Source organism: Micromonospora sp. CNZ322, from assembly GCF_007827755.1.
Map to the genome: position 1 here is coordinate 281,828 of NZ_VITD01000004.1, position 56,415 is coordinate 338,242.

General features: G+C 71.9%; 55 protein-coding genes (2 of these 55 only partly in view). 30 read left to right on the forward strand and 25 right to left on the reverse strand.

The window, feature by feature from the left end; all coding sequences use genetic code 11:
• The 4 genes from FB453_RS12695 to FB453_RS12710 all read right to left on the reverse strand — a co-directional run.
• Positions 1–674: the 5' portion of a carbohydrate ABC transporter permease gene (locus FB453_RS12695; RefSeq protein ID WP_112699824.1), read on the reverse strand. Its footprint begins 160 nt before the window's first position; only the first 674 of its 834 coding nucleotides appear in the window; its start codon is at positions 672–674; its stop codon lies beyond the left edge, outside the window.
• Positions 671–1,663, reverse strand: coding sequence for a carbohydrate ABC transporter permease (locus FB453_RS12700; RefSeq protein ID WP_145790087.1), 993 nt, complete (start codon positions 1,661–1,663; stop codon positions 671–673). The genes FB453_RS12695 and FB453_RS12700 overlap by 4 nt, the downstream gene beginning before the upstream one ends.
• Before the next feature lie 71 nt (positions 1,664–1,734).
• Positions 1,735–3,039, reverse strand: coding sequence for an extracellular solute-binding protein (locus FB453_RS12705; protein WP_145790089.1), 1,305 nt, complete (start codon positions 3,037–3,039; stop codon positions 1,735–1,737).
• Positions 3,040–3,258: 219 nt separating this feature from the next.
• A complete protein-coding gene (locus FB453_RS12710; protein WP_145790092.1) occupies positions 3,259–4,017 on the reverse strand; it encodes a maleylpyruvate isomerase family mycothiol-dependent enzyme in 759 nt (252 codons plus the stop codon).
• Positions 4,018–4,086: 69 nt separating this feature from the next.
• Here FB453_RS12710 and FB453_RS12715 point away from each other — a divergent pair, with 69 nt between their 5' ends.
• On the forward strand, positions 4,087–5,169 hold the full coding sequence (locus FB453_RS12715) for a UDP-N-acetylmuramate dehydrogenase (protein ID WP_186718243.1): 1,083 nt from the start codon (positions 4,087–4,089) through the stop codon (positions 5,167–5,169).
• 10 nt (positions 5,170–5,179) lie between these two features.
• Here the strand turns inward: FB453_RS12715 and FB453_RS12720 are convergent, their stop codons facing one another.
• A complete protein-coding gene (locus tag FB453_RS12720; protein ID WP_145790097.1) occupies positions 5,180–5,968 on the reverse strand; it encodes a class I SAM-dependent methyltransferase in 789 nt (262 codons plus the stop codon).
• Positions 5,969–6,030: 62 nt separating this feature from the next.
• Positions 6,031–6,792, reverse strand: a complete 762-nt coding sequence (locus FB453_RS12725; RefSeq protein ID WP_145790099.1) for an SDR family oxidoreductase — start codon at positions 6,790–6,792, stop codon at positions 6,031–6,033.
• Positions 6,793–6,997: 205 nt separating this feature from the next.
• On the opposite strand from FB453_RS12725, the gene mshA reads away from it, so the two are divergent.
• The 3 genes from mshA (at position 6,998) to FB453_RS12740 (ending at position 10,267) form a co-directional block, all read left to right on the forward strand.
• Complete coding sequence (mshA, locus tag FB453_RS12730; RefSeq protein WP_145790102.1) at positions 6,998–8,362, forward strand: D-inositol-3-phosphate glycosyltransferase; 1,365 nt, start codon at positions 6,998–7,000, stop codon at positions 8,360–8,362.
• Between the two features lie 55 nt (positions 8,363–8,417).
• The gene (locus FB453_RS12735) at positions 8,418–8,933 is read left to right on the forward strand and encodes a type III secretion system chaperone family protein (RefSeq protein WP_112605262.1); all 516 of its coding nucleotides are present in this window, start codon (positions 8,418–8,420) and stop codon (positions 8,931–8,933) included.
• Positions 8,934–9,199: 266 nt separating this feature from the next.
• A complete protein-coding gene (locus FB453_RS12740; protein WP_145790387.1) occupies positions 9,200–10,267 on the forward strand; it encodes a hypothetical protein in 1,068 nt (355 codons plus the stop codon).
• Between the two features lie 367 nt (positions 10,268–10,634).
• Here the strand turns inward: FB453_RS12740 and FB453_RS12745 are convergent, their stop codons facing one another.
• Positions 10,635–11,927, reverse strand: coding sequence for an MFS transporter (locus FB453_RS12745; RefSeq protein ID WP_145790105.1), 1,293 nt, complete (start codon positions 11,925–11,927; stop codon positions 10,635–10,637).
• A gap of 74 nt (positions 11,928–12,001) precedes the next feature.
• Positions 12,002–13,282: an MDR family MFS transporter gene (locus FB453_RS12750; RefSeq protein WP_145790107.1), complete on the reverse strand. Its 1,281-nt coding sequence runs from the start codon at positions 13,280–13,282 to the stop codon at positions 12,002–12,004.
• A 152-nt stretch (positions 13,283–13,434) separates the two neighbouring features.
• Between FB453_RS12750 and FB453_RS12755 the strand changes: the two genes are divergently transcribed.
• Positions 13,435–14,202 (forward strand): phosphoglyceromutase, encoded by a 768-nt coding sequence (locus FB453_RS12755; RefSeq protein ID WP_091403562.1) that lies wholly within the window; start codon positions 13,435–13,437, stop codon positions 14,200–14,202.
• A 62-nt stretch (positions 14,203–14,264) separates the two neighbouring features.
• On the opposite strand, the gene phoU is transcribed toward FB453_RS12755, so the two are convergent.
• The gene (gene phoU, locus FB453_RS12760) at positions 14,265–14,918 is read right to left on the reverse strand and encodes a phosphate signaling complex protein PhoU (RefSeq protein ID WP_091403559.1); all 654 of its coding nucleotides are present in this window, start codon (positions 14,916–14,918) and stop codon (positions 14,265–14,267) included.
• A gap of 204 nt (positions 14,919–15,122) precedes the next feature.
• Here phoU and FB453_RS12765 point away from each other — a divergent pair, with 204 nt between their 5' ends.
• Positions 15,123–16,406 (forward strand): sensor histidine kinase, encoded by a 1,284-nt coding sequence (locus FB453_RS12765; RefSeq protein WP_112584227.1) that lies wholly within the window; start codon positions 15,123–15,125, stop codon positions 16,404–16,406.
• 24 nt (positions 16,407–16,430) lie between these two features.
• A complete protein-coding gene (locus tag FB453_RS12770; protein ID WP_030329696.1) occupies positions 16,431–17,114 on the forward strand; it encodes a response regulator transcription factor in 684 nt (227 codons plus the stop codon).
• Between the two features lie 89 nt (positions 17,115–17,203).
• On the opposite strand, the gene FB453_RS12775 is transcribed toward FB453_RS12770, so the two are convergent.
• The 3 genes from FB453_RS12775 to FB453_RS12785 are packed head-to-tail and all read right to left on the reverse strand — an operon-like array spanning position 17,204 to position 18,620.
• Positions 17,204–17,587 carry a type II toxin-antitoxin system death-on-curing family toxin gene (locus FB453_RS12775; RefSeq protein ID WP_145790109.1) on the reverse strand — a complete coding sequence of 128 codons (384 nt, stop codon included), beginning with the start codon at positions 17,585–17,587 and terminating at the stop codon, positions 17,204–17,206.
• Positions 17,587–17,787, reverse strand: a complete 201-nt coding sequence (locus FB453_RS12780; RefSeq protein ID WP_145790112.1) for a ribbon-helix-helix domain-containing protein — start codon at positions 17,785–17,787, stop codon at positions 17,587–17,589. Before FB453_RS12780 ends, FB453_RS12775 begins: the two co-directional genes overlap by 1 nt.
• 35 nt (positions 17,788–17,822) lie before the next feature.
• On the reverse strand, positions 17,823–18,620 hold the full coding sequence (locus FB453_RS12785; protein WP_145790390.1) for a DUF3109 family protein: 798 nt from the start codon (positions 18,618–18,620) through the stop codon (positions 17,823–17,825).
• A gap of 80 nt (positions 18,621–18,700) precedes the next feature.
• On the opposite strand from FB453_RS12785, the gene FB453_RS12790 reads away from it, so the two are divergent.
• Positions 18,701–19,645, forward strand: coding sequence for a Ppx/GppA phosphatase family protein (locus FB453_RS12790; protein ID WP_145790114.1), 945 nt, complete (start codon positions 18,701–18,703; stop codon positions 19,643–19,645).
• Positions 19,646–19,720: 75 nt separating this feature from the next.
• A complete protein-coding gene (locus tag FB453_RS12795; RefSeq protein WP_112584230.1) occupies positions 19,721–20,527 on the forward strand; it encodes a sugar phosphate isomerase/epimerase family protein in 807 nt (268 codons plus the stop codon).
• 31 nt (positions 20,528–20,558) lie between these two features.
• Here the strand turns inward: FB453_RS12795 and FB453_RS12800 are convergent, their stop codons facing one another.
• Genes FB453_RS12800 through FB453_RS12810 form a run of 3 tightly spaced genes read right to left on the reverse strand, consistent with a single transcriptional unit; the run spans position 20,559 to position 22,606 of the window.
• The gene (locus FB453_RS12800; protein WP_091402753.1) at positions 20,559–21,146 is read right to left on the reverse strand and encodes a CGNR zinc finger domain-containing protein; all 588 of its coding nucleotides are present in this window, start codon (positions 21,144–21,146) and stop codon (positions 20,559–20,561) included.
• A 19-nt stretch (positions 21,147–21,165) separates the two neighbouring features.
• Positions 21,166–22,332 carry a glutathionylspermidine synthase family protein gene (locus FB453_RS12805; RefSeq protein WP_145790116.1) on the reverse strand — a complete coding sequence of 389 codons (1,167 nt, stop codon included), beginning with the start codon at positions 22,330–22,332 and terminating at the stop codon, positions 21,166–21,168.
• Position 22,333: 1 nt separating this feature from the next.
• Positions 22,334–22,606 (reverse strand): hypothetical protein, encoded by a 273-nt coding sequence (locus FB453_RS12810; RefSeq protein ID WP_225855034.1) that lies wholly within the window; start codon positions 22,604–22,606, stop codon positions 22,334–22,336.
• 106 nt (positions 22,607–22,712) lie between these two features.
• Here FB453_RS12810 and FB453_RS12815 point away from each other — a divergent pair, with 106 nt between their 5' ends.
• The 11 genes from FB453_RS12815 (at position 22,713) to FB453_RS12865 (ending at position 33,148) form a co-directional block, all read left to right on the forward strand.
• On the forward strand, positions 22,713–23,633 hold the full coding sequence (locus tag FB453_RS12815; protein ID WP_145790118.1) for a proline dehydrogenase family protein: 921 nt from the start codon (positions 22,713–22,715) through the stop codon (positions 23,631–23,633).
• 107 nt (positions 23,634–23,740) lie between these two features.
• Positions 23,741–24,541, forward strand: coding sequence for an alpha/beta fold hydrolase (locus FB453_RS12820; RefSeq protein ID WP_145790120.1), 801 nt, complete (start codon positions 23,741–23,743; stop codon positions 24,539–24,541).
• On the forward strand, positions 24,534–25,109 hold the full coding sequence (locus FB453_RS12825; protein WP_145790123.1) for a TetR/AcrR family transcriptional regulator: 576 nt from the start codon (positions 24,534–24,536) through the stop codon (positions 25,107–25,109). Before FB453_RS12820 ends, FB453_RS12825 begins: the two co-directional genes overlap by 8 nt.
• A 69-nt stretch (positions 25,110–25,178) precedes the next feature.
• Positions 25,179–26,468 carry a hypothetical protein gene (locus FB453_RS12830; protein ID WP_112733583.1) on the forward strand — a complete coding sequence of 430 codons (1,290 nt, stop codon included), beginning with the start codon at positions 25,179–25,181 and terminating at the stop codon, positions 26,466–26,468.
• Positions 26,469–26,547: 79 nt separating this feature from the next.
• Positions 26,548–27,894: an efflux RND transporter periplasmic adaptor subunit gene (locus tag FB453_RS12835; protein WP_486480262.1), complete on the forward strand. Its 1,347-nt coding sequence runs from the start codon at positions 26,548–26,550 to the stop codon at positions 27,892–27,894.
• Positions 27,891–28,805 carry an ABC transporter ATP-binding protein gene (locus FB453_RS12840; protein ID WP_145790128.1) on the forward strand — a complete coding sequence of 305 codons (915 nt, stop codon included), beginning with the start codon at positions 27,891–27,893 and terminating at the stop codon, positions 28,803–28,805. Before FB453_RS12835 ends, FB453_RS12840 begins: the two co-directional genes overlap by 4 nt.
• Positions 28,802–29,986 carry an ABC transporter permease gene (locus tag FB453_RS12845; RefSeq protein WP_091402733.1) on the forward strand — a complete coding sequence of 395 codons (1,185 nt, stop codon included), beginning with the start codon at positions 28,802–28,804 and terminating at the stop codon, positions 29,984–29,986. The genes FB453_RS12840 and FB453_RS12845 overlap by 4 nt, the downstream gene beginning before the upstream one ends.
• 210 nt (positions 29,987–30,196) lie before the next feature.
• Positions 30,197–30,406 carry a helix-turn-helix domain-containing protein gene (locus tag FB453_RS12850; RefSeq protein ID WP_007465625.1) on the forward strand — a complete coding sequence of 70 codons (210 nt, stop codon included), beginning with the start codon at positions 30,197–30,199 and terminating at the stop codon, positions 30,404–30,406.
• A gap of 270 nt (positions 30,407–30,676) precedes the next feature.
• Entirely contained in the window at positions 30,677–30,778 is a 102-nt protein-coding gene (locus FB453_RS12855) for a 30S ribosomal protein bS22 (RefSeq protein WP_007465623.1), read from the forward strand.
• A 122-nt stretch (positions 30,779–30,900) separates the two neighbouring features.
• Positions 30,901–31,977 carry an NAD-dependent epimerase/dehydratase family protein gene (locus FB453_RS12860; protein ID WP_145790131.1) on the forward strand — a complete coding sequence of 359 codons (1,077 nt, stop codon included), beginning with the start codon at positions 30,901–30,903 and terminating at the stop codon, positions 31,975–31,977.
• Positions 31,978–32,266: 289 nt separating this feature from the next.
• Positions 32,267–33,148 (forward strand): lysophospholipid acyltransferase family protein, encoded by an 882-nt coding sequence (locus FB453_RS12865; RefSeq protein WP_112670362.1) that lies wholly within the window; start codon positions 32,267–32,269, stop codon positions 33,146–33,148.
• Positions 33,149–33,154: 6 nt separating this feature from the next.
• On the opposite strand, the gene FB453_RS12870 is transcribed toward FB453_RS12865, so the two are convergent.
• From FB453_RS12870 to FB453_RS12880, 3 genes are all read right to left on the reverse strand, one after another.
• Positions 33,155–34,024: an HAD-IB family hydrolase gene (locus FB453_RS12870; RefSeq protein ID WP_145790133.1), complete on the reverse strand. Its 870-nt coding sequence runs from the start codon at positions 34,022–34,024 to the stop codon at positions 33,155–33,157.
• A gap of 126 nt (positions 34,025–34,150) precedes the next feature.
• Positions 34,151–35,020: a DUF5667 domain-containing protein gene (locus FB453_RS12875; protein ID WP_112584242.1), complete on the reverse strand. Its 870-nt coding sequence runs from the start codon at positions 35,018–35,020 to the stop codon at positions 34,151–34,153.
• A gap of 289 nt (positions 35,021–35,309) precedes the next feature.
• Positions 35,310–36,266: an ECF subfamily RNA polymerase sigma factor, BldN family gene (locus FB453_RS12880; protein ID WP_091403551.1), complete on the reverse strand. Its 957-nt coding sequence runs from the start codon at positions 36,264–36,266 to the stop codon at positions 35,310–35,312.
• 585 nt (positions 36,267–36,851) lie between these two features.
• Between FB453_RS12880 and FB453_RS12885 the strand changes: the two genes are divergently transcribed.
• From FB453_RS12885 to FB453_RS12895, 3 genes are read left to right on the forward strand one after another with little or no spacing between them, the layout of a single operon-like run.
• Positions 36,852–38,459 carry an AMP-binding protein gene (locus tag FB453_RS12885; RefSeq protein ID WP_486480252.1) on the forward strand — a complete coding sequence of 536 codons (1,608 nt, stop codon included), beginning with the start codon at positions 36,852–36,854 and terminating at the stop codon, positions 38,457–38,459.
• Positions 38,449–38,703: a glutaredoxin family protein gene (locus FB453_RS12890; protein WP_145790139.1), complete on the forward strand. Its 255-nt coding sequence runs from the start codon at positions 38,449–38,451 to the stop codon at positions 38,701–38,703. The genes FB453_RS12885 and FB453_RS12890 overlap by 11 nt, the downstream gene beginning before the upstream one ends.
• A gap of 20 nt (positions 38,704–38,723) precedes the next feature.
• Complete coding sequence (locus FB453_RS12895; protein WP_145790141.1) at positions 38,724–39,386, forward strand: HAD hydrolase-like protein; 663 nt, start codon at positions 38,724–38,726, stop codon at positions 39,384–39,386.
• Here the strand turns inward: FB453_RS12895 and FB453_RS12900 are convergent.
• Together FB453_RS12900 and FB453_RS12905 are read right to left on the reverse strand one after the other, a co-directional pair.
• A complete protein-coding gene (locus FB453_RS12900) occupies positions 39,367–40,020 on the reverse strand; it encodes a response regulator transcription factor (protein ID WP_030329744.1) in 654 nt (217 codons plus the stop codon). The two genes, FB453_RS12895 and FB453_RS12900, sit on opposite strands and share 20 nt — an antisense overlap.
• A gap of 58 nt (positions 40,021–40,078) precedes the next feature.
• Positions 40,079–41,383, reverse strand: coding sequence for a sensor histidine kinase (locus FB453_RS12905; protein ID WP_145790143.1), 1,305 nt, complete (start codon positions 41,381–41,383; stop codon positions 40,079–40,081).
• Between the two features lie 372 nt (positions 41,384–41,755).
• Here FB453_RS12905 and FB453_RS12910 point away from each other — a divergent pair, with 372 nt between their 5' ends.
• The 5 genes from FB453_RS12910 to hemB are packed head-to-tail and all read left to right on the forward strand — an operon-like array spanning position 41,756 to position 47,466.
• Entirely contained in the window at positions 41,756–42,526 is a 771-nt protein-coding gene (locus tag FB453_RS12910; RefSeq protein WP_091402715.1) for a redox-sensing transcriptional repressor Rex, read from the forward strand.
• Positions 42,523–43,920 carry a glutamyl-tRNA reductase gene (locus FB453_RS12915; RefSeq protein WP_112605228.1) on the forward strand — a complete coding sequence of 466 codons (1,398 nt, stop codon included), beginning with the start codon at positions 42,523–42,525 and terminating at the stop codon, positions 43,918–43,920. The genes FB453_RS12910 and FB453_RS12915 overlap by 4 nt, the downstream gene beginning before the upstream one ends.
• Entirely contained in the window at positions 43,917–44,885 is a 969-nt protein-coding gene (gene hemC / locus FB453_RS12920; protein WP_112605225.1) for a hydroxymethylbilane synthase, read from the forward strand. Before FB453_RS12915 ends, hemC begins: the two co-directional genes overlap by 4 nt.
• Positions 44,882–46,462 carry a bifunctional uroporphyrinogen-III C-methyltransferase/uroporphyrinogen-III synthase gene (locus FB453_RS12925; RefSeq protein ID WP_112584249.1) on the forward strand — a complete coding sequence of 527 codons (1,581 nt, stop codon included), beginning with the start codon at positions 44,882–44,884 and terminating at the stop codon, positions 46,460–46,462. The genes hemC and FB453_RS12925 overlap by 4 nt, the downstream gene beginning before the upstream one ends.
• Before the next feature lie 20 nt (positions 46,463–46,482).
• Entirely contained in the window at positions 46,483–47,466 is a 984-nt protein-coding gene (gene hemB, locus FB453_RS12930; RefSeq protein WP_112584250.1) for a porphobilinogen synthase, read from the forward strand.
• Between the two features lie 123 nt (positions 47,467–47,589).
• On the opposite strand, the gene FB453_RS12935 is transcribed toward hemB, so the two are convergent.
• The 5 genes from FB453_RS12935 to FB453_RS12955 all read right to left on the reverse strand — a co-directional run bounded on the left by FB453_RS12935 (position 47,590) and on the right by FB453_RS12955 (position 55,343).
• Positions 47,590–48,519 carry a CU044_5270 family protein gene (locus FB453_RS12935; RefSeq protein ID WP_145790145.1) on the reverse strand — a complete coding sequence of 310 codons (930 nt, stop codon included), beginning with the start codon at positions 48,517–48,519 and terminating at the stop codon, positions 47,590–47,592.
• Between the two features lie 17 nt (positions 48,520–48,536).
• The gene (locus FB453_RS12940) at positions 48,537–49,106 is read right to left on the reverse strand and encodes a sigma-70 family RNA polymerase sigma factor (RefSeq protein ID WP_222431342.1); all 570 of its coding nucleotides are present in this window, start codon (positions 49,104–49,106) and stop codon (positions 48,537–48,539) included.
• A gap of 169 nt (positions 49,107–49,275) precedes the next feature.
• Positions 49,276–52,554, reverse strand: a complete 3,279-nt coding sequence (locus tag FB453_RS12945; RefSeq protein ID WP_145790147.1) for a lamin tail domain-containing protein — start codon at positions 52,552–52,554, stop codon at positions 49,276–49,278.
• A 92-nt stretch (positions 52,555–52,646) separates the two neighbouring features.
• Positions 52,647–53,663 (reverse strand): GNAT family N-acetyltransferase, encoded by a 1,017-nt coding sequence (locus tag FB453_RS12950; protein ID WP_145790394.1) that lies wholly within the window; start codon positions 53,661–53,663, stop codon positions 52,647–52,649.
• 72 nt (positions 53,664–53,735) lie between these two features.
• On the reverse strand, positions 53,736–55,343 hold the full coding sequence (locus tag FB453_RS12955; RefSeq protein ID WP_145790150.1) for a lytic transglycosylase domain-containing protein: 1,608 nt from the start codon (positions 55,341–55,343) through the stop codon (positions 53,736–53,738).
• A 37-nt stretch (positions 55,344–55,380) separates the two neighbouring features.
• Between FB453_RS12955 and FB453_RS12960 the strand changes: the two genes are divergently transcribed.
• Both FB453_RS12960 and FB453_RS12965 read left to right on the forward strand, forming a co-directional pair.
• Positions 55,381–55,599 (forward strand): FmdB family zinc ribbon protein, encoded by a 219-nt coding sequence (locus FB453_RS12960; protein ID WP_145790152.1) that lies wholly within the window; start codon positions 55,381–55,383, stop codon positions 55,597–55,599.
• Positions 55,600–55,751: 152 nt separating this feature from the next.
• Positions 55,752–56,415, forward strand: partial view of a winged helix-turn-helix domain-containing protein gene (locus tag FB453_RS12965; protein ID WP_145790155.1) — the start only. Its footprint extends 2,177 nt past the window's final position; only the first 664 of its 2,841 coding nucleotides appear in the window; its start codon is at positions 55,752–55,754; its stop codon lies off the right edge, out of view.

Below are 56,415 nucleotides of genomic sequence, written 5' to 3' on the forward strand. Positions count from 1 at the left end.
GTCGGATTCGCCGGATCGTTCAATACAGCGTACGGCCAGAGGAAGTCGTTCCAGGTGGTCATGAAGGTGAGCAGACCGAGGACTGCGGCGGCGGGACGCAGGGCGGGCACCACGACGTGCCACCAGATCCGGGCGGTGCCACAGCCGTCCATCCGGGCGGCCTCGATCAGTTCGTCGCTGATGGCCTGGCCGGCGTACTGCCGCATCATGAACACCCCGAACCCGGTGACCAGCACGGGGACGATGACCGCGGGCAGCCGGTCGTTCCAGTGCAGCTTGGTCATGAGCAGGTAGAGCGGGATCACGCCGAGCTGCGTCGGCACCATCATGGTCGCGATGATCACCAGCAGCATGGCGTTGCGGCCACGGAACCTGAGCTTGGCGAAGGCGAACCCGGCCAGGCTGGAGAAGAACACCACGGAGACGGTTACCGTGGTGGCCACGATCGCCGAGTTGATCAGGCCGGTCAGGAAGTACGCGTCGGTGTTGTCGAACAGGCGGGCGATGTTCGCGCCCAGGTTGCCGCCGGGAGTGACCGGGGGTGGCAGTTGGCCCATCGCGTCGTTGCTGCGGCTGGCGACGACGAACATCCACCAGATCGGGAAGACCGACAGGCCGGCGGCGACGACCAGGGCGAGGTAGGTGAGCGGGCTGGCCCGCCAGAGCCGGCTCATCGCGCCGCTCCCTTCTGCGGTCGGTTCCCGCCGCCGAGTCGGCGCAGGATCAGAACGTTGACCGCCGCGACGATCGCGATGAGCGCGAAGAGCAGCCAGGCCACGGCCGAGCCGTACCCGAAGTTGTAGTGCGGGGCGAAGGCGTTCTCGAACATGTACATGGTCAGGGTCTGCGACTCGCGCAGCGGTCCGCCCCGGATCGGGTTGGTGCCGGAGTGGAACATCCGGGGCTCGGTGAAGAGTTGCAGGCCGCCGATGGTGGCGATGATGGTGCAGAAGATGATCGTCGGTTTGAGTAGCGGCACGGTGACCGACCAGAACTGTCGGGCCCGGTTGGCGCCGTCGATCGCCGCCGCCTCGTACAGGTCGCGGGGGATGGCCTGCATGGCGGCCAGCAGGATCAGCGCGTTGTAGCCGGTCCACCGCCAGTCGACCATGGCGGAGATGGCCACCCAGGAGGCCAGCCGGTTGGACTTCCAGCCGATCGGATCCATCCCGACCAGGTCGAGCAGCCAGTTGATCATGCCGAACTCGCGGCCGAAGAGCACCCCGAACACGATCGCCACCGCGGCGGTGGACGTGACGTTGGGGACGAGCACCGCCATCCGCCAACCGGTGCGTGCCCGCAGGCCGCGGTTGAGCAGGTTGGCCAGCCAGAGCGCGGCGAGCAACTGCGGCACCGTGGAGATCACGAAGATGCCCAGCGTGTTGACAAGCGCGTGCCAGAAGTCGGTGTCGGCGAGCAGCCGGGTGTAGTTCTCCGCCCCGACGAAGGGGTGGTCGGCGCCGAGCAGGTCCCAGTCGTGCAGCGACACCCAGAAGGTGTAAGCCAGCGGGTACGCCCCGAAGATGCCGAAGATCAGGAAGAACGGGGCGATGTAGAGGTACGGCGAGAAGCGGGTGTCGAATCGACTGAGCCGACCCGAGGATTGGCGGGGGTTACCGCTTGCCGGTGTGGCCGGCGGACGGGCGTCGAGCTGGACGGTCATGCCCGAGGACTCCTTTCCGTCGTGCGGGCGGGACCTCTGCTTCCGAGGCCCGCCCGCACGCTCGCTCGGGGCTACTTGGCGGCGGCCTTCTTCGCGTTGGTCACCGCGTCGGTCCAGCCCTGCGCGGGGTTGCGCTGACCCAGCTCCACGGTCCGTACGGCGTTCTCCACCTCGGTCCGTACGGCCTGGTTCTTCGGGCCCATGTAGACCGGCTTCAGGCTCTTCGCGCCGGTGCCGAAGATGGCGCCGACCGGTGCCCCCGAGAAGTACGCGTTGGTCGCGCCGGTGATCGCCGGGTCGTCGAGCGCCTGCGGCGAGGAGGGCAGCGGACCCTTGGCCTTGAACGCCCCGATCTGCCCCTTGGCGCTGGTCAGGAACTTGGCTAGCTTGATCGCCTCGGCCTGGTGCTTGCTCTGCTTGGGAACGGCGAGGTGCGATCCGCCCCAGTTGCCGCCGTTGCCCGGCACTCGGGCGATGTCCCACTTGCCCTGTGCGTCAGCGCCGGCGTTGGCCTCGATGACGCCGGTCATCCAGGCGGGGCAGGCGATGGTGGCGAACTTCGACTGCTTGAAGGCGGACACCCACTCCTCCGACCAGGAGCCGTACTTGCCGGAGAGGCCCGAGTCGATGATGTCCATAGTGGTGTCGTAGGCCTGCCGCACGGCCGGGTTGCTGTCGACGACCAGCTTCTCGCTGGTGTCGTAGTAGCTGTAGCCGGTCGTGTTGCCGGCGGTCTGCAGCAGGATGGTGTTGAAGGTGTTGGTCGCCCCGTCGAGGAAGGACGCGCCGGTCTTCGCCGCGGTGAACCGCTCGCCGGTGGCGATGTAGTCCGGCCAGGTGGGCCAGAGCTTCGAGACCGCGTCCCGTTCGGTGGGCAGGCCGGCCTTCTGGAAGAGGTCCTTGCGGTAGCAGATGGCGATCCCGCCGACGTCGGTGCCGAGGCCGATGAGCTGCTTGCCATCGGCGGTCAGACCGGCGTTCCACTTCCACTCCAGGAAGTTGCCCTTGAGGTCGGCGGCGCCGTGGTCCAGCAGGTTGACGAAGTTCGCCGGATTGGCCTTGTACTCGACCAGCAGACCCTCCTCGATGGCCACCACGTCGCCGGCGCCCCGGCCCGCGGCTAGCCACTGCGTGAGCTTCGGCGAGTACTCGTCGAGGTTGGTGCCGGTGCCGCGCTCGACGATCTTCACGCCGGGGTTGGCGGTCATGTACTCCTGGTAGAGCTGCTCGTAGCCGAACTGGCCGAAGACGTCGACGGTCAGGGTGACCGGTCCGTCGCCCGGCTCGTCACTGCCGCCGCAGCCAGCGGTGACGAGCAGGGCGGTGGCGGCGGCGAGGGCCACCGCGGCGAGGCGGCGGCGCGGGAAGACAGCCATGGTTTATCGACCTCTCTCAAGGCGGGCGGGTGATGGCAGATGGCTAAGAGAGCGCTCTCACGACAGGGTGGTGGGTCGTCAACCCGCTGTCAAGAGAGCGCTCTCTCAGCGTTGTGGTCCCGTGATGGACGGCCACCGGAGCACAGCGCGCCCAGTGCGCCGAACACCGACGAGGGCGCCACCCCCGCCGGGGTGACGCCCTCGTTCGTGGTGGGTCGGTCAGCCGGTGCGCAGACCGTCCAACAGGGTGCGGTCACCGACGACGTCCAGCGTCTCGAAGCTCACCCGCCCCCAGAGCGCCAGCAGCAGGTCGCTCGCGGTGCCGCTGACCTGGGCGCGGGCGTGGTGATCGTCGTGGTCGAAGATGGTAGCGGTGTCGAGCAGCGCCACCCCCTCGCCGCGCAGCCGCAGATACCACTCCTGGGCCGTGTCGGTCGCGCAGAGCTGCACCACCCCGTGCCAGTCACCCGGCACCTGCCGCCGGCCCGCCGGCAGCCAGGTGTCCAGCACCTCACTCACCCCGTCGGCCGCGAGTTTCGCCTCGACCGGATCACCAGCCCCGATGGCGAGCTGGGCGTCCCAGCGGTGCACGGCCGTCTCGTGCGCCATCCGACGCGGCCAGAAACCGGCCTTCTTCGGCTGCGGGGCCCAGTTCCACGCCGGTGCCTCCGGGTCCATCCCGTCGAAAAGGGTCATCACCCGGTCGTAACCCTGCTGCCACAGCTGGAGCGCGTTCACACCCGGGTCGGCCTCGATCTTCTCCCGCCGAGGCGGCTGGCTGGTCTGGCCGGAACCGGCGAACGACGAAACCCAGTGGTAGATGCCGGCCATGTGCAGTGTGACGTCGTTGACCGTCCAGCCCGGACAGGACAGCACCGGTGTCTCCGGCGGCGCCTCGGCCACCGCTGCCGCGAAAGCCGGACCCTCCGTCCGGAGCGCCCCGATCCAGAAATCCTTGCTGCCCTGCAGTCTGCTCATCGCCATCCTCCCGGGGGTGCCGGGCGACCAGTGGGTGCCACGGCTACTTGTCAGCCTAAGGTGAAGGGCGTGCCAGACGCCTCCGCCCAGCCGACAACCGACGCCGATCGTGCCATCCCCGGTCCACTCGCCGGCTACACCACCCTCCGAACGGGTGGGCCGGCTGAGCGGATCGTGGCCGCCGGCAGTGCCGACGAACTCGTCCAGGCGGTACGCGCCGCGGTGGAGCCGGTCCTGATCCTGGCCGGGGGCAGCAACGTGGTGATCGGCGACGCCGGCTTCCCCGGCACCGTCGTGCTGGTGCGCTCCCGTGGCATGCGGGTCATCGCCGAGGACGCCACCTCGGTCACCGTACGGGTCGACGCCGGCGAGCCGTGGGACGACCTGGTCGCCGCCACGGTCGCCAACGGCTGGGCCGGGCTGGAATGCCTCTCTGGCATCCCCGGCTCGACCGGTGCCACCCCGATCCAGAACGTCGGCGCGTACGGCCAGGAGGTCGCCGAGACGATCACCGGCGTCGAGGTGTACGACCGGGTCGAGGGCACCCGTCAGGTCATCCCCGCCGCGGACTGCGGCTTCGCCTACCGGGGCAGCATCTTCAAGTACGTGGACCGCTGGGTGGTGCTCTCCGTCGACTTCCGACTCGCCAGGTCTCCGCTCTCCGGGCCGGTGCGCTACGCGGAGCTGGCCCGAGCCCTCGGTGTCGAGGTGGGCGACCAGGTGCCGCTGGCCGACGCCCGAGCGGTGGTGCTGCGGCTGCGGGCGGGCAAGGGGATGGTGCTCGACCCCAACGACCCGGACACTCGCTCGGTCGGCTCCTTCTTCACCAACCCGGTGCTCGACCGCGCGACATACGAACAACTCCTGGAACGCTCCGCCGAGCTGGGCGACCCGCCCGCCTGGCCGGGGGCGGACGGTCTGGTCAAGGTGAGCGCCGCCTGGCTGATCGACAAGGCCGGCTTCGCCAAGGGACACCCCGGCGAGGGTGGGGTGTCCATCTCCAGCAAGCACACTCTGGCCCTGACCAACCGCAGCGGCACCGCCCACACCAGCGACCTGCTCACCCTGGCCCGCGCCATCCGCGATCAGGTCCACGCCCGCTTCGGCGTAACCCTGCACCCCGAACCAGTCCTCATCAACTGCGCCCTCTGACCCTGCGGGGTCAGGGGAGGGGCCAGGTGAGGGTCAGCTCGCCCTGACGCCAGCGGGTGGGGTTGTCGTGGACGGGCCAGCCGGTTTCGCGGAGACGGGTCACCGCGTGCAGCCAGCGTTGGCGGGGGCCGAAGGTGGCGTACGGGGCGGCGGCCTGCCAGGCGTCGTCCAGGGCGCGAATCAGCGCGTGCACCGGCTCACCGGGAACGTTGCGGTGGATCAGCGCCTTGGGCAGCCGCTCGGCCAGCTCGGCGGGGCTGCCCAGCGTGGTGAGCTTCGCGGCCAGGGTCAGCGTCCGGGGGCCGTCGGCGTCGATCAGCAGCCAACTGGCGAGCCGCCCCAACTCGTCACACGTGCCCTCGACGAGCACTCCGCCGGGCGCGAGCGCGGCGGTCATCGTCTGCCAGGCTCCGGCCACCTCGCTCTCGTCGTACTGTCGCAGCACGTTGAACGCGCGGACCAGCACCGGCCGGAGCCCGGCCAACTCGAACCCACCCCGGGCGAACGTCAATCCGGGAGGGTCGGCGGCCGGGGCCGCGGCCGCCACCCGGGCCGCGTCGATCTCCAACCCGACCAGCCGTACGTCCGGACGAACCCCGGCCGCCAGTCGAGCGCGCAACTCCACAGCGGTCACCGGGGTGGCGCCGTAGCCGAGGTCGACCACCAGGGGGTCGTCCGCCGCCAACAGCCGGTCGGCGCAGGTGGCGACGATCCAGTTGTCCACCCGACGGAGCCGGTTCGGGTTCGTCGTGCCGCGGGTGACCACGCCGACCGGCCGGCGCCGCGCCGCAGGGCTCATGTCGACCTCCGGGCCAATCTCCGTTCGCGACTGCGGGGCTCGAAAACCCGGCTCACTTCTCCCTAGACCCGGTGCACCTTGTGCTGGGCGGCCTGTGCCCGGGGCCGGACCACCAGCCGGTCGATGTTGACGTGCTCGGGGCGGGTGGCGCACCAGGCGATGCAGTCGGCGACGTCCTCGGCGACCAGCGGCCCCGGCACCCCGGCGTAGACGGCGGCGGCCCGTTCCGCGTCGCCCTCGAAGCGGACCAGCCCGAACTCGTCGGTCTTCACCATGCCCGGGTCGATCTCGATGACCCGCAGCGGCCGACCACACAACTCCAGGCGCAGCGTGCCGGCGATGGCGGTCTGCGCGTGCTTCGCGGCGGTGTAGCCGCCCCCGCCCTCGTACACGGTCAGGCCGGCGGTGGAGGAGACCACCACGATGGTGCCGGAGCCGGATGCTTCCAGCGCCGGCAGCAGCGCCTGGGTGACCCGCAGGGTGCCGAGCACGTTCACGTCGTACATCCACTGCCAGTCGGCGACCGAGCCGGACTCCACCGGGTCCAACCCGCGCGCTCCGCCGGCGTTGTTGACCAGCAGGGTGACCGGCCCGGGTGCCTGGGCGGTGGCCTCGGCCAGCCGGGCCACCGACTCGTCCGAGGTGACGTCGCAGGTCACGGCGGTGGCCTGCCCGCCGGCGGCGGTGATCTCGGCGACCAGGTCGGTGAGCCGTTCGGCGCGACGGGCGGCGGCGAGCACGTGGAAGCCCTCGGCGGCGAGCCGGCGGGCGGTGGCCGCGCCGATCCCGCTGGATGCTCCGGTGACGATGGCGACTGAGGTCATCCCGACATTGTCACCCTGGGCGTACGAGCCGCCCCGACCGGGCGTACGGCAGCCATCGGCGGGCGTTCGGTGATGAGGTCCGTCACGCCGAGGGGCCGCGCTGGGGAATTTCCGAAGCCCGATGGGGAAGATGACATCCGGCGTACAGGTTGACCGAGAAGCGCCGGTCGTGCGAGACGGCATCAACCGTGATGAAGGAGCGGATGTGGCGGAAATGCACACCGGTGTCGGGCGTCAGCGAGGTGCCCGACCGTGGCCTCGGCCGCGCCGCATCGCCACCCTGTCGGTACACACCTCCCCGCTGCACCAGCCCGGCACGGGTGATGCCGGCGGAATGAACGTCTACATCCTCGAAGTCGCCCGGCGTCTCGCCGAGGCCAACGTGGAGGTGGAGATCTTCACCCGGGCCACCTCCGGTGACCTCCCCCCGGTGGTCGAGATGGCGCCCGGCGTGCAGGTCCGGCACATCACCTCCGGCCCCCTGGAGGGCCTCACCAAGGAGGAGCTGCCCGGTCAGCTCTGCGCCTTCACGGCCGGGGTGCTGCGTGCGGAAGCGTCCCGCCCGCCCGGCCACTACGACCTGATCCACTCCCACTACTGGCTCTCCGGCCAGGTCGGTTGGCTGGCCAAGGAGCGTTGGGGGGTGCCGCTGGTGCACACCGCGCACACCCTGGCGAAGGTCAAGAACGCCCAGCTCGCGGCCGGTGACCGGCCGGAGCCCAAGGCCCGGGTCATTGGCGAGGAGCAGGTCGTCGCCGAGGCGGACCGGCTGGTCGCCAACACCCGGGTCGAGGCCAGCGACCTGCTCGACCGGTACGACGCCGACCCGACCCGGGTGTCCGTCGTGCAGCCGGGCGTCGACCTCGCCCGGTTCCGGCCCGCGCCGGGTGACAGGTCCGCGGCCGCCCGCCAGGCCCGTCGCCGGCTGGGGCTTCCAGTCGACGGGTACGTGGTTGCCTTCGTCGGTCGGATCCAGCCTCTCAAGGCCCCCGACGTGCTGATCCGCGCGATCGCCGCATTGCGGGAGCGCGACCCGGCGCTGGCCGACAAGGTGACAGTGGTGATCTGCGGCGGGCCCAGCGGCAGTGGGCTGGACCGGCCGACCGCCCTGATCGAGTTGGCCGCCAGACTCGGGGTCAGCGACGGGGTGCGGTTCCTGCCGCCGCTCACCGGGGACGACCTTCCGGCCCTGTACCGGGCGGCGGACCTGGTCGCGGTGCCGTCGCACAACGAGTCGTTCGGGCTGGTCGCCCTGGAGGCGCAGGCCTGCGGTACGCCGGTGCTGGCCGCCGCCGTCGGAGGGCTGGTCACCGCCGTCCGGGACCAGGTCAGTGGCGTACTGATCGACGGGCACGACCCGGTGGACTGGGCCCGTGCGATGGGCGGCCTGCTGCCGAACCGGGCGCTGCGGTCGGTGCTGGCCCGAGGTGCCGAGCAGCACGCCCGGCACTTCTCCTGGGACCGCACGGTCGCCGGCCTGCTCGGGGTCTACGGCGAGGCGATCGCCGGGCACCGCGCCCGGCTCGCGGCCGACCTGGCGGGTGACCCGGCGCTCTCCTGCTCCTGGTGATCCGCGGCCCGTTGTCACCCGGTGCGCGAGCCGGGTCGGTCGTAGAGTGGGTCCGGTGAGCCCGAAGAGCGATCTTGCGACCCTGATCGAGTCGGTCTGCGCCGAGCGGGACCTGGCCTGGGAGTCGACCGGCCCCGGCTCGTACGCGGTGACGCTGCCGGGCACCCACAAGCTCAAGACGATCTGCAACCTGATCGTCGGCGAGCACGCGCTGCGGATCGAGGCGTTCGTGATGCGCCAGCCGGACGAGCGCCGCGAGGAGTTGTGGGCCTGGCTGTTGCAGCGCAACGCCCGGATGTACGGCGTCTCCTTCTCCACAGACGCGGTTGGCGACGTGTACCTGACCGGTCGGGTCAACCCGGCCGGCGTGGACGCCGACGAGTTGGACCGCCTGTTCGGCGCTGTGCTCACGTACGCCGACGAGTCGTTCGACACGATGCTGGAGATCGGCTTCGGCAGTTCGATCCGGCGCGAGTACGAGTGGCGGGTGAAGCGGGGCGAGTCGACAGCCAACCTGGCCGCCTTCGCCCACCTCTTCGAGCCCTCCGGCGCCGGCCCCGACCCAACCTGACCCACCGACGCGGCGATGCCACTCGATCCTGGCTCCAGCACGAGCATGGCGAGTTGACTGTGGTTCGGAGTGCTCCTGACGGGTATGCCGCACCGCGCGGTGCGGCGAGGGACCCCCGCGCGCCGATGACGGAGTGCCAAGGAGCGGAGCGTCCCATGGCTCAGCGGAACAGCTCAGGTCGCGGCGCGACTGCGACCAGGACGAAGCGACAGGCCGGCAACCAGACGCCGGGTACGCCCAGAGTCTCCGAGTCGGAGATTTCCCGGATGCGGGTGGACGACATCCGCGGGCAGCTGCGTAAACGCGGGGTCTCCGGGATCTCCGCACTGCGCAAGCCCGAGCTGGTGAAACAGCTGGTGCGCTCGATGCGGGCCGGCGCGGGTCGGAGCAGCACCGGCCCGTCGGGCCGGGCCGCCGGCACCAGGGCGTCGGCGGGTCGTGCCGCCGCCACCAAGAAGTCGGCGGCCAGGCCGGCGTCGAGCCGCGCGAAGGCCGCGCCGGCGAACAAGAGCGCGCCCGCGAAGCGGGCCGCCGCAACGAAGGCGACCGCCGGGCGGAAGTCGACGGCGGCGGCCAAGAGGGCGCCGGCGAAGAAGGCGACCGCCGCGAAGAAGACCACAGCGGCGACGTCGACGGCCGCCCGCAAGAGCACGGCCGCGAGCAGGACCACCGCCGCCCGGAAGACCGCCGCAGCGCGGAAGACCACGGCGGCCCGTAAGACAGCGACGGCGCGTACGGCGCCCGCGCGGAAGGCGCCGGCGAAGAAGGCACCGGCGCGACCGGCGGCGAAGCGCGCGACGCCGGCCAAGAGCGCGGCGGCCAAGCGCACGACGGCGAAGCGCACGGCACCGGCCAAGAGCGCGGCGGCGAAGCGCACCACAGCGAAGCGCACGGCACCGGCCAAGAGCGCGGCGGCCAAGCGCACGTTGACGCCGTCGACCGGTGGCGGGACGGCGGCCGGCGGGATCCGGACCGGACGGGGTACGGGTCGGTCGGTCCGCAGTTCGCAGGTGATCTCGTCGATCGCGGATCGGCCGGAGCGGCCGGGGCGGAGTTTGATCACGGCGAACCATGAGGTGATCCAGCGCTGGGCCCAGGAGCGCGGGGCGAAGCCGGCGACCATCGCGGGCACCGAGCGGGATGGCCGGGCGGGTGTGTTGACCTTCAACATTCCCGGATACCGGGAAAGCAGCCGGATTCGCGAGATCACCTGGGATGAGTGGTTCTACACGTTTGACCTGCGGCGGCTGAACCTGATTTATCAGGAACAGTTGCGGGACGGCCGGCAGAGCAACTTCTTCCGGACCGAGTCACCTGATCGGGAAGACGGTTGAGGTGTTTGCGGGAATGGCCGACGGGTACCCGGCTGTTGCCAACGGACGAGGCCGGAGCAGCGGATACTCGCCAGTTGTGACCGGCGAGACAGCCGTTCTGGGTTGAATCCAGAATCCGGGCGAACTAGCTTTATTGCACCGCGCCACGTTTGGAAACGTTCGGGGGAGCGGCGGATCGATCAGATCCGCGCACCAGACGAGGCGCGAGGGGACGGGTGGAATAACCGTTGGGGGACGGTTCCCACCTGTTTGGACCGGCGGCGTGAGCGGGCGATGCTTACGGGGGTGAGTGTTGCCCGCCGCCGCCGGCCCCGCCGGCGGGCGCCCACCACGACCTCTCAGGGACGTGGTGGGCGCTTTGCGTCGGTTATCCGGTCGGTACGCGGTCTGCGGGGGTTGCCGGCCCCGGGTCGACAACCCGGCGCAGCGCGGCGACGTGCCGCTCCCGGGGTGGTCCGGCGAGCAGGTGCCCGAGCGCGGCCAGCAGGCCCAGCCCGCCCACGATCAGCCAGTGCCGGTCGCCGAGGTGCTGGAGACTCACCCCGCCGAGGGTGGGTGCGACGAACGCCGCGGCTGGGAACGTCAGGTAGAAGACCGACTGGTAGCGCGCTCGTAGCTGCGGTGGCGCCAGGTCCGCGTTGATCTGCGCGTTGGGCGGGGCGGCGAGCATCGAGCCGACCGTCCAGACCACTGCGGCACCCAGGTAGATGGCCAGTTCGTCGGCGATGGCGAGCGCTCCGAAACCGAGCGCGAGAAGCGCCGTGGAGGCGGCCAGCACGACGTCCTTGCGGTGCCGGTCGATCAGCCGGGGCACGAACAACTGCCCGACCACGATCAGCGCGCCGCCGAGCGCCACCACCAGCCCGTACGCCGATGGGCCCAGGCCGTCCGCGCGCATGGCCAGCGGCATGATGGTCGACGTCTGCATGGTGAGTACGGCCAGCACGAAGGTGAGCCCGACGAACACCAGGAAGGTGCGGTCGGTGAGCGCGGTGTGCAGTCCCGGCCGACGGGTCCGGATGGATTTCGGTGCCGCTGTGGCGGGCGGTGGGTCGGCCGCTGGCCGGGCCAGCCGCAGGGTTTCGGGCACCTTCCAGGCGATCACGGCTGCGGCGGTCAGGGTGGCGCCCGCGTCGACCAGGAACAGTGCGGTGAAGCTGGCCTCGGCCAGGACTCCGGCGAGCAGAGAGGCGACCGCCATGCCCAGGTTGAACGCCCAGAACTGAAGGTTGAACGCCCGCGAGCGACGCTCGGCGGGCACCACGTCGACGATCGCCGCCACGAACGCCGGGCTGGGCATCGAGTGGACCACGCCGATCAGCGCGGAGAGCACCGCGATCAGCAGCAGGGGTCGGGTGAAGGCGAGCGCCACCATCAGGCCGACAGTGGCCAGGTGCGCGGCGAGCAGGGTCGCCCGGCGTCCCCACCGGTCGGCGAGCACCCCGCCGAGCAGCACGCCGGCCGCCCCGCCGGCCCCGTACGCGCCGACCACGGTGCCGGCCAGCCCTTCGCTCGCGCCGCGTACGTCGGTGAGGTAGAGCGAGAGGAACAGCATGGCGAACGCGCCGGCCCGGTTGATCAGCAGGCCGGCCCAGAGGTACCAGAAGGTGGCGGGTAGTCCGCCTGCGGTGTCATGCCACCAGCGCCGCAGGGCGTGCACCCGACCTCCCGACAGTTCAGGTTGTTAACTGTTTCCACTGCACAGTAGGAACTCCGGCACGGCCGCGCCACTCATTACGCCTCGGCGGGCTGTGGGGCACGGGACGCGGTGGCCGGTGCCAGTGCCTCACCGGAGCGGCGCAGCGCGGCCGCACGCCGTTCCCGGGCCGGCCCCGACACCAGGTGGGCCACCGCGGTCAGGAGGCCGAGCGCGGCGCAGCCGTACCAGAGAATGTCGTTGCCAGCGTGCTCGCGCACCAGGCCACCGAGGATCGGCGCGCTGGCCCCGGCGATCTGCCACGAGAGGGAGAACACGCCCTGGTAGCGACCGCGCAGCTCGGCCGGGGAGAGCTCGGCGATCAGCGTGGAGTTGGAGGGCGAGTTCAGCATCTCGCCGACCGTCCAGATCAGCACTGTCAGCCCGTAGAACCAGGGGGTGCCGGCGAACGCGGTCAGCCCGAACCCCACGCCCATCACCACGGACGCCAGCGCGAGCACGTGCGAGCGGCTCCGACCCCGGATCAGTCGGGGCACGAAGAGTTGGCCGACCACGATGAGGATGCCGTTGAGCGCGATCACCGAGCCGTAGGTGGCGGGGCTCAGGCCGTCGTCGCCCATCGCGATCGGCAGCATCGAGATGTGTTGGAGGAACACCAGCGCGGCGAACAGGTTGAGTGCCACGAAGCCGAGGTAGACCCGGTCGGTGAGGATCGTGCGCAGCGCGCCGCGCGGAGCCGCTGCCGCCGTGGCGGCGGTGGCGGGGCCTGTCTGTCGGGTCTCCGGCACCTTGCTGAAGATGATCAGCGCGGTGATCAGCATGGTGGCCGCGTCGACCACGAACAGCAGCAGGTAGTCGGCCTGGGCGGCCAGGCCGGCGAGGACGGCCGCGCAGGCGAAGCCCAGGTTGATCGCCCAGTAGTTGAGCGAGAAGGCGCGCAGCCGGTCCTTGGCCGGCACCACGTCGATCATCATCGCCCCGAACGCGGGCCGGGCCGCCTCGGCGAACATGCCGAGCAGCAGCGCGCCCAGCGCCACCGCCCAGAGATCCCGGGCCAGCCCGAGGCCGAGCATCATGGCCGCCGCGCCCACGTGGGCGGTGAGCAGCGTCGGCCGGCGGCCCCACCGGTCGGCCAGAGTGCCGCCGGCTGTTGTGCCGAACGCCCCGCCGACACCCCAGAGGCCGATCACCAGGCCGGCCTGCGAGGCCGAGAAGCCACGTTCCTGGGTCAGGTAGATGGCGAGGAAGACGAGGACGAACGAGCCGAGTCGGTTGATCAGGGTGCCGGACCACAGGTACCAGAAGGTGGTCGGTAGGCCGCCGGTGGTGTCCCGGAACCAACTCCGCATCGTCCGCATATGGCGCCCCGCTTGCAAGTAATGACCGATGTGACTGGCGTGCCTTACAACCCTAGTGGCGGCCGGATCCGCTGGTCATCAGCTTTTTCACGTGGTGGTCGTCACGACGGCTGCCCGCGTGTCCGTCGGGCGGTTGAGGCAGGATGATCCGCATGACTGCGAGCGAAGGGCCCACCGTCGGGACGCTGGTCCTGCTGCGACACGGTGAGAGCGACTGGAATGCCAAGAACCTCTTCACCGGCTGGGTGGACGTCGACCTGACCGAGAAGGGCGAGGGCGAGGCGCGGCGCGGCGGCGAGTTGATGCGCGAGCACAGCCTGCTGCCGGACGTTGTGCACACCAGCGTGATGCGCCGTGCGATCCGCACCGCCGAGCTGGCGCTCAACGCCGCCGACCGGCACTGGATCGCTGTGCGCCGGTCGTGGCGGCTCAACGAGCGTCACTACGGCGCCCTGCAGGGCAAGAACAAGAAGCAGACCCTCGACGAGTACGGCGAGGAGCAGTTCATGCTCTGGCGCCGGTCGTACGACACGCCACCGCCGCCCATCGACGACAACGACGAGTGGTCGCAGGTGGGTGACCCGCGCTACGCGCTGCTGCCGACCGAGCTGATGCCCCGCACCGAGTGCCTCAAGGACGTCGTCGACCGGATGCTGCCCTACTGGTACGACTCGATCGTGCCGGACATCCTGGCCGGCCGGACGGTGCTGGTGGCCGCGCACGGCAACTCGCTGCGCGCCCTCGTCAAGCACCTCGACCAGATCTCCGACGAGGCGATCGCCAAGCTGAACATCCCGACGGGCATCCCGCTGCGCTACGACCTCGACCCGCAGCTGCGCCCGCTCACTCTGGGCGGCACCTACCTCGACCCGACCGCTGCGAAGGCAGCCGCCGCGGCGGTGGCCAACCAGGGGCGCTGAGCCACCAGAAAAGGGCCCCTCGTCATCGCGAAGAGCGATGGCGAGGGGCCCCTTCCGTTCGGTCAGTTACTGCTGGGCGCGCTCTCCCCGGTGATCAGGTAGATCACGTGCTCGCCAGCGTTGACCGCGTGGTCGGCGAAGCGCTCGTAGAAGCGGCCCAGCAGGGTGGCGTCGATCGCCGTCTCCACCCCGTACGGCCAGTCGTCGCCGAGCAGCACGGCGAACAGGTTCTTGTGCAGCTCGTCCATGGCGTCGTCGTCGCGGTCCAGCTCGCCGGCGAGGTCGGCGTCGGGCTTCGCCAGCACCGAACCGATCTTCACGGCCATCCGGTCGGCGATCTCGGACATCTCGGTGAAGACAGTCCGCAGCTCGGCCGGGACGGCGGGGGAGGGGTGCCGGCGCAGCGCGGTCTTCGCCACGTGCTCGGCGAGATCGCCCATCCGCTCCAGATCAGCGGCCACGTGCAGCGCGGTGATCATCGCCCGGAGGTCGGAGGCGACCGGCGCCTGTCGGGCGAGCAGGTCACAGACCCGCTCCTCGACGTGCCGGTAGAGGTCGTCGATCTCGGCGTCCCGCTCGATGACCGTCTCGGCGGCCTGCCGGTCGGCGGTGAGCAGGGCCCGGGTGGCCTGGCGCATGGCGGCGCGGACGCCCTCCGCCATGTCCACCAGCAGTTGGCTGACGATCTGGAGGTCGGCCCGGAACTCGTCGCGCATCATCACGTCCTGTGGTCGGTCGCCGCCGACGGGTGCCGGCGCAGGGGGTTGAGCAGGTGCGACGCCAACGGTAGGGCGCGTGGACGGATCCCGGATGAACCACGGTGAACGACGCCAGACGTGGGGGTGAACACTTCCGTAAGTGAGGGTAGTTCGTCCCGTTCTGTGTGGTAGCCAGGTTAACAATGACCCTACGATCGCCGGGTGGAGTGGGCGGTGGCGGTCGTGGTGGCCCTGGCGTTGGTGGCCGGGATGGCCGCCGGTCTGCTGCTGCCCCGGTTCCTGCCGAGACGGGACGGTCACTCCACGTCGACGGGGAGCGTCAGCTTCCGCTGGAGCAGGGGGAGGCCCGCGATAGCCGACGAGCAGCAGGCCGGGCTCGGCCGCCGGACGATCGACTCACTCCGGGCCGGTGTCGTGGTTCTGGACAACGACGACGTCCCCGTGTTGATCAACCCGGCCGCCCGCGCGATGGGGCTGCTGCGTACCGGCAGCACTCCGGGCTCAATCGCCGCGCACCCGCTGATCCGTACCCTCGCCGGCCAGGTGCGACGCACCGGCGTGCGACGCGAGATCGAGCTGGACCTGCCCCGAGGTCGCGACAGCGCGGGGGAGAACCCGCTCGGCGTGCACCTGCGGGCGATGGGTCTCGGCAACGGCTTCGTCGCGGTCGAGGCGGTCGACGTGACCGAGTCGCACCGGCTGACCCGGGTACGACGAGACTTCGTGGCCAACGTGAGCCACGAGCTGAAGACCCCGATCGGTGCCCTGCAACTGCTCGCCGAGGCGTTGCTGGACGCGACCGAGCCGGCCGACGCCGCAGTACCCGACCTCTCCGAGGACCTGGTGGCCGCCCGCCGGTTCGCCGAACGGATCCAGCACGAGTCGACCCGGCTGGGTCGATTGGTGCAGGAGTTGCTGGAGCTGACCCGGTTGCAAGGAGCTGAGCCGCAACCGCCACCGGAGCCGGTCGCGCTGGACTGGGTGATCGCCGAGGTGGTCGACCGGACCCGCACCACGGCCTCCGCCCGGGGTGTCGCGGTGACCGTGGACGGGGCGCGTGGTCTCACCGCTTACGGCAGCGACTCCCAACTCGCCACGGCGGTGGCGAACCTGGTGGAGAACGCCATCAACTACTCAGGCGAGGACACCACGGTGCGGGTGACCCTCCGCGGCGACGACGAGCACGTCGAGGTCGCCGTCGCTGACCAGGGCATCGGTATCGCCCCCACCGACGTCGACCGGATCTTCGAGCGGTTCTACCGGGCCGACCAGGCCCGCTCGCGTGCCACCGGCGGCACCGGGCTCGGTCTGGCGATCGTGAAACACATTGCGAGCAACCATGGCGGACGGGTCGAGGTGTCGAGCACTCTTGGTGGTGGATCGACGTTCACCCTCCGGCTGCCCGCCAGTCCACCGGATGACCTCCTGGCGACACTGCCGCCGGTTGGGATCGAGTCCGGTCCGACTGGGCTACGGCAGGTCTGACAGCAAATGGAAAGGAAATCCCCGTTGAGCCGCGTTCTCGTGGTCGAGGACGAGGAGTCGTTCTCCGACGCCTTGTCGTACATGCTCCGTAAGGAGGGCTTTGAGGTTTCGGTCGCCGCGACCGGCACCGACGCCCTCACCGAGTTCGACCGGACCGGCGCCGACATCGTGCTGCTCGACCTGATGTTGCCCGAGATGTCGGGGACCGAGGTCTGCCGGCAGTTGCGGCAGCGCTCCGCCGTACCGATCATCATGGTCACCGCTCGGGACAGCGAGATCGACAAGGTGGTCGGGCTGGAGATCGGCGCCGACGACTACGTCACGAAGCCGTACTCGCCGCGGGAACTGGTCGCCCGGATCCGGGCGGTGCTGCGCCGGCAGAGCCCGGAGGTGGCCGAGGCGGGTGCGCCGACGCTGGCCGCCGGGCCGGTGCGGATGGACATCGAGCGGCACGTGGTGACCGTCGACGGCGGGGCCGTACAGCTGCCGCTGAAGGAATTCGAGTTGCTGGAGCTGCTGCTGCGCAACGCGGGCCGGGTGCTCACCCGCGGCCAGCTCATCGACCGGGTCTGGGGCGCCGACTACGTCGGTGACACCAAGACGCTGGACGTGCACGTCAAGCGGCTGCGCTCCAAGATCGAGCCGGAGCCGTCCGCGCCGCGCTTCATCGTGACCGTGCGGGGTCTGGGCTACAAGTTCGAGCCGTGATCGGCGTACTCGAAGGGGGTCTGCGCTCGACGCAGGCCCCCTTCGGCCTGTCCGGACGGTGGCTGGGGTGGTGTTCGTTCGGGTGCCGTTCAGAACAACTTGTGCAAGGCGGCCGCGATGTCGGCCACCTCCGTCAGCCGGCTTTCCGTGACGCTGATGACCAAGTCGTACGCGATGTCCTGGTCGACCTCGTCGAGCTGAGCGATGGTGACGGCATGATTCTGGAGCAGGAAGGTGATCGACACGATCCAGCCGATCCGCTTGTTGCCGTCCACGAACGGGTGGTTGTTGACCAGTGAGTGCAGCAGTGCCGCCGCCTTGGTCCACAGGTCGGGGTAGGCGTCTTCCCCGAACACGCTCGTCTGCGGCCGGGCCACGGCCGACTCGACGAGGCCGGCGTCCCTGATCCCAACGCCGATCTTGCGGGCGATGCTCGCCACGTCAGCGAGCGTGGGGTAACGGATCTCCGTCATCACTCCGCCAGGCGAGCGAGCAGTGTGGCGTGGCGTTCGATGATCTCGTCGGCGAGGTCGCCGAACTCCTTGGCGTTCCGCCGGGCCAGGTAGTCGTCGATCGCGGTGACGACGACGGCGTGCATCGACCGTGCCTCTTCGTCCGCAACGAGACGGAGTCGCCGTTCGCGGTCGTCGTCAAGTCGCAGCGTCATGGCCATGCCGAAAATGGTAGCAGGAGTGCTACCAAGATCCGCTAGAGTTGGTCGGCGGGGTGCGGGGCGATCATGCCCTGCTTCGTCCTGGTCGCGCACAGCTCGGCCAGCCGCTCGTAGGCGGCAGCGCCGATCAGCGCGGTCAGCTCCGGGGAGTACGACAGGTACATCGGCTCGGTGCCGACGTGCGCGTCTGTCGAGGAGGTGCACCACCAGTCCAGGTCGTGCCCGCCGGCTCCCCAGCCCCGCCGGTCGAACTCGGACAGGGTGGAGACCAGCACCTTGCTGTTGTCCGGTCGCTTCACCCAGTCCTGATCGCGGCGGATCGGCAGCTGCCAACAGACGTCCGGCTTGTATTCCAACGGGTGCACCCCGTCGCGCAGCGCCTGGGCGTGCAGGGCGCAACCGCCCCCGCCGGCGAAGTCGGCGTCGTTGAGGAACACGCACGGACCGTCGGCGCCCTGGGTGGCCGTGCGGCGGGCCGGGTTCTTGCCGTCGATGGTGTCCTCGTCGGTCCAGTTCTTGAACCCGCGCCGGAAATGCTGCCAGGTCGACGGGGTGAGTCGCCGGACGGCGTTGCGAACCCGCTTCTCGTCGTCCGAGTCGGTGAAGAACGCCCCGTGCGAGCAGCAACCGTCGGCGGCCCGGCCGGCGATGATGCCGTGGCAGCCCTTGCCGAAGATGCAGGTCCAGCGGGAGAGCAACCAGGTCAGGTCGGCCCGGATCAGGTGCGTCTCGTCGGCCGGGTCGGTGAACTCGATCCACTCCCGAGGGAAGTCCAGGGGCACCTCGCGACTGCGCGGGTCACCCGGGTCGTCCACCAGCACACGGAGCTCCATCGTCACTCGGCCCAGCGTACGCGCGGTCACGTCCGCAGGCCGGTGAGCCGCGCAAACGTGTTGCGCCTAGGGTCTTCACCATGCGACTGGGTGTCCTCGACGTCGGATCCAACACGGTGCATCTCCTTGTGGTGGACGCGCACCACGGTGCGCACCCGTGGCCGGCGCACTCCGAGAAGGTGGTGCTCCGGCTGGCCGAGCAGATCGGCCCCGACGGCGCGCTGACCGAGGCGGGCGCGGACGGCCTGGTCAAGGCGGTGGGCATGGCCAAGGCGGCGGCCACCGGGTTGGCGGCCGACGACCTGATCGCTTTCGCCACGTCCGCGGTGCGCGACGCCACCAACGCGGCCGAGGTGCTGGCCCGGGTCCGGGACGAGACCGGCGTACGCCTGGCGGTGCTCTCCGGGGCGGACGAGGCGCGGATGACGTTCCTGGCGGTACGGCGGTGGTTCGGCTGGTCGGCGGGCCGCCTGCTGGTGCTGGACATCGGTGGCGGCTCGTTGGAGATCGCCGCCGGCATCGACGAGGACCCGGACGTCGCGGTCTCCCTGCCACTCGGGGCCGGTCGGCTGACCCGCGAGCGGCTGCGGGTCGATCCAGCCAGTGCGGCCCCGCCGTCGGCGGAGGCCGTCGACAAGCTCCGCGAGTACGTGGACGGCCGGCTGGACAAGGTCGTCGACCAGATGACGGAGGTGGGCTGGGGCCGGGCGGTGGGCACCTCGAAGACGTTCCGCACCCTGGCCCGACTGGCCGGGGCGGCCCCGTCCGGCTCCGGGCTGTGGGTGCGACGCAGCCTGACCCGGGCCGGCTTGCGGCAGGTCATCGGTTTCATCCGGCACATCCCACCGGCGCAGTTGATGGAGCTGGAGGGGGTCAGCGCGGGTCGGGCCCACCAGTTGCTGGCCGGTGCCGTGGTCGCCGAGGCGGTGATGCGCCGCCTGGATCTGGACTCGCTGGACATCTGCCCGTGGGCGCTGCGGGAGGGTGTCATCCTCCGCCGCCTCGATCAACTGGAGCCGATCTGATCCGGCGGCCGTTTTCGGTCGATTTGCCGGCGCTCGTCACGATGCCCCCGGCGCTGCCGGGCTACGCTGGCTGATGTGACTTCCCGCGTTCCCGTGCTCCTGTCCAGCTCGTCGGTCTTTCCCGAGCCGACCGCGGCGGCGTTCCAACTGGCCGCGGCGCTCGGCTACGACGGCGTCGAGGTGATGGTCTGGACCGACGTGGTCAGCCAGGACGCGGGCGCTCTGCGCGGCCTCTCCACGCACTACGACGTGCCGGTGCTCTCGGTGCACGCGCCCTGCCTGCTGGTTACCCAGCGGGTGTGGAGCCCGGACCCGTGGGAGCGCCTGCGCAAGGCCGCCGAGCTGGCCGAGACGCTGGGCGCGCCGACCGTAGTGGTGCACCCACCGTTCACCTGGCAGCGCGACTACGCGCGCAACTTCGCCGAGGGTCTGGCCACCGTCGCGGACCGGTTCAGCGGGCTGCGCTTCGCTGTGGAGAACATGTACCCGGTGCGGATGGCGGGCCGGCAGTTCGTCCCGTATGTGCCCGGCTGGGATCCGACCGACGCCGGCTACCCGTCGTACACCCTGGATCTGTCGCACTGCGCGGCGTCGCACAGCGACCCCCTGGAGATGGCCGACCGGATGGGCGCCGGGCTGGCGCACGTACACCTCGGCGACGGCACCGGCGAGGGCCGCGACGAGCACCTGGTGCCCGGGCGCGGCACCCAGCCCTGCGGGGAGCTGCTCTCCTCGCTGGCCGGCCGGGGTTTCACCGGGGCGGTGGCGGTGGAGGTCGCCACCCGGGGCGCGAAGAGCCGCGCGGTGCGCGAGGCGGACCTGCGCGCCGCGCTGGAGTTCGCCCGCCAGCACCTGACCGCGTCGTCACCGGTCGACGCCTGACCCGTCCGCCCACGATCGGGCGGCAACGGTGTCAGCTGACCGGTGAGAGGGAATCGGCGGCGGAGGTCGGCTGCGGGGCGACAGTGACCTGCTCGCCGACCGCCGCCCGCTTGCGAGCCCGGTGCGCGGCGACGTGCGAGCGGGTGGCGCAGCGCTCCGAGCAGAACCGCCGGCAGCAGTTCGACGACGTGTCCAGGTAGACGTTGCCGCACCGCTCGTCGGCGCAGACCCCGAACCGGGCGCTGCCGTACTCGCAGAGCCAGACCGACAGCCCCCAGACCGCGCCGGCCAGATATTCGGCACTGACCGAGGCGCCCCGACTGGTCACGTGCATGTGCCAGTCGCTGGAGTCGTGCCCGGAGATGCGCGGCTGCACCGGGAACGCCTCGAGCAGCGCGTTCAGCTCGGTGACCGCCTGGGCGTCCCGCCCCGAGGTGCCGTACTCGAAGACGTCGCGCAACCGTTTCTGCGCCCGGCGGAAAATCGCCACGTCCCGGTCCGCGACCTCGTCGCGCATCCAGGCGTTCTCGTCGGGGAAGAGGGCCCGCAGGTCGTCGAGGTCGTCCAGGCGGGCGTTGACCAGGTCAACGCCGGTCCGGGCGTACGCGTCGAAGTTCACGCCCCCAACGGTAGACGACTCAGCGGTTGCGCGGCGCGTCGATGTAGTGCGGCAGGAAGCGCGCGTAGCCGTCGGTGATCAGACTCGCGCTCTCCCGCACACCCACGCCGGCCGATTCGCCGTCGACGATCCAGCTGCCCAGCACCATCCGGTTGCCGGCGAACTGCGGCAACGCCCGGAACTCCTGGTAGCACCAGCCCTCGTCGCCGTAGATCCCCGGGTTGGTGATCTCCTCATCGGCGGTGACGATACGCACCGATCCGCCCTCGCGGCCGAGCAGCGGCTTGGCGACGTACTCCCGCATGCCGCGCGGCGAGTCGAGGTACGCCGGGAGCAGGTACTCGTGGCCGGGGTACAGCTCCCAGAGGACCGCGAGCAGCGCCTTGTTGGAGAGCAGCAGCTTCCAGGCCGGCTCGATCCAGGTGGTCGGGGTGCCCGGGGCCAGGGCCGCCGGCCCGTACGGCTCGGCCAGCATCCACTCCCACGGGTAGAGCTTGAAGCAGGTGGTCACCGGGTTGTCGTCGGCGTCGACGAAGCGTCGGCCGTCCCAGCCGATCTCCTGGATGGGTTGGAGCTCGACGCTCAGGCCGGCCTGTCGGGCGGTCTCGGCGAGGTACCCGGCGGTCATGTGGTCCTCGCCGGACTCCTCCTCGTTCGACCAGAGCACGTGCACCCGGGGGTCGTGCAGCCCCGCCCCGATCTTGGCCCAGGCGCCGACCAGCCGCTCGTGCAGGCTGTTCCACTGGTCCAGCTCCGGCCGGGTCTGCTCCAGCCAGTACCACTGGATGATGCTCGCCTCGACCAACGCGGTGGGGGTGTCCGCGTTGTACTCCAACATCTTCGGAGGCCAGGTGCCGTCGTACGCGAGGTCGAAGCGCCCGTACAGGGTCGGTGGCGCCTCCCGCAGCGACCGGGCCACCGCCTCGGCCGCCCACTCCGGGATGCCGAACTCGGCGTACCGGCGCTGCGCCACCACGTGCTCGGCGGCGGCCACCGACATCCGGTGCAGTTCCTCGGTGGCCTCCTCCAGGCGCAGCACCTCGTCCAGGTCGAAGGCGTACGCGGCGGTCTCGTCCCAGTACGACATGATCCCGCCGTCGGGCAGCTCGGTGTCGACGTAGACCAGCCCCTGCGACCGGATGGTGGCGTCCCAGTCGGGGCGCGGCGTGACCGTCTCGCGGCGCACGTCAGCCGCCGCAGGCGGCGAGGTGGGTGCCGAATCCACCGCGTTCGGGCAGGGCGGCGGTGGTCGGCTCCGGGGCGGTGCGACCGGCGGCCGGGTCGGTGACGCGCATCGCCAGCGCGACGGTGTCGCCGCCGCCGACCGGCCCGAGGGCGCAGTCGTCGTCATCGTCGTCGTCCGAGGTCATGTTGCAGCCGGAGAGGGCGAGCGCGAGAGCGGTGAGCGCGCCGAGCTGCACGGAGGCCGAGCGGAGTCGGCGGCGGGGGCGTTGGTCCACGGCATCGTTGTAGCCGATCGACGCCACCGCCGCCGCCCCGCCCCCGGGCCGAGGTGCCCCGGCCGCCCCTCGGCGGGGCCCCTGGCAGGGGCGTTACGCTCGGCTCATGCTCCGTTCCGTCATCCTCGCCGCCTCCCGGTCATCCCAGGTCGAGCGGCTCGTCGCGACTGCCCCGTACACCCGGGACGTCGTCCGCCGGTTCGTCGCCGGCGACGCCACCGACGACGCGTTGCGCGCGACCCGCGGGCTCGTCGACGACGGCCTCGCGGTCACCCTCGACCACCTCGGTGAGGACACCGTCCGCCCCGAGCAGGCCACCGCCACCCGGGACGAATACCTGAAACTGCTGAAGATGCTCGGCGCCGCTGGGCTCACCCCGGCCGCCGAGGTGAGCGTGAAGCTCTCCGCCCTCGGCCAGATGTTCGACGAGCAGTTGGCGTACGACAACGCGCGGGCGATCTGCGCGGCGGCCGACGCGGCGGGCACCACTGTCACCCTGGACATGGAGGACCACACCACCACCGACTCGACGTTGGAGGTGCTGAGCCGGCTGCGCAAGGACTTCCCGTCGACCGGCGCGGTGCTCCAGGCGTACCTGCGGCGGACCGAGTCGGACTGCCGGGAGCTCTCCTCGGCCGGGTCGCGGGTGCGGCTGTGCAAGGGCGCCTACAAGGAGCCGGAGTCGGTGGCGTACCAGTCGGCCCGTGAGGTGGACAAGTCGTACGTGCGCTGCATGAACATCCTGATGTCCGGCGACGGTTACCCGATGCTGGCCACCCACGACCCGCGGATGATCGCCATCGGTGAGGACCGGGCCCGGTGGTTCGACCGGGGTCCCGAGCGTTTCGAGTTCCAGATGCTCTACGGCATTCGCCCCGAGGAGCAGGCCCGGTTGGCCGGGGACGGCTACACCGTGCGCACCTACGTCCCGTACGGGGACGAGTGGTACGGCTACCTGATGCGCCGGCTCGCCGAGCGCCCCGCCAACCTGGTCTTCTTCGGCCGTGCCCTGATCTCCAAGAAGTAGTTCCTCCGGTTCGGCGAAACGGGCCGGCGGCGACCCCTCGGGTCACCGCCGGCCCGTTTCCGGTATCCGGCTTGCCAACGTTGGCTAAGTGACTTAGCTTTAAGGCTATGACAACTAGCCAGGTGCGGCGGGGCGGCGGACACATCGCGTACGAGGTGCAGGGCGAGGGGCCGTTGGTGGTCCTCGCGCACGGCATGGGCGAGAACAGGGCGAGCTTCCGGCACCTCGTGCCGCTGTTGGTGGCCGCCGGTCACCGGGTCGCCTCGGTCGACGTCCGGGGCCACGGCGAGTCCAGCGCCAGCTGGCCCACGTACGCCCCGGCGGAGGTGGGCGCGGACCTGCTGGCCGTGGTCCGCGACCTCGATGCCGGCCCGGCCGTGCTGGTCGGCAGCTCGTCCGCCGCTGCGGCGGTGGTCTTCGCCGCCACCGACGCGCCCGAGCTGGTCACCGGCATCGTGCAGATCGGCGCGTTCGTCGGTCAGCCGAAGCTCAACCCGCTGCTGCGGATGGCGATGTGGTCCGTGCTGCACAGCCCTCGACTGTTCGGGATGTTCCACAACACACTGTTCCCGGTGCACCGACCAGCCGACGACGCCGCGTACCGCCGCTCGATGGTGGCCAACCTGCGCGAGCCCGGTCGGATGGCCGCGACGCGCGGCGTGATCGCACCGGCCGAGCCGCATTGGACCGCCCGCGCCCCGCAGGTGCGGCAACCGGTGCTGGTGCTGATGGGGTCCAAGGACCCGGACTTCCCCGACCCGGGAGCCGAGGCGCGGGCCGCCCGGCGGCTCTTCGGCACCGCCGAGGCCCGGATGATCGAGGAGTCCGGCCACTACCCGCACGCCGACCGGCCGCAGCGCACCGCCGAGGAACTGCTCGGCTTCCTGGCGGTGTGCGCCGGTGCCTAGGGTCGGCCTCAACCAGCAGACCGTCGTACGGGAGGCGGCCCGGCTGGCCGACGAGGTCGGCTTCCAGCAGCTCACCCTCGCCGCGCTCGCCAGCCGGCTCGGGGTGGCGCTGCCCAGCCTCTACAAGCACGTGCGCGGGGCGGACGCGTTGGCCCAGAAGCTGGCCGTCCTGGCCACCGCCGAGCTGGCCACCGAGATGACCACCGCCGCCGTCGGCCGCTCCGGTGGCGACGCGCTCCGGGCCCTGGCGGACGCCTACCGTGACTACGCCCTCCGGCACCCCGGCCGCTACCCGGCGACGCAGCGGGTGCCCGACCCGGCCGACCCGGAACACGTCGAGGCGGGCGAACGCGCCGTCGGTGCCATCTTCGCGGTGCTGCGCGGGTACGGGCTAACCGACGACGACGCGGTGGACGCGACCCGGGCCCTGCGCAGCGCCCTGCACGGCTTCGTGACCCTGGAGGCCGCGGGCGGCTTCGGTCTGCCCCGCGATATCGACCGCTCGTACCACCAGTTGGTCGCGAGCATGGACATCTCGTTTCGCTCCTGGCCGCGCACCGGCGGGTGAGCGAGCGGCCGGGCCGATCGGCCCGGGGCGGCCTCGTCGCATCCAGGTAGTGGTCGTACCCTTCGGCGGGTGACTGACGAGGTGCAGCAGCCAGCACCACGGCGGCTCTGGCCGCTGTGGACGGTGCTCGTGGTGGTCCTCCTGCTGCTGGGCTGCGGCCTGCCGGCGGCGCTCGTCGTCGGAGTGATCCGGGAGACAGGCTCGCGCCCCACTGTCAGCCGGGTCGGCTCCTCGGCGGCCGACGACCCGGCCACCGCCGTGGCCCGCGGGCTGTCCGACCGGATCACCGCCCAGCTCCACCGGCAGTCCGCGGCACTCCTCGGCGGCGACCGCGCCGGTTTCCTCGCCGTCGCCGATCCCGCCGCCCACAACGACCTGCGCCGACGCTTCGCCGCGTTACGCGAGCTCAAGGTGACCGGCTGGCGCGCCGAGCCGAGTGGCCTGCCCGTGCCGATCATCGGAAAGCCCGGCGAGTGGCGGCTGCTGGTGCGCTTCCAGTACTGCTTCGTCACGCCGAACTGCCGGCCCAGCCCGGTGCTGATCGGCACCCGGTGGCGGGAGAACGGCGACCAGCCCCGGATGGTCGCCATGGAGGAATCCAAGTCGGTGGAGACCGGCACGCGACCGTGGGAGATCAGCGACCTGGCGGTCGCCATCGGCGCGCGGACCATCGTCGCCACCACCCCGGCGCTGCGCGGCAAGCTGCCCGGCCTGCTCGCCCAGGCCGAGGCGGCGGCGAAGGTCGCCGACGGGTACGCGGTGACGGGCTCCCCGCCGGACCGATACCGGGTCTTCTACGCCGGGCGCACCGAGTGGCAGCGTTGGTACGGCGGGGAGCGCCCGGAATGGACCGGCGGGTACGCGGTCACCGTGGGCGGCGGCCACCACGAGGTGGTGCTCAACGCCGAAGGGCTCTCCAACAGCGGCACCGACGACCTGCTGCGGCACGAGCTGACCCACGCGGCGTCGTTGCCGGAGCGCGGCTACCCGGGCAAGCTCACCTGGTGGTTGGTCGAGGGCCTGGCCGAGTTCGCCGGTGCCGGCGGCCAGGCGGTCGACCGGTACGAGGGGATCGCGGACGTGCGCAAGATGGTCCGGGGCGGCTGGGACGGCAAGTTGGAGGGCGTCAACCCAGCCGACGATGCCTCCGCCGAACGGGTGGCCGCCAGCTACGGCATCGGCTACCTGGCCGTCCGGCACCTCGTCGACCGGTACGGGCCGCTGCGGCTGCTCACCTTCTTCAAGACCGTGGTGCACGACGGCAGGACCATCGACGCGGCCTCCGAGAAGGCGTTCGGTGAGCAGTGGTCGACGCTGCACGACGAGTGCGTGGCGTATGTCCGCGCCACCGCCGCCTGACGCAGCTCGGAGGCGGTGCGGCGGTGCGCCGTACCATCGATGGGTGCGCCGTCCTCAGTCGTCACGGCCCGCCAGCACCATGCGGCCCCGCCTGCTCATCGCCCTGACCGCCGTCGTCGTCCTCACCGCCACCACCGCCGCCTCCTGCGGCGACGAAGGCCCCGATCTCGCGCTGGCGTCGGCCGCCCGCAACCCGGTCACCGAGGTGATCGACGCACCCGCCACGGTGACCGCCCGCGCCGCCGCCACCCTCACCGCTCCCGCCGACGGCACCCTGTCCGGCCTGCGCGTCCAACCCGGACAACGGGTCAAGCGCGGTCAGGTGCTGGCGGTGGTCGACTCACCGAGCGCGCAACAGCGTCTCCGTCAGGCCAAGGAGGCGCTGGCCGCCGCGAAGCGCGCCGGCCGGGGCGTCGGAGCGGGCAGCCTGACCAGCAGCCGGCGTGGCACCGACAAGGCCGCCGACGAGGCGTTCGACGCGGCCCGGAAGGCCGCCGAGAAGATCGCCGACCCGCAACTGCGCGACGCGCTACTTACCCAGGTGACGTCCGCGCAACGCCAGTACGCGGCCGCCGCGCGCAGCGCCGACCAGGCGGTCCGCGCGGTGCAGCGGGGGATCAACGGCTTGAGTTCGGCCGTCGGCGCGCTCTCCGCGGCGCAGCGGCTCCAGGCCCAGCAGGCGTACGACCTGGCGAAGGCGACAGTCGACGCGCTGACCCTGCGTGCCCCGATCGCCGGGGTGGTGCAGCCCGGCGGCACGCGGGCCGGCGGTGGCGCGAATGCCGGTCTGGCCGGGGTGTTGGAGCAGGCCGGCGGCGCCGGCCTCGACCCGTCCGTGCTGGCCCCCAGTCAGGGCGGTCCGCCGGCCGGGGTGGACGACGCCGTGGTGGTCGGTGGGCTGGTCACCGCCGGCGCGCCGGTGCTGACCGTGGTGGACACCGGGCAGTTGGGTCTGCTCGCCGAGGTGGACGAGACCGACGTGCTGCTGGTCAAGGCCGGCGTGCCGGCCACTGTCGAGTTGGACGCCGTCACCGGCGCCAGCTATGACGCCACCGTCCGCTCGGTCGACGTGCTGCCCACCAGCTCCGCGCAGGGCGGGGTCACCTACCGGGTCCGCCTCGCGCTGGGCGCCGGGAAGCTGGCCGAGGACGAGCCGGCCCCGACGCCCCGCCCCGGCATGAACGCGATCGTGCACCTGCGGGTACGCGAGGCCGTCGACGCGGTGACCGTCCCCGCGTCGGCGGTGTTCTCCGCCGACGGCCGGGACGCGGTCTGGGTGGTCCGTGACGGCAAGGCGGGCCGGGCGCCGGTGACAGTGGGCGTCCAGGGGTCCGACCTCGTGCAGATCCTCAACGGCGTGCAGCCCGGCGACCGGATCGTGGTGCGCGGTGCCGACCAGGTCCGCGACGGCCAGGAAGTCCAGTGACCGAACCCGCCGTCGCAGATCGGTCGGCAGGGGAGCGGGTTCCGGCCATCGAGGCGGTGGACGTGTCCCGGACGTACCAGCTCGACGGGGTGTCGGTGGAGGCGCTGCGCGGGGTGTCGCTCACCGTGCAGCCGGGGGACTACGTGGCCCTGGTCGGTCCGTCCGGCTCGGGCAAGTCCACCCTCATGCACCTCCTCGGCGGGCTGGACCGGCCCACCGGTGGTCGCCTGGTGATCGGCGGGCGGGACGTCAACGCCCTCGCCCCACCGGAGATGGCGACCCTGCGCAACGAGACGATCGGCTTCGTCTTCCAGGCGTTCCACCTGTTGCCGCGTACCTCGGCGGTGGAGAACGTGGCGTTGCCCCTGGTCTACCGGGGGGTGTCGGCCCGGCAGCGGAGGGAGCGGGCGGCGGCGATGCTGGGCCGGGTCGGCCTCGGGCACCGGCTGGATCACCGGCCCAACCAGATGTCCGGCGGTGAGCAGCAGCGGGTGGCGATCGCCCGCGCGCTGGTCACCGAGCCGACGGTGCTGCTGGCCGACGAACCCACCGGCAACCTGGACAGCGCCACCGGCGCCGCCGTGCTGGAGCTGTTGGAGCAACTGAACGCGGAGTCGGGGGTGGCGCTGGTGATGGTCACCCACGACCAGGAGGTGGCGGCCCGCGCTCACCGCCGGATCACCATGCGCGACGGGGTGGTCGTGGCGGACAGCGCCGACCCGCGCTCCGCTCATGATCGACCGCCGTCCGTTGATCACGGTCGACCTGCGACACTGGTCCCCGCTCCCAGCGCGGAGCCCCGGTCCGCGTCCGGAAGCGGTCCGGGGCACCCGTCCGGTGGCTCCGGTGGCGCCGCCGGAGCCACCGGGCGCCTTCCGCGCGAGGTCGAGCGGCCCGGAGGTACGACGTGAGAGTCGCCGAGGCGTGGCGGGTGGCGCTGGACGCCCTGCGGGCCAACCGGCTGCGTAGCGCGCTGACCATGCTCGGAGTGATCATCGGGGTGGCCTCGGTGGTGCTGCTGGTGGCCATCGGCACCGGCACCAAACAGAAGGTCGAGCAGCAGGTCGAGGGCCTCGGCTCCAACCTGCTGCTGGTCGTCCCCGGCCGGATCGAGGTGGGCAACGCGCCGGTCGTCTCGCCGCTGACCCTCAAGGACGTGGACGCCGTCACCCGGGTGGTCGGCGACCCAGATCGGGTGGCGGTCACCGTCGCCTCCGGGGCGACCGCGCGGGCCGGCGCCCGTTCCGACTTCACCACGGTGCAGGGCGTCCTGGAGACGACCCCGGCGGTGTTCACGCGCTCGCTGGCGCGGGGACGCTACCTCACCGGCACGGACGTGGACACCAGCCGACGGGTGGCGGTGCTCGGTGACTCGGTCGCCCGTGCGCTCTTCCCCGACCGGGACCCGCTCGGTCAGCAGGTGGCGCTGGCCGGGGTGCGGTTCCGGGTGATCGGAGTCTTCGCGCCCCTCGGGCAGAGCCTCGGCGTCGACCGGGACGACGAGGTGCACGTGCCGGTGACCGCCGCGCAACGACTCTGGGGCACCCAGCGGGTCGACGGCATCGCGGTGAAGGCGCCGGACCGGGAGCGGATCGACGAGCTGGGCGAACGGATCGTCGCCGAGCTGAACCGCCGCCACCCGGACACCGAGTTCAGCGCGGTCACCCAGCAGCAGATCCTCGGCGTGCTCGGCGACATCCTCGGTGTCCTCACCGGCGTGCTGGCGGCCATCGCCGGCATCTCGCTGCTCGTCGGCGGCGTCGGCGTCTCCAACATCATGCTGGTCAGCGTCCGGGAGCGGACCCGGGAGATCGGGCTGCGCAAGGCCGTCGGCGCGCGTCCCCGCGACATCGGCGTGCAGTTCCTGCTGGAGGCGGTGCTGCTCACCACGATCGGCGGGCTCACCGGGATGGCGCTGGGCGTGGGAACCGCACTGCTGGTCGACGCGCTGTCGCCAATTCCGGCGGCGATCACCTGGTGGTCGTTGGCGCTCGCCTTCGGCGTTTCGGCGGTGGTGGGCATCGTCTTCGGGGTGGTCCCCGCGCAGCGCGCCGGTCGCCTCGACCCGGTGGTCGCGCTGCGCACCGAATGAGCACCCGGACCAACCGGACGACGGACGCGCACGGGCGGATACCAGGAGCACGGATCGGGTGAACAGGCCACCGAAGCATGATCAGTTGCAGGAAGGGATCGCGCCGGTCACAACCGTCCCGCTACCGTACTGGTAACACGCGCGTCGTCGGCCCGGCCCGGAGCATCCGTCGGGTTGGCACGCGCCGGGCATGGGATGGGTCGGTGAGCCATGGCCGGGTCACAGTCCGACGGACGGCTGTCGGAGGTCAAGTTCCTGACCGTCGCGGAGGTGGCGACGGTCATGCGGGTGTCAAAGATGACTGTCTATCGCCTGGTGCACAGCGGTGAGCTCACCGCCGTCCGGGTCGGCCGGTCATTCCGGGTGCCCGAGCATGCGGTGCACGAATATCTCCGGGGTGCCTTTCAGGAGACCGCCTGAGCCACCGCCCCGCCCACCGATCGCCAGTTGACCGGCATCGGTGGGCGTAAGGAGTGAGCTTGCGGGCCGCGCTGTCGCGAACCAGAGGCGGCCGCGACGGGGGCGCGTTGGTCCGGCTGACGCCCTCCGGCTACCCTGGAGCCCGACCGAGACCCCACCGGTGCGCCCCGCCGCCCAGACTGGTCCGGTCCGTTGTCCGCAAGCGGTCGCCGTCGCCACCTGCGTGGTGTCATCCGGTCCGCCCCGCACGTTGTATCGAAAGGCTGTCGTATGGGCTCGGTGGTCAAGAAGCGCCGTAAGCGCATGGCTAAGAAGAAGCACCGCAAGCTGCTGCGCAAGACCCGCGTCCAGCGTCGCCGTCTCGGCAAGTGATCGCCGCCGGGCTGTCGGCCCGGCGTTCGGCGTCACTTGCCAAACTGTCGACCTCCGGAGGCTCAGGTGATCAGGCCGTGGTCGTCCCGGCTCGGTCCATCCTGCCGGCGTAGGTGCGTCAGATGACCCCCGGTGGCACCTCAGGTGCTCCGGGGGTCGTCGTCGTCACCGGAGTGGGCCGTTACCTGGGCGCCCACGTGGCGGCCCGACTGGCCGCCGACCCGCGCATCGAACGGGTCATCGGGGTCGACGCACCGGACTCCGGCAGCGAGTTCACCGACCTGCTGGACCGGGTCGAACGCATCCGCGTCGACAGCGGCTCCCTCGGTGGCCTCCTCGCCGACCTGGACGTCGACGCGGTGGTGCACCTCGCGCTGGTCACCTCACCCGATCCGGCGCATGGCGGCCGGTCCGCGATGAAGGACCAGAACGTCATCGGCAGCATGCAGATGCTCGCCGCCTGCCAGCGGGCACCTCGACTGCGAAAGCTCGTGGTCCGCTCGTCGACCGCCGCGTACGGGGTGTCGTTCCGGGATCCGGCGGTCTTCACCGAGGAGACCGAACCCCGCGAGGTGCCGCGCGGCGGTTTCGGCCGCGACATCCTCGACCTTGAGGGGTACGTGCGCGCCTTCCGCCGCCGCCGATCCGACGTCACCGCCACGGTGCTGCGCTTCGCCCCGTTCATCGGCTCGAACGCCGACACCACGTTGACCCGCTACTTCTCGCAGCCCTTCGTGCCGACCGTCTTCGGCCGTGACCCCCGCCTGCAGTTCCTGCACTTCGACGACGCGTTGGAGGTGCTGCACCGGTCGATCGTGGAGGACCATCCCGGCACGTACAACGTCGCCGGCCCCGGGGTGCTGTCGCTGTCCCAGGCGATCCGACGTGCCGGACGGGTCGCCGTCCCGGTGCTGGAGCCAGGTCTGTCCGGGGCCGCCGCGCTGGCCCGCACCATGGGCTTCGGCCGCTACGGCCTGGACCAGGTCGACCTCTTCGTGCACGGCCGGGTGGTCGACACCAGCCGGCTCGAGCAGGAGTACGGCTTCACGCCCCGGTCGACCGCCGAGGCGTTCGAGGACTTCATCCGGGCCCATCACGGTGGGGTGGTGGTCACCCGGGGTCAGCTGGCCGCCGCCGAGCAACTCGTCCTGGACGGCATCCGGCAGGTCCGTTCAGCGGTCCGGGAGCGGTCATCGTGAGCGCGAGGAGTGAGCCGGTCTTGCGAGCCCCGCAGCCGCGAACCGAGGCGGCATCATGAGTGGGCCGGAGGAGGGGCGCGACCCGCAGTCGGTCGGGCGTTTCGACGTACCGCAGCAGGTGCCCACGCCGGACGCGGAGCCGGCGCGGCGCAACGGACATCGACCGGCCGCGCAGGCCGCGCCGACCCCGACGGAACCGCCGGCCTCGACCACGCCGCCGGCCTCAGCCCCGACCCCGACCTCAGCCCCGACCTCGACCTCGACACCTTCCGACGAGGTCAACGCCGGGTTGCCCGGCGGCACCGAGCCTGCGGTGTCGGACCGGCCCGGGGACCACTGGGACCGCAAGGTCGCGAACGGGTTGGCGTTCCTGCGCCGGCGGCTCTCCGGTGACTACGAGGTCGACGAGTTCGGTTTCGACTCGGAGTTGACCGACGCGGTCTTCCACCCGCTGCTGCGGCTGCTCTACCGGGACTGGTTCCGCACCGAGGTCAGTGGGGTGGAGCACGTCCCCGTGGACGGGCCCGCGCTGGTGGTCGGCAACCACTCCGGGACCGTGGCACTGGACGCCCTGATCCTCTCGGCGGCGCTGCACGACAAGCATCCCGCCCACCGCTACCTGCGGCTGCTCGGCGCCGACCTGGTCTTCCGGATGCCGGTGGTGTCCGAGCTGGCCCGCAAGACCGGCGGCACGGTGGCCTGCAACCCGGACGCCGAGCGGCTGCTCGGCGGCGGCGACCTGGTCGGTGTGTTCCCCGAGGGCTTCAAGGGCATCGGCAAGCTCTACGCCGACCGCTACAAACTGCAACGCTTCGGGCGGGGCGGGTTCGTCTCGGCGGCGCTGCGCACCGGCACCCCGATCGTGCCCGTCGCCATCGTCGGCGGCGAGGAGATCTACCCGATGCTGGCCGACATCAAGCCCCTGGCGCGGCTGCTGAAGCTGCCCTACTTCCCGGTCACGCCGACGTTCCCGCTGCTCGGCCCGCTGGGCATGGTGCCGCTGCCCAGCAAGTGGCTGATCGAGTTCTGCCCGCCGATCCCCACCGCCCACCTGACCGACTCGGCGGACGACCCGCTGGTGGTCTTCAACCTCGCCGACCAGGTGCGGGAGACCATCCAACAGACCCTGCACACGCTGCTGGAGCGACGGCCTGACCCGTTCGGCCCATAGGGTCTCTCAGCCGGCGCGGCGGCGGCGCTGTAGGGCCAGGCCGGCAGTGACCGCGCCCGCGACCAGTCCGGCGGCCGCGGTCGACGGTACGGCGATCTTGACCGCTCGGCGGCCGGTGCGGAAGTCCCGCACCTCCCAGCCGTGCTGGCGGGCCTGCCGCAGCAGGACGCCGTCCGGGTTGACCGCCACCGCCCGGCCCACCGCCCAGAGCAGCGGCAGGTCGTTCGCCGAATCGCTGTAGGCCGCGCAGCGGAACAGGTCGAGCCCTTCCACGGCGGCGAGCTGGGTGACCGCCTCAGCCTTGGCCGGCCCGTGCATCAGGTCACCCACCAACCGCCCGGTGTACGCCCCGTCCAGCACCTCGGCCACCGTGCCGATGGCACCGGTCAGGCCGAGCCGGGCGGCGATCACCCGGCCGATCTCGACGGGGGCGGCGCTGACCAGCCAGACCCGCTGACCGGCGTCCAGGTGACGCTGAGCGAGCTGGTGGGTGCCGGCCCAGATCCGAGGGGCCATCATCTCGTCGAAGATCTCCTCGGCGAGGTGTTCGACCTCGTTGACCCGCCAGCCCTGAACGAAGGCCAGCGCCGCCTCCTTGGCCACTGACATGTCACCGGCGTGCTCCCGGGCCAGCAGCCGGAAGCGGAGCTGTTGCCAGGCGAATCGGGCCAGGTCCGCGGTTGTCACGTAGTTTCGGGAGGCGAGACCACGGGCGAACCAGTAGATCGACGCGCCCTGCATCATCGTGTTGTCCACGTCGAAGAACGCCGCAGCGGTCGGGTCGGGTGCGCTGACCGGGGCCAGGTCGGTCTCCGCCCAGGCTGCGGTGTGCCCCTCGGCGTCGGTGCTGACCGTCACCTTACGGCTACGCGCCACGCGAATCCCTTCCTCACCGGTACGACGGATGCTCCCCCGCGAGGGTATCCGCCGCAGACGGGCGACCGGCCGGGCACACAGCGAACTGTGGCGCGGCCGGTCGGACGTGCGGTATGGGGACGCGGGTCAGCGGGCCCCGGGGCAGGTGCTCGGGTTCGGCCCGAGAGCGTCGCTGGCGGTCGGTGCGGGCAGGCCGCAGGCGATCGCCGCGCGCAGGTCGTCCGAGCGTTCCCGGATGCTGTCCAGCAGAACCAGCGACCGCTGGGTCCGTTCCCGGTCGACCCGGGTGCTCCCGTCGAGCAGACCGCGTACGGCCCGGCGCTGGCTCGACACGAAGGTGTTGAGAGTGTCCAGGCTGCCCGGCTCGGCTCGCTGCACAGCGGCCGAGGTCAGCAGGCGTACGCCCTGCCGACTGTCGGCGTCCATGTCGTCGAGGACCGCGCTGTAGCCGATCCGGTCACCGCGCAGCTTGGCGGCTTCGCCGACTCTGGTCCGGGCGAAGTCCAGGAAGAGCTGGCCCCTGCTGATGTCGGAGCTGGCCAGAGCGAGCTGTGCCCGTTCGGTGGAGCGCTTCATGCCGTACAGCGCGTCACCGGGCACCGCGTTCTCGCTGGCGGCGGAGATCCCGGAGACGGCGATGGCCCCGGCGGCGATGCCGACCAGGATCGCACCCCGGGCTCGGGCCCGCCGTGCGGTGACCGCCGGCAGTAGCCGCCCGCGGGTGGTCGTGGCGGCCGGTTCGCTGACCGCCGCTGGTGCGCTGCCCAGCCCTTCCCGCTCGGCGGTTGCGAGCAGCATCGCCCGCAGGCCGGTACGGAAGTCCTGGTCCACCTCGACAGCCGGGGGGTCGACGCTGAGCCGCTGACCCACTGCGACGAGCGGCGCCAGTTGGCCGTCCACCCGGGATCGCACGTGGTGTCGTCGAGCGCCGTTGGCCTCGTCGAGAAGCTGCGCGAAACGCTCCGCGCGCCGGCGGGAGAAGAGGGTGTTGTCCACCGCAGGCACCTCCTCTCGCTGGTCACGGCCGGTCGGCCGCCGTCGTTGCCAGCGACCGGGCGGCAGTGTGACACCACGGAGGTGAGGTGCCGCCGGCATGCCGGTCGGACCTCGGTGACCCGGGCCTGCCGGGACATCCACCGGTCGCACCCGGAGAAACGCGGCGGACCGGGCACGGGTTACGGGCCTGGCGGGCCGGAAATTACAGAAAGTGATGGTCATCACCGGGCGGGACCGACTTTGAGCTGCGCGGACGTTGATCGACGCCCGTCGGTCCCGCCGTAACAAACTACGGCTGGAAGCCGTCGGGCAGCAGCCGGGCCAGGGCGCGGACGGCGCGGTACTGGAGGGCCTTGATGGCTCCCTCGTTCTTGCCCATCGCGCGGGCCGTCTCGGCGACCGAGAAGCCCTGGAGGAAGCGGAGCACGATGCACTCCTGCTGCTCCGGGTTGAGCTGCTTCACAGCGGTGAGGAGCGCGACGTTGGTGATGTGCTCCACCACCGCCGCCTCCGGGCTGCCCTCCGGGCCCCGGTCCTCCCGGTCGGCGTCGAGCACGTCGCCGGTGGTGACCTCCAGCCGGTACCGGCCCGACTTGAAGTGGTCGGCGACGAGGTTGCGGGCGATCGTCACCAGCCAGGCGCCGAGGTCGCGGCCCTGCCAGGTGAAGCTGCCGATCCGCTTGAGCGCGCGCAGGAAGGTGTCCGAGGTGAGATCCTCGGCGAGTTGCCGGTTGCCGACCCGGAAGTAGACGAACCGGAAGACGGTGTCCACGTAGCGGTCGTAGATCAGGCCGAACGCCTCGGACTCGCCGGCCTGGGCCCGCTCGATCAGCGTCCAGACCTCGGTTGCCGGGTCGGACGGGTCCGGGCGGCTCGGGAAACCGGTCGGGGTGGTCGCGGTGGTGGCCGGCACCGCCGGGATCACCGCTGTCTCACCCGCCGCCGGGTCGGTGGTGACCGCCGGTGTGTCGCTTACCCGACGACCCTGCACAGGCATTGTGGGACGGGACGGTACGGCGACCCGGCCGCCGGCCGGCTTCGCGTTTCCACCGGGCACCGCGGGTCGCGGGGGTGGCTCGTTGTGGTGTGGCCGGCTGCGGATCCGCTGCGCCGCGCCGTCACCCCGCACGACGCCGCCGTGCTGTTCGTCCGATGGGGCACGGGCCGCTGGCCGCTCGTTGACGTGGGAGCGGGCGGGTTGACCGGTCAGGCCGACCGGGCGTTCCGCGTAACCGAAGGTGGTCACCGCGTTGCCCCCGTCCCGTCGGTCGCCGGGCGGGCCGGTCTAGCTCTCGTCGGGGCGAACCGACCGGGTGACCGGTCGGGCAGGACGGTCACGGGAGTTGCCGACGGGCGGCAATTCCCCTGGAGGTGCTGGTCCAATGCGCTCACAGGCACGGGGGCCTCCTCGGGCTGAGGGGTGTCGACTCACGGCAAATGGGGTGAGCCGACCCGAGTGATGATAGGGCCAACGTCACCCGCGCGTGGCAAGTCCGTTACACAAGGCGGAAGTATTTCCCGCTCCGTCGCACCGGTGGCGGACCGGTTGTCCGTCGTGTGCGATTGACTTTCCGTCGACCCGGTGTTCCAGGATGGATCCCCAGGTCGGAGGTGCGCGCCCGTTCGGCTGACAGGCCGCGCCGGCCGGCCGGACGGGGGCGGCCGAACTGCCGGTGGCCACCGTCGTGCGTCCCATCGACAGGACCTGATCGGATCGCCGGTGGCACACCGGACAGTCCCGTGGATGGGACTGTCGCGGTGTCGACCGCCGGGCGTGGCCCCAACCATCGGGCGTGGCCCGTCGCCGTCCGCTGTGCCAGACTCGATCACCGTGCAGGACGCCTCGGAAAGCCCCGCGCCGAACCTCGCCGACCGGGTCCGCCGGGCGGCTCTCGACCGCGCCGACCGGCCCGCGCTGCACTGGCGTGAGCACACGGTGAGCTGGTCCGAACTGGACGCCGCAGTGGACGCCGCCGCCCGCGGCCTGTCCGCCGCCGCGCCACCCACCGACCCCGGCGGTACGCCGCCACGCGTCGCCATCGCGCTGCCCAACACACCGGACTTCGTGATCGCCTGGCTCGGCGCCCTCCGCGCCGGCCTGGTCACCGTGCCGGTCAACCCCGGCCTCACCGCCCCGGAGCTACGGCACGTGCTGGCCGACTCCGGCGCGTCGGTGCTCATCGCCACCGACCACGTCCGAGGCCTGGTCGCCGACGTGGCCGTCGAACTGCCCGCGCTCGCCTCGGTGCACGGCACGCCACCGACCGCCGAGGCGCCCGGACCGGCGCCCCGCCCCCGACGCGGCGGCGCCGACCTTGCTGTACTGCTCTACACGTCCGGCACCGAGGGACGACCAAAGGGGGCGATGCTCTCGCACCAGGCGCTGCTCGCCAACCACGAACAGGTCGCGGGGATCGAGCCGCCGGTGGTCGGGCCGACCGACACTGTTCTCCTGGCGTTGCCGCTGTTCCACGCGTACGGGCTCAACTCGGGGCTCGGCGCGGTCGTGCACCACGGCGCGACCGGCGTGCTGCTCGACGAGCCGGGCCCGACGGCGGGGCTGGACGAGATCGCGCGGCACCGGGTCAGCGTGCTGGTCGGCGTACCGTCGATGTTCCTGACCTGGGCCGGTGCGGCCACGGCCCGCGCGGCGACCGCGTCGGTGCGGGTGGCGGTCTGCGGCGCGGCACCGCTCGAACCCGCTGTCGCGGCGCGCTTCACGGAGGTCACCGGGCATCAGGTGCACATCGGGTACGGCCTCACCGAGACCGCGCCGGTGCTCACCTCCACCCTGGTCGGCAGCCTGGCCAAGCCGGGTTCGATCGGCCGGCCGCTGCCCGGGGTGCGGCTACGCCTGGTCGGCGCCGACGGGGCGGACCTGTGGCGCGACGGGCTGGCCGTCCCCGACGACGACCCGGACGAGCTGGACATCTCCGACGTGGCACCGGGCGCCGACCCGGGGCAGATCGTGGTGTCCGGCCCCAACCTCTTCACCGGCTACTGGCCCGACGGTCGGGGCGGCCCGGACGCCGAGGGTTGGTGGGGCACCGGAGACATCGCGTACGCCGACGAGGACGGGGACCTCTTCCTGGTCGACCGGCTCGGCGAGTTGATCCTGGTCAACGGGTTCAACGTCTATCCGCACGAGGTCGAGCTGGTGCTCGCCGGGCACCCCGGGGTGGTCGAGTCGGCGGTACTGGGTGTGCCGCACCCGCGGACCGGCGAGACTGTGCGGGCGTACGTGGTGCCGGTGCAGGGCCGACCGGTGACCAGCGAGGAGTTGCTCGCCCACTGCGCACGGAACCTTGCCCGGTTCAAGTGCCCGACCGCTGTCGAGTTCGTCGACGCCCTGCCGCACTCGGCGATCGGCAAGGTACGCAAGACCCAACTCCGGTCGGCGACGCCGACCGACCGCACGGAGGTAACCGATGGCCAGTGACGCCCGACTCGCCCTGATCACCCGACCCGGCTGCCACCTGTGCGACGACGCCAAGGCGGCGCTCAACCGGGTGGTCGCGGTCACCGGCGACAAGTGGGTCGAGTGGGACGTCACCGGCGACGAGGGGCTGGAGCGGGAGTACGGGGACCGGCTGCCGGTGGTGATGCTCGACGGCAAGGAGCACGGCTACTGGCGGGTCGAGGAGGACCGGCTGCTGCGGGACCTGACCACGCCGCAGCTCTGACGGGTGCCTATGGTGCTCTGATGACCTCTGCGCCCCCGCACCTCGTCTGGGACTGGAACGGCACCCTGCTCAACGACCTCAGCCTGGTGGTGTCCGCCACCAACGTCGTGTTCGCGAGCCTGGGCGGGCCGACGGTCACCCCGGACGAGCACCGGGTGCGGTTCCGCAGGCCGATCGCCGAGTACTACGCCGAGGTGCTCGGGCAGGCGGTGGACGACGACGAGTTCGGCCGACTGGACAAGATCTTCCACGACGCGTACCGCACCGGGCTGACCACCTGCGAGCTGGCCGCCGACGCGCGCGCCGCCATGGCCGCCTGGCCGGGCAGCCAGAGCCTGCTCTCCATGTGGTTCCACGAGGAGCTGGTCCCGACCGTGCACACGTACGGGTTGACCGGCCACTTCACCCGCGTGGACGGGCTGCGGGCCACTGTCGGCGGCGGCCACAAGGCCGAGTCGCTCCAGCAGCACGTGGCCGAACTGGGCGTGGACGGCGCCTCGGTGGTGCTGATCGGCGACTCCATCGACGACGCGGACGCGGCGCTCGCGGTGGGTGGCCGTGCCGTGCTCTACACCGGCGGGTTCACCGACCCGGCCCGGCTGCGCGCCTCCGGTCACCCGGTGGCCGACACCCTCACCGACGCGGTGGCCCTGGCCCGGGAGGTCAGTTCCGCAGATAGGTGAGGACGGCCAGCACCCGCCGGTGCTGTTCGGTGTCCGGCGGCAGGGTGAGCTTGGTGAAGATGTTGCGCACGTGCTTTTCCACCGCGCCGTCGCTGACCACCAGGGCGCGTGCGATGGCGGTGTTCGAACGCCCCTCGGCCATCAGGGCGAGCACCTCGCGCTCGCGGGGGGTCAGCTCGCGCAGCGGGTCGTCCCGGCGACGCCGGGCGAAGAGCTGACCGACCACCTCCGGGTCGAGCACCGTGCCGCCGCCCGCCACCCTGCGCAGCGCGTCCAGGAACTCGTCGATCGCGGCCACCCGGTCCTTGAGCAGGTAGCCGATCCCGCCGCCGGCGCCGCCGGTGGTGGCGAGCAGATCATCGGCGTACGACACCTCGACGTACTGGGAGAGCACCAGGATCGGGGTACGCGGCACCAGCCGGCGGGCCTCCACCGCAGCCCGCAACCCCTCGTCGGTGTGCGACGGCGGCATCCGGACGTCGACGATCGACACGTCGGGCCGGTGCTCGACCACCGCCTCGACCAGGGCGTCACCGTCCCCGACGGCGGCCACCACCTGGTGCCCGCTCTCGGTCAGCAGCCGGACCAGCCCCTCCCGGAGCAGGACGGCGTCGTCGGCGATCACGATGCGCATGGCTGTGTTGTCTACCACGTCCGGCCCGTCGTACGGGCTCGGCGCGGTGCGGGACCGCTCACAGCGGCAGCTCGGCGCGGATCTCGGTGGGGCCGCCGGTCGGGCTGACCACCACCAGTTCGCCACCGGCGGCCCGGACTCGGTCGGCGATGCCGGCGAGCCCGTGCCCCTTCGCCAGGTGCGCGCCGCCCTGCCCGTCGTCGCCCACCCGCACCCGCAGGTGGGTGCCCTTCCGGGCCACGGCCACTGTGGCCTCGGTGGCCCGGCTGTGCTTGGCGACGTTGGTCAGCGCCTCGGACACCACGAAGTACGCGGTGTTCTCCACCGCCGGGTCGAGCCGTCCGGCCGGTGTGCCGAGCTGCGGGTCCACCTGGAGCTCGATCGGGATCAGCCCGCGGCCGGCGATCGCGGCCAGCGCGCTGGGCAGGCCCCGGTCCACCAGGATCGGCGGCGCGATGCCCCGGGACAGCGCCCGCAGCTCGGCCAGCGTGTCCCGGGTCTGGGTGACGGCCTCGTCGATGGTGCGGCCGGCCGCCTCCGGGTCCGAGGCGAGCTGCATCCGGGCCCGGCTGAGGTCCATTGCCAGCCGGACCAGGCGCTGCTGGGGGCCGTCGTGGATGTCACGTTCCAACCGGCGTAGCGCGGAGGCCTCGGCGGACACGGCGGCCCGCTTCTGCTCCTCCAGCACTGTGATCCGGTCGCGCATCTCGGCCACCCCGGTCAGCATCGCCTTGGCGAAGCTGGCCTGGAGCAGCGCGCAGCCCCGCACCACGATCGGCAGGGTGATCAGGAAGAACACCCCGAGCGCGGTGTACAGGCCGATCCGGGCGGTGGTCGAGTCGCCCAGGCCGAGCAGCTGCGCCAGGTCCTGATCACCTTCGCCATCGGCCCTGGGCAGGGCCCAGTCGTACGCCCAGTAGAGCGAGCCGGCGATCGCCGCGGCCCACCAGGACACCGTCACCACGAAGGTGCCCACCGCCGCGATCAGCCGCAGGATGCCGTGCGCCAGGTCGAGCCAGGACTGGGCGTCCCGCATCGGCACGAAGATCCGCCGCCAGGCGTTCGCGCCCGCCTCGGGCAGCCGGTAGTGCGGCCGGATCCGGGGCTGGTGGAGCACCGCGGGCAGCCGCAGCCGCTCGACGTCGGCCAGCCCACGGGCGGTGTACAGGGTGCCGCTGAGGATCGGCAAGCCGATCACAGTGACCACCAGGCCGATGCCGACCGCGAGGCCGACGATGAGGACGACGAAGCTGGCCACCGCCAGGGGCAGGCCGAGCAGCACGTACCCGGAGTCGACGAAGAGTTGGCGGGGGATGCTCGGTGCCAGCGTCGGTCGGTCGCTGGTGGCGGCAACGGCGGTCATGCTCAAAGGCTAGGCATCTGGGCTCGGCGTCCCCATCCCGAAACCCCGCCTCTCCTCCGTAGTGCTGCCCCTACCACCGCCTCTACCACCGCCGTGACGACCCCGGCGCGGGATTGGTCAGAGAAGTCGGGATTGAGCAATAATCGCCCGGGCGGTGAGCGGACCAGGCCGTTCAATCGATCTTGTGGAATGGAGGGGCTGGTGAGGTCGCGCCACGCAGCGACAAGATCGCGATTTGTGCACGTCTTCACAAGCGCCTACGCTGTGACTCCGACGCGCCCTGCTAGCACAGCCGGCAACCTCGGTCGCCAGCGGGAGTCCACAAACGGCCGACCAGCGGAGTTGGCCGAGGATCGCACCGCACGGAGTCTCATGAGTCAGCACCGTCACCCAGGCGCGCCCGGCCGCGCCGGTGCCGTACCGGCGCTCCCGGATCTGCCCGAGGCGACCGTCGCTCGGCTCCCGGAGTACCTGCGCGCGCTGCACAATCTCGCCGACGCCGGGCACGAGACGGTCTCCAGCGAGGGCCTCTCCGCCGCCGCCGGGGTCAACTCCGCCAAGCTCCGCAAGGACCTCTCCCACCTCGGCTCGTACGGCACCAGGGGCGTCGGCTACGACGTCGCGCTGCTGATCGAGCAGATCGAGTATGTGCTCGGGCTCACCCAACGCCGGGCGGTTGCCCTGGTCGGCGTGGGTAATCTCGGTCACGCTCTGGCCGGCTACGACGGCTTCGCCAGCCGGGGCTTCCGGATCGCCGCACTGCTCGACGCCGATCCCTCCCGGGTCGGTGAGGAGATCAACGGCCTGGTAGTCCGGCATGTTGACGACCTGCCGACGGTCGCCGCGGAGGAATCCCTCGCGATCGGCGTGATCGCCACCCCGGCCGCCGCCGCCCAGCAGGTCGCCGACCAACTGGTCGCCGTCGGCGTGACGAGCATCCTCAACTTCGCGCCGTGCGTACTCTCGGTTCCGGAGGGGGTCGACGTGCGCAAGGTCGACCTCGCCATCGAGCTGCAGATTTTGTCCTTCCACGAGCACCGCAAGGCGTCGCTGACCGCGCTGCCCGCCACCGGCGGGACCGCTCTCACCGCCCTGCCGGGCGGGTTCGCGGCCACCGACACCCAGGAGGCGATAGGCACGTGAAACTGCTCGTCGTCGGCGCGTCCTACCGGACCGCCCCGGTCGCCACGCTGGAGCAGCTGGCCGTGCCCCCCGCCGACCTGACCCGAACACTGGACCGCCTGGTCGCCCAGCCGTACGTTTCCGAGGCGGTGATCGTCTCCACCTGCAACCGGGTGGAGGTCTACGCCGCCGTGTCCGGTTTCCACGGTGGGCTCGGCGACGTCTGCGCCGTGCTGGCCGAGCAGGCCGGCAGCTCGCCGACCGCGCTCGCCAGCCACCTGTACGTGCACTACGACACCGCAGCTGTCGATCACGTCTTCCGGGTCGCCACCGGTCTGGACTCGATGGTGGTGGGCGAGGCGCAGATCCTCGGCCAGTTGCGTGACGCGTACCACTGGGCCACCGGCGCCGACTCGGCCGGTCGGCTGCTGCACGAGCTGATGCAGCAGGCGCTGCGGGTCGGCAAGCGCGCCCACGCCGAGACCGGCATCGACCGGGCCGGCCAGAGCGTCGTCACCGCCGCCCTGGAGCTGGCCGCCGGGCACCTCGACGGCGACCTCGTCGGCCACCCGGCCCTGGTGGTCGGCGCCGGTGCGATGGGTTCGCTCGGGGTGGCCACGCTGTCCCGGCTGGGCGCCGGGCCACTCACCGTCAGCAACCGGGGCGCCGACCGGGCCGTCCGGCTCGCCGAGTCGTACGGGGCGACTGCCGCGCCGATGACCGAGCTGGCCGACACCCTCTCCACAGTGGACATCGTAGTGGCCGCCACCGCGTCCACCGAACCGGTCCTCACCCGGTCGGTGGTCACCGCGGCGCTGGCCGAACGCGACCCGTCCCGGGGTCCGCTGGTCCTGCTCGACCTGGCCGTTCCGCGCGACGTCGAGGAGGGCGTCGCCGAGCTGCCCGGCGTCGAGGTGATCGACATCGACCGGATGGCGGCGCTGCTCGCCGACGGTCCGGCGGCTGCCGACGCCGCAGCCGTCGAACGCATCGTCCTCGGCGAGGTGGAGGGCTTCCTCACCTGGCTGCGCGGCGCAGACGTGGCACCCACAGTGGCCGCGCTGCGCGGCCGGGCCGACGACGTGGTCACCGCCGAGCTGCGCCGACTGGCCCAGCGTCGCCCCGACCTCGGCGACGACCTGCGGGCCGAGGTGGCCCGCACCGTGCACCGGGTCGTGCAGCGGCTGCTGCACCAGCCCACCGTCAAGGTCCGCCAGTTGGCCGCGGAGCCCGGCGGCGACCAGTACGCGGCACTGCTGCGCGAGCTGTTCGACCTCGAGGTGCCGCAGACCTCGCCGGTGGACACCGTCCCGGACGTGCTGACCCCCGACCTCGGCATGGCGCTCCCCGGCACCGACCCGGTGTCCGGAGCCGACGCCGCCGAGCCCACCCCACCCACCGGAGGTGCGCGATGACCGCCCCCCTGCGCCTCGGCACCCGGGGCAGCGCCCTGGCGATGGCCCAGTCCGGCCAGGTCGCCGAGGCGGTGACCGCCGCCACCGGCCGCCCCGTCGAGCTGGTCGAGGTGGTCACCGCAGGCGACCGCTCCAACGCGCCGGTGCACCGGCTGGGCGTCGGGGTGTTCGTCTCCGCACTGCGTGACGCGCTGACCGCCGGGACGATCGACTTCGCGGTGCACTCGTACAAGGATCTGCCCACGGCCGCCGCCGGTGGGCTGCACATCGCGGCGGTACCGGCCCGGCAGGACCCGCGCGACGCGTTGGTGGCCCGCGACGGCCGGACGCTCGCCGAGCTGCCGCCCGGGGCCACCGTGGGCACCGGAGCGCTGCGTCGGATCGCCCAGTTGCACGCCCTCGGCCTGCAACTGGAGGTCACCCCGATCCGCGGCAACGTCGACACCCGCCTGGGGCGGGTGCTCGGTCCCGAGGCCGACCTCGACGCCGTCGTCCTGGCCCGGGCCGGTCTGGCCCGACTCGGCCGGCTCGACGTGATCACCGAGTCGCTGGACCCGATGCTCATGCTGCCCGCTCCCGCTCAGGGCGCGTTGGCAGTGGAGTGCCGGGTCGACGACCAGGACCTGGTCGAGCTGCTCGCCGTGCTCGACCACGCACCGTCGCGTGCCGCGGTCACCGCGGAACGTGCGTTTCTGGCAACCCTGGAGGCCGGGTGCAGCGCACCCGTCGCCGCCTATGCCGAACTCGCCGAAGGCGAGACCGGCGATGAGATCTACCTGCGCGGGGCGGTGATCAGCCCGGACGGCACTCGTGACCTCCGGCTGTCCCGCACCGGAACGCCCGCCGACGCGGCGGAGATCGGTAAGGCACTCGCCGCCGAACTCCTCGACCTCGGCGCCGACTCGATCCTCGGCCACGAAGGACACACCGGCCCGGGGACCCAGCAATTTGGGAGCACAGAATGACCCGCACCCGTAAGCCCGTCGGCCGTATCGCGTTCGTCGGGGCTGGCCCCGGTGACCCGGGCCTGCTGACCCGTCGGGCCCACGACGCCCTGGTCGACGCCGACCAGGTGATCTACGACCGGGGAGTCCCGGAGTCGTTGCTCACCGTCGTTCGCGCCGAGGCCAGGGACGATGCCGAGTTCACCCCGGCCGAGGGCGCGCCGGGGGACGTGGCGAAGGTGCTGATCTCCGCGGCCCGCTCCGGGCTCAACGCGGTGCACCTCGTCGCCGGCGACCCGTTCGGGCACGACTCGGTGGTCAAGGAGGTGCAGGCGGTGGCCCGCACCGCCGCCCACTTCGAGGTGGTGCCCGGCGTCGGCCAGGCCGAGGGTGTGGCCACCTACGCCGGGGTCCCGCTGCCGGGTGTACGTACGGCCGCCGACGTCGAGGACGTCAGCGCGCTGGACTTCGAGGCGTTGGCCACGGCCGTCGGCCGGGGTTCGCTCGCGCTCGCCGTGGACGCCGGTGACCTCGCCGCCGTCCGCGACGGGCTGCTCGCCGCCGGGGTCGACGGCACCACCGGCGTCGGGGTGACCGGCGACGGCACCGGCGAGACCCAGTACACGACCACGTCGACAGTGGACAGCTTCGTGGCCGCCGCGCTCGGCTTCACCGGCCGGGTGGTGCTCACCGTCGGTGTCGGCGTGGGGCAGCGCGACAAGCTGAGCTGGTGGGAGAACCGCCCGCTGTACGGCTGGAAGGTGCTCGTGCCCCGCACCAAGGAGCAGGCCGGCGCGATGAGCGCCCGGCTGCGCGCGTACGGGGCGATTCCGTGCGAGGTGCCGACCATCGCGGTCGAGCCGCCGCGTACCCCGGCGCAGATGGAGCGGGCCGTCAAGGGCCTGGTCGACGGCCGGTACGCCTGGGTGATCTTCACGTCGGTGAACGCGGTCCGCGCGGTCTGGGAGAAGTTCGCCGAGCACGGCCTCGACGCCCGGCACTTCGGCGGCGTCAAGATCGCCTGCATCGGTGAGGCCACCGCGGACGCGGTCCGCGCGTTCGGCATCCAGCCGGAGCTGATCCCCGCCGGGGAGCAGTCCTCGGAGGGCCTGCTGGCCGAGTTCTCGCCGCACGACGAGATCCTCGACCCGGTGGGTCGGGTGCTGCTGCCGCGCGCCGACATCGCCACCGAGACGCTCGCCGCCGGGCTCACCGAGCGCGGCTGGGAGGTCGACGACGTGACCGCGTACCGGACGGTGCGGGCTGCTCCGCCGCCCGCCGAGATCCGCGACGCGATCAAGTCGGGCGGGTTCGACGCGGTGCTCTTCACCTCGTCCTCGACCGTGCGCAACCTGGTCGGCATCGCCGGGAAGCCGCACGCCCGGACGGTTGTTGCCGTCATTGGGCCCAAGACGGCGGAGACCGCGACGGAGTTCGGCCTTCGCGTCGATGTCCAGCCGCCGCACGCCTCGGTGCCTGACCTGGTGGAGGCGCTCGCCGCCTACGCCGTCGAGCTGCGGGAGAAGCTGGCCGCCATGCCGGCCAAGCAGCGCCGTGGCTCGAAGGTGCAGGGCCCGACCGCTCTGCGCTTCCGGTAGTCGTTCGAGGAGGGCCTGCCATGTCGTACCCCGAGATCCGGCCCCGCCGGCTGCGCCGCAACCCGGCGGTCCGCCGGCTGGTGTCCGAGACCCGGGTCGACCCGGCCGAGCTGGTCGTGCCGATGTTCGTCAAGGAGGGGCTGACCGAGCCCCGCGCCATCGGGTCGCTCCCGGGGGTGCTCCAGCACTCCCGGGACTCGCTGCGCAAGGCGGCGGCCGAGGCGGTCCAGGCCGGTGTCGGCGGGATCATGCTCTTCGGCGTGCCGGAGCAGCGGGACCCGACCGGCTCCGGCGGCATCGACCCGAACGGCATCCTCAACGTCGCCATCCGCGACGTGGTGGCCGAGGTGGGCGACGCCACTGTGGTGATGAGCGACCTGTGCCTCGACGAGTTCACCTCGCACGGGCACTGCGGGCTGCTCACCCCCGACGGTGAGGTCGACAACGACTCCACCCTGGCCGCGTACGCCGAGATGGCGGTGGCCCAGGCCGCCGCCGGGGTCGGCATGGTCGGGCCGTCCGGGATGATGGACGGCCAGGTCGGCGTGGTACGCCGGGCCCTCGACGCCGCCGGCTACCAGGACGTCTCCGTGCTGGCGTACGCAGTGAAGTACGCCTCCGCCTTCTACGGCCCGTTCCGGGAGGCGGTGGAGTCGGCGCTGGAGGGCGACCGGCGCACCTACCAGCAGGACCCGGCCAATCTGCGTGAGTCGCTGCGCGAGGTCGCGTTGGACGTCGCCGAGGGCGCCGATCTGGTGATGGTCAAGCCGGCGCTGCCCTACCTCGACGTGGTGTCGGCGGTGCGGGCCGCGGTCGACGTCCCGGTCGCCGCCTACCAGGTCTCCGGGGAGTACGCGATGGTCGAGGCGGCCGCCGCGAACGGCTGGATCGACCGCGAGCGGGTGATGCTGGAGACGCTCACCTCGATCAAGCGGGCCGGTGCGCAGGTCATCCTCACCTACTGGGCCGTCGAGGCCGCCAACCTGCTCCGTCAGCGCTACTGAGCGGCCCCGCCCGCACGCGGGCCCCGACGATTCGATCGCGCTGAAACAAGGAAATAGTGGCCTCGTCCTCAGGGGAGGCCACTATTTCCAGGATCGAGCACGATCATCGCCGGGCCCTGAGGATCAGGGCAGTTGCCCCGGGCGGTCGACGACCGCCATCTGGGTGACGGCAGTGCTCGTGTACGGCGACTCCTTGCCATCCCGCACGATAAGACGGCGGGTGCCGAGGTAGGCGTGGGTCTCCCGGTCGAAGATCAGGTCGATGTGTGCACCGAACACGCCCGGCGTCCGCAGTGCCACCCCCCGCCGGCCGGCCGCGTCCCGAATCTCGCCGGGCAACACTGTGGCCCCGGGCACCTGGGCCATGGCCTGGAACAGTGCACCGAGCGACTGCGGCGGCACGTACCCCTCAAGCATCCACATTCCGTCGCCGAAGATCGTCGCAGGGTCGTTGCGGATGGCCTCCAGGTCCGCGCCGGCGGGCAGATCCACTGGGATCGGGTGATCCCGCAGGTACTGCGCCATCTGCTCCGGCTCGGTGGGCAGGCCCTGGAAGTAGCCGGGCGGCGGCGCCAGGTGCGAGACGTTGTCGGTCCGCCACTCGTCGGGGCGGCTCTCCAGCCTCCGCCGCTGCTGCCAGGTGGGTTCGTCGCCGACCGGCACCCAGCGCTGGAGCCGCTCCTGGGTGTACGGGCCGGCATCCGGCCGATCCCGCGAGGTGAGTCGCAGTTCGATGAAGAGGAACTGGCCGGGGCGCGCCACCAGGTCGGGCTGCTGCCGGGCCGTATCCGCGGCGTCGGTCAGGATCTCGGCCGCGCTCGCCGTCGGTGGCGCGTCGTCCACCGTCTGCACCACCAACCCGCCGATGGTCAGCAGGGCGGCCAGCCCACCGACCCCGGCCAGGCGCCAGCCCGGCGTCCGCCACCGTGGGCCTCGGCGGGCTGCACGAACGGGAGGCGCGGTCGGCGCCGGGTCGGAGGTCTGGTTCGTGACGTGGTCCCGCAACTCGCCGAGGAGTCGTTCCTCGAAGTTGCCCAGTGGGGTGTGGGTCATGGTGATCATCCCTCCGATCAGACGAGTGCGGATTCGGACTGTGCGAGCGCGAGGCGTACCGCGCGGCGCGCCCGGTGCACGCGGACCCGGGCTGCGACCGGGGAGATGCCGAGCGCGTCGGCGGCGTCCGCCACGGACAGGCCGTCGACGGCGACGAGTTCCAACAGGGTGCGGGTGCGCTCCGGTAGGCCGCGCAGCGCCTGGTAGGTGCGGCGGGCCAGCGCCTCGGCGTCGATGCGTTCCTCGATCCGGGCGATGTCGTCGGCATCGAGCAGCCGTCGTCCCGCTATGCGACCGCTGGCCCGCAGGAGTCGGGTCGCCCGCCGATGTTCGGCCGCGATGACGTTGCGAGCCACGCCGAAGAGCCAGCCCAACTCGCTGCCCCGCTCCGGCCGGTAACCGGTCGCACTGTCAATCACCGCGAGGAACACCTCGGCCGTGAGATCGGCGGCAGTGTGGGGGTCGTCAACACGACGGGCGACGAACCGGCTGATCGTCTCGACGTGCCGCCGGTAGAACCGCTCGAACGCCTCGGGGTCCGCGCCGATGGCCGCCAGGCCATCCCCGCCTGGGCTCGGGATAGTCACAGGCCGTCCTCTCGTTGGCCGTCCTTACACCCCTTCATTGGCTCGGCGGCGGCACTGTGTTACGTCCCGGGGCAAGGTCATGCCGAAACGCGGATGTAGTGGCCTCCTGGTCCGCGGAGGCCACTACATCCTGGATCGAGCGCGATCACGCGCGGCTGAGCGGAAACCGTCAGTCGTCGTTGGTGATCGTTCCGGTCGCGAGTGGATCAGCCAGCCGCAGGCCGGGCACGCCGGCCACCAGCAGCGTCAACTTCTCGTCCGACTCCCGCTTGCGGTCACCGCGCACCGACACCGGGAACGCCACCGACGTCTGCCCGGCGGCCAACACCTTGCAGCCGGCGTACGGGTCGAAGTCCGAGCCCGCCTGCGCCGTGAGGCCGACGGTGGCGGCGCAGAGCAGCACCGACTGGGACAGCGGCCGGGACACGGTGGCGGTGAAGGTGAGCTGCCGGGTGCCCTGGTTGCCCTCGGCCACCGCCGTGTCGGCCACTGTCAACGACGCTCGGGACCGGAACCGGGCCACCTGCGGGTCGTGGTCACTGGAACCGCGTGACCCGTCACCGGCGAACTCCGCCGGCCAGTCGGCGTTGATGTGCGCTGCCCGTACCTGCACCAGGTCGCCGTAGAACGCGTCGTTGACGAACAGGTGGTCGAGTGTCTGCGCCTGCCCCTCGAAGCTGTACGAGTAGGCCGAGGCCGGCACGTCCGCGACGAGGTTGTCCCACAGGTTGTGCAGGCCCGCCTCGTAGAGCGGGGCGAGCTGGTCCGATGGCGTGGGCTGCTCGCCGGTGGCGATGGGATCGTCCGGGCGGGGGAACACGTTCAGGTCCCCGCCGTAGACCACCCGGGCGGTCTGGTCGGCCGCCTCGATCGCGGTCACAATCGCCGCGCCGTAACGCGCCTGCTCCCGCCGCTGCCCGACCCGGCTGTCCGGGCCGGAGGAGTAGTGGTTGCTGAGCGCGTACAGGGTGAACCGCTCGGTCGAGCCGGGCGCTGCGGCCACGCTGAACTTGCCCAACTGCGGGGCACGGGTGAAGACGTTGCTCCCGTCCCGACCGGTCGAGGTGTCCACATCCGCCGGCAACACCGCGTTGAGGGCCTTCGGGTTCTGCACGTCGGCGTTGGCCGGCAACCCCGCAGCCCGGTACTGGACGGTCGGTGCCGACCCCAGCAGGGGGTCCGCCGCCGTCGCGGCCGCCAGCGACACCCGGTCCGTGCGGTACAGGAAGGCCGCTGTGATACCGCGGGCGTCCGCGCCGGTCCGGTCATAGGCGGCGGCGTACGCGGGCCCACCGGCCGCCGCGACCGTCAGCGCCAACTCCTGGATGCTGTCCGGAGCACCATCGGCGTTGTTGGTGTCGCCGCAGCTCAGCGCCGCAGCGGAGACCGTGCAGATGTCCTGGTCCTCGGCCTCCTGCACCAGGATCAGGTCCGGTGCGTGCAGGTCGGTGACGATCTGGTCGGCGAGCGCGGCCAGTTGCTCGCGGTACTCCGCCTCGCTGCTTGGGACGTAGTCGAACGGCGGGTCGACGCCCACGCAGCCGGCGTTACCGGCGAAGTCGCAGCCGTCGAACGGGTCATCGCGGTAGTCGTACAGGTTCTCCACGTTGTAGGTGGCCACGGCCACCTCCTGCGACCGGTCGGCCGGCTTGGGCGGGTTGTTCTTCGACGGGTCGGCCCCGGCGGCGAACTCCGCCCGCTCGACCTGGACGCCGTACTTCTCGAACGAGTAGTAGACCCCGCCCACCGCGTCCGCCCGCAGCGTGTCGAAGGTGTGCGCCGGCGGGAGCAGCGCGGCGCTGTCCCCGGCGGTGGCCTTCACGCCCATGCTGCCGAGCAGCGTCCGCTGGCCGTTGCCGTCGTCGAAGAGGCGGGTCGGGTCGTTGTCCAGCGGGTGCGAATCCCGGAAGACCCGCCGGGAGTACGGGTCGGTGCGGTCCAGCAGCGGGTCGTCGCGGTCGACCACCCACAGCTCCGCGTCGGCGGTGGAGGAGAAGACGTCCCGGCCGCTCACCGCGCCGCTGCCCGCGCGTACCCGCATCCGGGAGCCCTCGTGCCGCTCCCAGAAGCGCTGCGCGTCGGTCAGCACTGCCGGCGGCACCGCGTCGGCCACCGCGACCGCGGTGTCCACGACCAGCCCACCGCCGATCCGGCGGACCAGCGACGCGCCGGAGAGCTGGGTGAAGTTGAAGTACTCCGACACCCGGGCCCGCAGCACCACCTCGTCGCCGACCGTCGGCACGTAACCGCCGATCAGCGAGGTGAACGTGCCCATGAACACGAAGATGCCGTCGGAGCTGGTCGGGTCGCCGTCGGTGTCACCGACACGGCTCTGCAGGAAGAAGCCGTGCTGCTCCGCCCCGGCCGAGGTGCGGGCCAGGGTCAACTGCGTGATCACGCCGCGTACGTCGTACAGCGTGCTGCTCGTGCCGTTGCCGCTCGCCGGTGCGAGCGGTGACCGGTCGCTCGGACCGGACTCGGTGTCGGTGGTCGGACCCTGCACCTCGCCGACGGTCAGCTCCCGGGTCACCTGCACGGCGAGCGCGCAGCTCGCGGTGCCACCGCCCGTGTCGGTCGCGGTGAGGGTGACTGTGTACGCCCCGGCGGCGAGGTCGGCGCTCACGCCGACCGTGGCGCGGGCGGTGCCGCCCGCCCCGTCGGCGGGGGTGAACGCGGTACGGGTGATCGAGCCGGAGGTCGGGCTCGGGCTGATCGCGGTCACCGCCAGGTCGACGATCGTGTCGTCGAGGTCGGCGGCGGTCACCTCGCGGCTCGCGGCCGTGCCGGCGGCGGTGACCAGCGGCCCGCCACAGGTCAGCGTGGCCGGCACGTCGACCGGGCCACCGCCGTCCACGGTGTGCGCGCCCAGCCCGTCGAACGTGTCGACGGGGAAACCGGCCCACTGCGTGGCGGGGTCGAACGCGTCCGACGGGTCGGTGTCACCGGCGGTCACGTTCGGCAGTCGGCGCAGTGTGTTGTCAGCGGTGCTGGTGACGCCGGCGCCCCACTCGGTGCCCGGGTCGACGCCCACCTGGCCGATCGAGTCGAGCACTGTGGTGCCCCGGCGCAGCACGATCGCGTCGTCACCGTTGAAGAGGCTCGCCCCGGTGGTCTGGTCGGCCTGGGCGAGGATGGCGGCCCCGGCCGAGGCGCTGGCGAACACGAACGCGTCGCCGGCCGCCACGCTGCCGGTCAGGGCGATCGTGGTGGCCGTGGTGGAGCCGTTGAAGTAGAGCTGCAACTGGTAGCCACCGGCCGCCAGGTCGACGGCGGCGCCCGTGCCGTTGAACAACTCGATCGCCTTGTTGTTCGACGAACCCTCGACGTACTCCGAGATGAACAGGTCGGTGGGTGCGGCGCTGGCCGCGGTGGGTGCGACGCCGAGCGCCGTGACGGTCACGGCGGCGGTGGCGGTCGCGAGCGCGGCGATTGAGCGGCGCGGGCGCATAGGGCCTCCACGATGGGTGGATGGGGGTCAACGCACGTTAAGGTGCGCGACTGTCCACCGTCCATCCCCTAATGGACAGTTTCGTGAATTTCTCAGCGCGGCGGATCGAGGCGGTGCACCAGCTCAGCGACGTCGACGCTGTATTCGCACCAGTCCCGGTCGGGGCGGTAGCCCAGCTCCGCGTTGACCTTCAACATCGCCTCGTTGGCCTGCGCGTTCCAGGTCTGCACCTCGATCAGCTCCGGCTCGGCGGAGCGCAACTCCAGCAGCATCCGGGCCTTGATCGCCCGATCGATGCCGTAACCCCGGTGATCCTGCGCGACGATCGTGTCGTACTGGTCGGCGCGGGTCGGGTGCTGCGCCGGCACCACCACCTCGGTCAGGCCGGCCACCTCGCCGCTCTGGTCGTGCCGGGCGAGCACGATGTACGGCTTCATGCCCCGCCGGTGCAGCGTGTCGAGGCTGTCCCGCAGCCGCTCCGGGTCGTAGGAGCTGGGGCGCAGCTCACCGTCGTCGACGTCGCGCACCTCGGCCTTGGCCCGCGCGTACGCCTCGATCAGGTCGTCCGGCGGCCCGCCCGGAAAGAACTGCAGCTGGTAGCCCGCGCTGATGCCGGTGGCCATCTCGGCCAGCTCGGCCCAGTCCACCGCGGTCAGGTCGAGCACGCTGCGCGTCTCCACGTACTCCCGGTTGAAGCCGAGCGACTCGTAGAACCCGACCGCCGGCGTGTCGCCGACGACCTCGACCCCGATCGACTGGAAGCCCTCCTGATAGACCCGGCGTGCGGCGCGCAGCACCAGGTCACGGCCGAGGCCGGTGCGCCGGGCGGACGGGTGCACCAGCACCTCGAGCACGCCGATGTCACCCAGAAGGAGTACGTGCACCTGGCCGATCACCTCGCCCGTGTCGCCCGGGGCGGTCGGCTCGGCCTGGGCGATCCAGGAAATCCGCCGCTCGCCGGGCATCACCTCGGCGAGGTACTCCCGCAGCGAAGCCTCCCGCCAGGGCGGATCCTGCGGCAGATCGGCCGCCAGAACCGCGTTCAGCGTGGCCAACAGCGACGCGATCTCGGCGGACGACGCGGTCCTGGGGTCCCACTCGCGCACCATCACCCGTCTAGCTTGCCGCTAACAGAGGCCCGGGGGAAGTGTCCAGTTCTCCAACGTATCGAGACGATCACTTCATGACCGACTGGCCCGTCCGTACCGGTTCGCGGTGTCGTAGACGTCCTGGGCGTACCGCCGTACGTCGTTGTAGGAGAGGATCGCGTTCCACCAGTCGCCCGCGATGCTCAGGTTTCGGCCGCCCTTGCAGAGGTAATTCCCCGCTGCCAGGGCGGCGTCGTCCAGGTCGTGCGGGTCCTTGCGGCCGTCGTTGTCCGCGTCCGCGCCGATCTCCTGCCAGGTGGTCGGGATGAACTGCATCGGCCCGATGGCGCGGTCGAGGGTCGAGTCCCCGTCAAGCGCCCCACGGTCGGTGTCGATGATCCGCATCCGACCCTCCTTCCCGTCCAGCGGCAGCCCGATGATGTTGGGCACCGCCTTGCCGTCCTGCCCCAACCGCGCGCCGTTGGCCGAGCCGTGTCCCGATTCGACCTGACCGATCGCGGCCAGCGTGGTCCAGCTCAGCGCACAGCTGCGGTTGGTCTGGGCGAGCACCAGTTCGGCGTAGCCGTACGCCTGCATGGCGACCGCCGGGACGCCGACCTTGGCACCGACCTGCTGCGCCCAGCCGGCCAGGGCGTCCGACGGTCGGCCACCGATCACCGACCCGGTCGGCAGCCCGTTGCCGGGCAACCCGCCGGTGGGCAGCGGCAGGGTCGGCAGCGGCCCGGTGGGCAGCGGGCTGGTGGGCAGGCCGGACGGCAGCCCCGGCGCGGCGATCCCGCTCGGCGTGGCCGAGGCGTCGACCGCCACTGGGCGCGGTGCGCGGATCGCGGCCGGTACGAGCAGCGCTCCCGCCGCTGCGGTCGCGGCCACCAGCGCCAGCAGGAAGACGCCCGGCAGGGTCAGTCGACCGCTCGGCCGGCGCGCCCAGGCGCGGGTCGCCCGGGCTGCGGCGGCCGCCGCCCGGCGCGGCGGCAGACGTACCGCGTGCGCGAACTGCACCCGCCGCCGGCGGGCCGGGTCGGACGCCGGCACGACCGGGATCTCATCCACAGTGGTCTTCGCCGGCCCCGCGGCACCGGTCTTCGCGTCGTCGGCTGGCGTGTCGGCGCTCGACGCCCCGGCTGACTTCGACGCGGACGAGCCGCTGGCGCTGCCGTCCGCCTTCGAGGCATCGGCTTTCGCGTCGTCGGCTTTCGCGGCGTCGGCCTTGGGGGCGTCGGCCTTCGCGTCCTCGGCCTTGAGGGTGTCGGTCTTCTGGTCCTCGGGTTTTGCAGCGTCGGCCTTGAGGTCCTCGGCTTTACCAATCTCGGCCTTCGCGGCCTCGGCCTTGGGTGCCGCGGCCTGGGGGGCGGCTGCTGGGCTTGCGGCCGCCGGGACGGGTTCGGCCGGAACCTTCGTGCCGGTGGCGCTCGCGTCCGGTTCGGACCCGGCGGAGTCGGACGCGGTGGGCTTGGCCGCTGGCGGAGCCGGCGCGGTGGCCGCTGGCGTGGTGGCTGGCGGCGTGGTCGGCGCACCCGCGGAACGCCCGCTCAGCCAGGGGCGGCGGGGGCGGGGCACCTTGCGCACCGGGTCGGGCGCAGCCCCTGAGCCTTCGAGCGGCCCGTCCAGCGGCGCGGCCGGTCGTAACGGTTGCACACGCGTGTCGTCCTCGCCGTCCACCACCTGTCGAGTATCACCCATGCTCCGCGAACCGCCAGATCCACGTACCCTGGGTGCCATGCCCCGGTACGAGTTCCGCTGCCGCGCCTGCGGCGACACCTTCGAGGTCAACCGTTCGATGGCGGCGGCCGGTGAGCCGGCCAGCTGCCCACAGGGACACGCCGACACGGTCAAGCTTCTTTCCGCGGTCGCGGTCACCGGCCGCAGTGGTGGTGCCGGTGGTGCCCCGGCACCCGCTGGTGGTGGTGGCTGCTGCGGCGGCGCCTGCGGCTGCTGATCGGGCCAATTCGGCGCCGCCTGGTGGGCCGGCCTTGCCGGGAGCGGGTCCGAGTGGCACGTTGAGGCGGCACTTGCCCGGCCGTTCTCACGATGTGTGATCGTTCGGATTCAGGCAGCATGAACCCGACGTCACGGGCGGAGGTTCCTCGCATGTCGCCACGGATCCAGCTCCCGAGCGGTTGGGTGACCTTCGTATTTACCGATATCGAGGGCTCGACCCGGCTGGCTCAGCTGCTCGGCCCGGACTACCGCCCGGTGCTCGCCGAGCATCGACGGCTGCTGCGCTGCACGCTGGCCAGCACGGGTGGCGCGGAGCTGCTGACCGAGGGCGATTCGTTCTTCCTGGCCTTCGAGGAAGCGACCGCGGCGATGACCGCGTGCCTGACCGCCCAGCGGGCACTGTCCAGCCACGACTGGCCCACCTCCGAGGCCGCGCCCCGGGTGCGGATGGGCCTGCACACCGGCTATGCCGAGCCACGCGACGGCGAGTACGCCAGCCCCGAGGTGCACCGGGCTGCCCGGGTGGCGGCCGCCGCGCACGGCGGGCAGGTGCTCTGCACCGCGTCCACCGCACGGCGGGCCGAGCCGATGCCGCCGGGTGCGACTCTGCTCGACCTGGGCCTGCACCGACTGCGCGGCTTCGACGACCGGGAACGACTGTTCCAACTGGTCGCCCCGGGTCTGGAGCGGCAGTTCCCCCGGCCCCGCACCGCCGACGCGGTGGCGCACAACCTGCCCACCCAGGTGACCTCGTTCGTCGGCCGGCAGGCCGAGCGCATCGAGTTGGGCCTGCTGGTGCGTCAACACCGCCTGG

Coding starts and splice junctions, on each gene's coding strand:
- FB453_RS12700 (WP_145790087.1), bottom strand. CDS start 1,663: ATGACCGTCCAGCTCGACGCCCGTCCGCCGGCCACACCGGCAAGCGGT.
- FB453_RS12705 (WP_145790089.1), bottom strand. CDS start 3,039: ATGGCTGTCTTCCCGCGCCGCCGCCTCGCCGCGGTGGCCCTCGCCGCC.
- FB453_RS12710 (WP_145790092.1), bottom strand. CDS start 4,017: ATGAGCAGACTGCAGGGCAGCAAGGATTTCTGGATCGGGGCGCTCCGG.
- FB453_RS12720 (WP_145790097.1), bottom strand. CDS start 5,968: ATGAGCCCTGCGGCGCGGCGCCGGCCGGTCGGCGTGGTCACCCGCGGC.
- FB453_RS12725 (WP_145790099.1), bottom strand. CDS start 6,792: ATGACCTCAGTCGCCATCGTCACCGGAGCATCCAGCGGGATCGGCGCG.
- FB453_RS12740 (WP_145790387.1), top strand. CDS start 9,200: ATGCGGGTGGACGACATCCGCGGGCAGCTGCGTAAACGCGGGGTCTCC.
- FB453_RS12750 (WP_145790107.1), bottom strand. CDS start 13,282: ATGCGGACGATGCGGAGTTGGTTCCGGGACACCACCGGCGGCCTACCG.
- FB453_RS12755 (WP_091403562.1), top strand. CDS start 13,435: ATGACTGCGAGCGAAGGGCCCACCGTCGGGACGCTGGTCCTGCTGCGA.
- phoU (WP_091403559.1), bottom strand. CDS start 14,918: ATGCGCGACGAGTTCCGGGCCGACCTCCAGATCGTCAGCCAACTGCTG.
- FB453_RS12775 (WP_145790109.1), bottom strand. CDS start 17,587: ATGACGGAGATCCGTTACCCCACGCTCGCTGACGTGGCGAGCATCGCC.
- FB453_RS12780 (WP_145790112.1), bottom strand. CDS start 17,787: ATGGCCATGACGCTGCGACTTGACGACGACCGCGAACGGCGACTCCGT.
- FB453_RS12785 (WP_145790390.1), bottom strand. CDS start 18,620: ATGGAGCTCCGTGTGCTGGTGGACGACCCGGGTGACCCGCGCAGTCGC.
- FB453_RS12790 (WP_145790114.1), top strand. CDS start 18,701: ATGCGACTGGGTGTCCTCGACGTCGGATCCAACACGGTGCATCTCCTT.
- FB453_RS12815 (WP_145790118.1), top strand. CDS start 22,713: ATGCTCCGTTCCGTCATCCTCGCCGCCTCCCGGTCATCCCAGGTCGAG.
- FB453_RS12820 (WP_145790120.1), top strand. CDS start 23,741: ATGACAACTAGCCAGGTGCGGCGGGGCGGCGGACACATCGCGTACGAG.
- FB453_RS12835 (WP_486480262.1), top strand. CDS start 26,548: ATGCGGCCCCGCCTGCTCATCGCCCTGACCGCCGTCGTCGTCCTCACC.
- FB453_RS12850 (WP_007465625.1), top strand. CDS start 30,197: ATGGCCGGGTCACAGTCCGACGGACGGCTGTCGGAGGTCAAGTTCCTG.
- FB453_RS12855 (WP_007465623.1), top strand. CDS start 30,677: ATGGGCTCGGTGGTCAAGAAGCGCCGTAAGCGCATGGCTAAGAAGAAG.
- FB453_RS12860 (WP_145790131.1), top strand. CDS start 30,901: ATGACCCCCGGTGGCACCTCAGGTGCTCCGGGGGTCGTCGTCGTCACC.
- FB453_RS12890 (WP_145790139.1), top strand. CDS start 38,449: ATGGCCAGTGACGCCCGACTCGCCCTGATCACCCGACCCGGCTGCCAC.
- FB453_RS12895 (WP_145790141.1), top strand. CDS start 38,724: ATGACCTCTGCGCCCCCGCACCTCGTCTGGGACTGGAACGGCACCCTG.
- FB453_RS12900 (WP_030329744.1), bottom strand. CDS start 40,020: ATGCGCATCGTGATCGCCGACGACGCCGTCCTGCTCCGGGAGGGGCTG.
- FB453_RS12905 (WP_145790143.1), bottom strand. CDS start 41,383: ATGACCGCCGTTGCCGCCACCAGCGACCGACCGACGCTGGCACCGAGC.
- FB453_RS12910 (WP_091402715.1), top strand. CDS start 41,756: ATGAGTCAGCACCGTCACCCAGGCGCGCCCGGCCGCGCCGGTGCCGTA.
- hemC (WP_112605225.1), top strand. CDS start 43,917: ATGACCGCCCCCCTGCGCCTCGGCACCCGGGGCAGCGCCCTGGCGATG.
- FB453_RS12925 (WP_112584249.1), top strand. CDS start 44,882: ATGACCCGCACCCGTAAGCCCGTCGGCCGTATCGCGTTCGTCGGGGCT.
- hemB (WP_112584250.1), top strand. CDS start 46,483: ATGTCGTACCCCGAGATCCGGCCCCGCCGGCTGCGCCGCAACCCGGCG.
- FB453_RS12935 (WP_145790145.1), bottom strand. CDS start 48,519: ATGACCCACACCCCACTGGGCAACTTCGAGGAACGACTCCTCGGCGAG.
- FB453_RS12945 (WP_145790147.1), bottom strand. CDS start 52,554: ATGCGCCCGCGCCGCTCAATCGCCGCGCTCGCGACCGCCACCGCCGCC.
- FB453_RS12950 (WP_145790394.1), bottom strand. CDS start 53,663: ATGGTGCGCGAGTGGGACCCCAGGACCGCGTCGTCCGCCGAGATCGCG.
- FB453_RS12955 (WP_145790150.1), bottom strand. CDS start 55,343: ATGGGTGATACTCGACAGGTGGTGGACGGCGAGGACGACACGCGTGTG.
- FB453_RS12960 (WP_145790152.1), top strand. CDS start 55,381: ATGCCCCGGTACGAGTTCCGCTGCCGCGCCTGCGGCGACACCTTCGAG.